This is a genomic window from Micromonospora sp. R311, assembly GCF_056780015.1.
This window is the reverse complement of the sequence record NZ_JBSWCE010000004.1, coordinates 1-57,671: the sequence shown is the minus strand read 5'-3', so window position 1 is coordinate 57,671 and position 57,671 is coordinate 1. Positions and strand designations below refer to the sequence as shown.

Sequence of the window (57,671 nt, the reverse complement as noted above, 5' to 3'; positions counted from 1 at the left end):
CGCGTCCCGGCCTTCGGTCTACCTTGCAACCCGGATGCCCCGAGTGCGGAGGTGGAGGACGTGGACATCGCGAGCGCGCTGAAGGTGCTGAACACTCCGGAGGGCCGCGCCGAGCCGTACGCGGCGTACGCGGCGATGCACGCCCACGGGCCGGTGATCCCCTTCGGACGGCGGGTTCACATCATCGTCGGGTACGACCACGTCGACGCGATGATGCGCGACTCCCGGCTGCTGCTCGACGGCACCGTGTCGCTGGACCGGTACGTCCGCAACTGGCGCGAGCACCCCTCGATGCAGATGATGGCGAACTCGCTGCACTCGGTGAACCCGCCGGACCACACCCGGGTCCGCCGGGTCTTCGGGGCCGCCTTCACCGCCCGCCGGGTGGCCGCCATGCAGGAGCAGATCGAGCAGCGGGTGGACCGGCTCATCGACACCCTGCTGGAGAGCCGGGGCGGGTCGGTCGAGTTCATGGAGGCCTTCGCCTACCCGCTCCCGCTCGGCATCTTCTGCGACCTCATGGGGGTGCCCGACGCCGACGGCGAGTGGCTGCGCCCGCACTGGGACGAGCTGGTGAAGGTGCAGAACATGCAGTTCGGGGAGGCGCTGTTCAGCGCCGACCACGCCACCGCCGAGCTGTCCCGCTACTTCGACCGGCTGGTGGCCGAGCGCCGGGCCGAGCCGCGCGACGACTTCCTCACCGCGCTGATCGAGGCGAACGACACCGCCGTGGAGGGGCTCTCCCACGACGAGTTGATCGCCAACCTGGTGCTGCTGCTGATGGCCGGCTGGGAGACGGTGGCGAACATGCTCGGCAGCGGGCTGGTCATCCTGCTCGACCACCCCGAGCAGGCGGGGCGGCTGCGCGCGGACGCCGCGCTGGCCCCCGGCTTCGTCGACGAGATCCTGCGGATGGAGTCGCCGATCCAGTGGACGCTGCGCTGGGCGGCCGAGGACATCACGGTCGCCGGGGTGCACGTGAAGGCCAACCAGCACGTGCAGATGATGCTCGGCGCGGCGAACCGGGACCCGAACCGCTTCCCCGACCCGGACCGGTTCGACCCCGACCGGCCGAACAACCACCCGCTCACCTTCGGCGCCGGCGCGCACATCTGCCTCGGCCAGGCGCTGGGCCGCCTTCAGGGCCGGATCGCCTTCCCCCGGCTGCTGAGCCGGCTGCCCGACCTGGCCGTGGCGGAGGAGCCGACCCGGCTGGACCGGCCCGCCCAGCGGGGCTACTCGAAGCTCCCCGTCAGCGTCGGCTGACCGATGGCCGCCCGGCACCACCACGGCCCGGCCGACACCGCCACCGAGGACTTCCTGTCGGTGGTCGGCACCCCGGAGTACGTCGCCGACCCGTACCCCTTCCTGCGGCGGCTGCGCGAGAGCGGGCCGGCGCTGCACGCCGGCTCGGACATCTGGGTGGTCCCCCGCTACCCGGACGTGCTGCGTGGCCTGAAGGACCCGGCGCTCAGCTGCGACTTCGCCCAGCTGGAGCACTACGACCGGTACTTCCGGGCGCGCGGGGTGGACCAGCGTTTCCCGCTGCCGCTCAACGCGCTGGACCCGCCGGACCACCGGCGGATCCGCTCGGCGATCACCCCGGAGTTCCACCCGGCCGCGGTGGACGCGCTCCGCCCGGTCGTCACCGAGACGGTGGACGAGGTGCTCGACGAGCTGGAGGCGCGCGGGCGGACCGGGATCGACCTGGTGGCGGACGTGGCGTACCCGATCCCGGTGGCCATCATCGCCCGGCTGTTCGGCATCCCGCGGGAGGACCAGCCGCTGCTGCGCCGCTGGTCGCACGAGTTCGGGGTGGCCTCCGACCCGGACGCGGTGCTCACCGACGCCCAGCGCGAGCAGGCCGCGGAGGCGACCCGCGAGGCGGGCGCCTACTTCGCCCGGCTGGTGCGCCGCCGCGACGCGGTGCCGGGCGGCAACCTGCTCGGCCGGTGGCTGGCGACCAGCCGCGACGACCGCACGATGTCCCTGGCCGAGCTGCTGGTCAACGGGGTCTTCCTGCTGATCGTCGGGCACCACAACACGGTCAGCCTGATCGCCAACGGGATGCTCGCGCTGCTGGAGCACCCGGACCAGCTCGACCTGCTGCGCCGCTCGCCGGAGCTGATGCCCAACGCGGTCGAGGAGCTGCTGCGCTACGACAGCCCGGTGCAGACCGCCACCCGGGTCACCACCGGCACCTACCACGTCGACGGGGTGGACATCCCGGCCCACCGCCAGGTGATGCTGCTGCTCGGCTCGGCCAACCGCGACGAGCGGATCTTCGCCGACCCGGACCGGCTCGACCTGCGCCGCCCGGAGGCGCCGCGCAACCTGGGGCTGGGCCGGGGCATGCACTCCTGCCTCGGCGGCACGCTGGCCCGCATCGAGGTCGGCGCCGCGCTGGCCGCGCTGGTGCGCCGGTTCCCGGAGATGACCGTCGCCGGGCCGGCGCGCCGCCGGGTGCCGTGCTTCACCCTGCGCGGCCTGACCAGCCTCCCGGTCCGCCTCGGCTGAACCGCGGCGCCGCTCGCGGCCGGGTCGCCGGCGTACCGGATCAGCTCACCCGCAGCGGCAGGCGGTGCAGGCCACGGTTCCACAGCGACGCCGCCCGCACGGGCTCCCCGTCCAGCTCCACCGTGGCGTACCGGGTCAGCAGCCGGCGCAGCACCAGCTCGCCGGCGAGCCGGGCGAGGTGCAGCCCCAGGCACAGGTGCATGCCGTGGCCGAAGGCCAGGTGCGGGTTGGGTTGCCGGTCGAGCACCACCTCGTCGGCCCGGTCGAAGGCGGCCGGGTCGCGGTTGGCGGCGGCGAGCGACACCTCCACGAAGCGGCGCGCCTGCAACCGCCCCGACGGCAGGTCGATCGGCGCCTCCGTCCAGCGGATGGTGGTCTGCACCGGGCTGTCGTAGCGCAGCAGCTCGTCCACCGCGGTCGGCACCAGCTCGGGCGCGCGGCGCAGCCGGTCGAGCAGCTCGGGGCGGGACAGCAGCGCCAGCACCCCGTTGCCGATGCTGTTGGTGGTGGTCTCGTTGCCGGCGAAGAGCAGCAGGGTGGCGTTGGCGGAGAGCTCCTCGGCGGTGATCCGGCCGGCCCGCCAGGCCGCCGCCATCCCGGCCAGCAGGCCGTCCGGCGCGGGCCGGCGCACCTGCCGGGCGAAGTAGTCGGCGAAGAACGCGTTGGCCTCGTCGCTGCGGGCCAGCGCCTCCGGCGGCGGGAAGACGGCCGAGGCGTCGATCAGCGCGGCGATGCCCCGCTTCAGCTCGGCACAGTCGGTGTGCGGCAGGCCGAGCACGTCGGAGACGAGCAGGATGGGCAGGTCGGCGGCGACCGCCTCGATCAGGTCGAAGCGGTCGCCGGCCCGGTCGAGCAACCCGTCGACCAGCGCGCCGATCCGCTCCCGCTGCCCGGCCACCGGCCGGGGGGTGAACGGGGTGAGCATCAGCCGGCGGATCCGGCCGTGCCGCTCCCCCTCCATGTTGAGCACGCTGGCCAGGAACGAGGTCATGGTGGCGCCGGTGCCGGCCACCCGGCGCACCAACCGGGGCGGCACCGACCGGCCGCAGCGGCGGTCGCGCAGCAGCGCCGTCACGTCCGCGTGCCGGGTGACCAGGTACGTCCCGCCGGCCGTCAGGTGCAGCGGGTCCGCGTCGCGTAGCCGGGACCAGGTCGGATACGGGTCGTGCAGGAACGCCGGGTCGGACCGGTCGAAGCTCACCCGGTCCGCCACCACGTCGCCACCCGGCATGCGATCACCCCTCCCCGCCGGCCACCGCCGGTTGCTCCCGTCGGGCGCGCGGGCGGCGCCCGTTCCCACCGTCGAGCGCCGCCGGCGCGCCTTCGGTGTCCACCGTCGGCGCCGGTTCCCGCCGTCGGGCCCCGCGGACCCGGCGCCGGTCGTCGGCCTCCACCACGGCGAACCGGACGGCGGTCGCCGCCGCCCGGGTGCACAGGTAGACGTCGCTGAGCCGTTCGCTGTGCTGGCCGAGGTCGGCGCGGCGGTCCACCCGCAGCTCGGCGAGGCCGAGCGCGGCCTCCACCGTGGCCAGCAGCGCGGCGTTGATCGCCACGTCGCCGTCCAGTCGGCCGGACACCAGCGCGTACGCCTGGCGGAGCAGGTCACGCACCGCGCCGGGGTCCGGTTCGGGCGGTGTCATCGCACCCCCACCAGGGCGGCGCTGAAGCTGCCCGCGGGACGGGACTCCCGCCGGCCGTCCAGATCGAGCACGAAGGGCACCGGGGAGGTGACCTCCACCCGGTCGGTGACCGCCACCTCGATCAGCCCGTGCGGGGTGGGCACCGCCCCGCGCGCCCAGGTCAGGTCGCCCAGCCGGGGCGCGATCCGGGCCCGGGCGAAGCCGGGCAGGTCGGGGCTGACCCCGAGGGTGTACAGCGGCAGGTCCCGGCTCGGGGTGGCCGACCAGCCGTGGCAGTGCGAGCCGCCGAGCCAGGTCTCCGGCCAGGTGCCGTCGCCGAGGTCGAACAGCCGCGCCCAGTCCCGGCACAGCGCCGCCACCTGTCCGGCGGCGCCGAGCTCGGCGACCGCGTCGTGCACCACGTAGCGGAAGAACGGTTGCGCCTCGACCACCTCGCGCGCCACGTCCCAGTCCGGCGGCGGCGGACCCATCGCCGCGCGCAGCGGCATGGTGCGGAAGGACCAGGCCCGGCACACCCGGTCGGCGCGGCGCAGCAGGAAGCGCAGCGCGGCCGGGCGCAGCGCCGCCGGCACCAGCCCGCCGACCACGGCCGCCGCGGTCGCGTGGTCGGAGACCTGCGGGGCCACCTCGCCGTCGCGCAGCCAGTCGCGGTACGCGCCCCGCCGCTCGTCCCAGAAGACCGGGTACCCGGCCGCCAGCTCGGCGTGCCGGGCCGCCGCCCACCGGGCCCGGCCCTGGTCGCCCAGCCAGGCCGACATCTCCGCGACGTCGCGCAGCGCCCGCCCCCACAGCCCGTTGAGCGTGGCGCTGGCGCCGGCGCCCTGGACGCTGGCCCAGTCCAGCAGCACCCAGCCGGTCACGTCGTGCAGCAGGCCGCCACGGGCGAAGTCGGCGAACCAGCGCAGCACCCGCTCCGCCACCGGCAGCAGCTCCGCCACCAGGTCCCGGTCGCCTGTCCAGCGGTAGAGGTTGTGCACCGAGCGGATCCAGTGCAGCGACCAGTCCGGGATGTAGGTGCCGCCGCGGTGCTCGTAGTCGCAGGCCACCGCCATCGGCAGCATGCCGTCCGGACGGGGGCTGGCGCAGAGCCGGGGGTGCCAGCGGGCGAGCCGCCAGTCGGGGTTGGTGAGCAGGTCGACCGCCTGGTGCACCACCGAGTCGCCGACCCAGGCCCGCTGCTCGCGCGTCGGGCAGTCCAGGTAGGCGTCCTGGGCGCTGAGGTCGACGGTACGCAGGCCGGTGCGGTGGATCCGGTCGAGCAGTTCGTCGGAGCAGGTGAAGTAGGCGCCCGGTGGGCGGGGCCGGAGCCGCTCGCGCACCACCGGCGCGTCGAGGCGGATCCGGCCGGCGCCGCTGAGCACCAGGACCGCGTACCGGCCGCCGGCGGGGTCGGCGGACTCGAACCGGTCGGCGTGGCCCCGGGCGACGTAACGCAGCCCGTGCGGGTGGTGCTGCGCCGGGATCCGGCCGTCGGCGTCCAGTTCCTCGCACATCCGGGCGTCCACCCGCGTCCCGGCCGGGGCGTGCAGCCGCAGCTCCAGGGTGCCGGCCACCACCTGCCCCCAGTCGACGGTCAGCACGGCGACCGCGTCGGCGGTCAGGTCCAGTTCGACCGGGAACGTCACCTCCCCCCGCACCGGCCCGGCCTGCGCGTCGGCGCCGGCGACGTACCGGGCCGGGCCGGGGTCGCCGGCCGGCGGCGGGGCCAGCCGGAGCCGGGCCCGCGCCGCCGGACGCGATGCGGCGGGCGCGGACAGGCCGGGACCCGGCGGCAGCGGGCCGTACGGGTCGGTCGGCGGGGTGGTGCGGGCGGTGCCCCCGATGTGCAGCGCGGTGATCACCCGGGCCGGACGCCAGTCCCGGTCGTCGACGTCGAGCGCGAGCCAGCCCGGGTCGAGCCGGCGGCCGTCGAGCACCTCGGGCACCGACCCGCCGACGCCCTCCGGCCGCTGCGGGATCCAGGCGTCGGCGATCCGGTAGCGCCAGGCGCGGTCGGTGGCCAGCGGGCCGTCGGGCAGGTCCAGTTCGGCGAGCAGCCCGCCGGCGCCGTGGCTGAACGTCGGGCCGGCCGGCATCCACCGGGCGTTCGGCTCGCCGTAGAAGCGGACCAGGCAGCAGAGCACGTTCCGGCCGGCGACCAGGGCGGGCCCCGCGTCGACGGTGTCGTACGGCAGCCGGGCCGGGTGCGAGCGGGCCGGCCCGCGGGCCAGTTCCCGCCCGTTGAGCCAGAGCACGTACCGGGAGTCGGCGGTGATCCGCAGCGGGGCGGTGCCCGGCGCCCGGGGCAGGTCGAAGACCCGCCGGAAGAGCACCCGGCGGTCCTGCGCGCCGGCCGCGATCCGGGTGTCGGTGGAGAACTCGCCGAGCTTGTCGATGCCGCTGTCGTGGCACCAGATCCACTGGGCGGCCCAGGCGGTGCTCATCGGGTCACCGGCCGGCGGCGGTGGCGCATCAGGCGCCGTGGCCGTGCGCCCGGACGATGTCGGCGCACTCGTTGATGGTCGGGCTCTCGAACAGCAGGAAGAGGTCGATCACCTCCCCGTACCGGTCGTTGATCCGGTTGCAGATGTCCATCAGCTGGATCGAGTCCAGCCCGAGGTCGAAGAAGCTCAGTTCCGGCGAGACCGGGGCACCGGCGATCTCGTCGACGATGGACTGCACCACCGCCGCCGGGTCCTCGACCCCGCTCACCTTGGCATCCGACTGGCTCATCGGCCACCGTCCTTCACATCATCCAGGGGTCCGGCACGGGCACCCCGAGCAGCGCCCGCCCGACCCGCGTCTCGTGGTATTCGGAGAAGTAGCCGTGGTGACTGCCGGCGTTGATGTCCCGCCAGCAGCGTTGCAACGGCGAGCTGCCGTAGAGGGCGCCGCCGCCGGCGAGCCGGAACACGGTGTCGACCACCTCGACGCCGGCGCGGATCGCCCGGCCGGTGGCCAGCCGCACGGCCACCCGGTCGTCCATGCTCATCTCGTCGCCGCGCAGGGTCCGCTCCCAGGCGGCGCCCATCACGTCGGTGACGAACGCCTTCGCCGAGCGCAGGTCCGCCTCGCAGCGGGCCACCGTGAGCTGCACCGACTGCTCCTGGGCCAGGGGCTTGCTGCCCCGGGACTTCTTCGGCGCCAGCGCGACGAACTCGTCGAGCGCCCGGCGGGCGATGCCCAGCGGGAAGCCGGCGAACTGCACGCCCATCAGAGCGAAGAACGACCACCGGAACAGCGGCCCGTCGTGCCGTGGCCGCTCGAAGATCGGGTTGGCGGTGAACTCCGGGGTGACCCGCACCTGCTCCATCACGGTGTCGTTGCTGCCGGTGCCCTTCAACCCGGCGACGTCCCAGGTGTCGAGGATCCCGCACTGCTCGCGGGGGGCGAACACCAACCGCCAGTCCGGGCGGCCCGGCGGGACGACGGCCGGCTTGTCACCGTCGAGCACCATCACCCCGTTGCAGAACCAGGACGCGTTGCGGCAACCGGTGTTGAACGGCCAGCGGCCGGTCACCAGCAGACTGCCGTCGTCCTGCGGGACCGCGGTGCCGCGGGGGGTGAAGACGGTGGCCACCGCGCGCGGTTCGCCGGCCAGCACGGTGCGCGCCGCGTCCTCGGCGAGCCAGGCGACATAGCAGGTGGCGTTGAGGGTCAGGATGGTGAAACCGGCCGACCCGTCCGCCGCGGAGATCGTGCTGATCACCTCGATCACGGTGAGCGGGTCCAGTTCCAGCCCGCCGAGGGCGCGCGGCAGCATCAGGTCGATCAGGCCGGCGTCCTGCGCCCTGGCGAACAGGTCCGGGGGCAGCTGGCCCAGCCGCTCGCCCTCGGCGGCCCGCTCGGCGAACTCCGGGGCCAGCAGCTCGGCGGTCTTGACGACGTCCGCGCCGCTGCGGGTGGTGTCCCGCGCCGCCTCACCGGTCACGCTCATCGCACCCTCCAATGTGTACGCAGGCGGCACGCGACTCGTCGCTCACCGTCACGGCGCAGCCAGTCTCCCAACGGGTCGCGCGGCCCGACAAGCAGCGCGGATTGCACACCCCGACCCGGGTGGACCGGATCCCGGCAGGGCACGGCCACCGGTGTCCGCCGGGGACGACGTCCGGCGGCGGGCACCGGGCGGGCGGCGCCGGAGGCCCCCGGGTGCGGCACGGCGGGCTGACGGCGCTGCGGCACGGTCGGTCCGGCAACGGCGCGGCACGGCGGTCCAGGAGCGGTGCGGCACGGCGGTCCAGGAGCGGTGCGGCACGGTGGACCCGGGGGCCCGTTCCCTACCGGGCGGGCGCGTCCACCGTCGCGAGCGCCTCGACCAGCTCGGCGAGCAGGTCGAAGGCCGCCGGGTCGACCGGGTCGGCGAGCGCCACGATGGCCAGCTCGAAGCCCTCGCCGGCCAGGGTGGCGAAGCGCTCGGCGGCGGCCGCCACGGTCTGCGTGTCGCCGTGGCCGGTGCGGGACAGGTGCAGCGGGCCGAAGGACGTCCGGCGCAGCGTGGCGAAGTCCCGCCCGATCTCCTCGCACCGGCGCCGGAGCAGGTCGAGCTTGAGCCGCAGCATCGGCCGGCCGCCGGCCTCGAACAGGTTGCAGGCGTCGGCGTACCGGGCGACCAGGGGGAAGACCCGGCGCTCGTGGGCGCCGCCGACCAGGATCGGCGGGCGGCGCAGCGGGGGCGGCGAGAAGATCGGCTCGGCCAGGCGCAGGTGTTCGCCGGCGAACGGGCTCCGGTCGCCGTCGAACGCCCGGTGCGCGAGCCGGAGCAGCTCCTCCAGCCGGGCGAACCGCTCCGGCCAGCTGTACGTCGGGATGCCGAGGGCGAGCTGCTCCCGCTCGTTCCAGGCCGGGCCGACGCCGAGCCAGGCCCGCCCGCCGGAGAGCACGTCCAGGGTGGTGACGATCTTCAGCAGCGGCCCCGGGTGCCGGTGGTGGCCGCCGGTGGTCAGGGTGCCGAGCTCGACCCGCTCGGTCACCGCGGCGAGGTGGGCCAGCACCGTCCACGACTCCAGGATCGGGTCGGTGGCCTCGCCGAAGAGCGGGATCTGCAGGAAGTGGTCGTTGACCCAGATGCTGGCCACCCCGGCCTGCTCCGCCTGCACGGCGATCCGGCGCAGGGTGGGGCCCTGCGCGGCGGGGCCGCCGGGCCAGTCGAACCGGTCGAGCAGCAGTCCGATCCGCACCGGCTCACCCCGCGATCCGTTGCAGCACTGAGGCGGTGCCCTGGCTGCCGCCGCAGCACATGGTGACCAGGGCCAGCTCCCCGTCGACCCGGTCCAGCTCGTGCAGGGCGGTGGTGAGCAGCCGCGCGCCGGTGGCGCCCATCGGGTGGCCAAGCGCGATCGCTCCCCCGTTGACGTTCACCCGGGCCAGGTCGGCGCCGTGGTGCCGGGCCCACGAGAGCACCACCGACGCGAACGCCTCGTTGACCTCCACCACGTCCAGGTCGGCGATCTTCAGGCCGGCCCGGTCCAGGATCCGCCGGGTGGCCACGGTCGGCCCGTCCAGCAGGAAGTACGGGTCGGCCCCGGTCACCACCTGGTGCAGCAGCCGGGCCCGGGGCCGCAGCCCCAGCTCGTCGGCGCGGCGCCGGGACATCCAGAGCACCGCGGCGGCGCCGTCGGAGACCTGCGAGGTGCTGCCCGCGGTGTGCAGCCCGCCGCGCATCACCGGGCGCAGCCCGGCCAGCGTCTCGACGGTGGTGGGGCGCAGCCCCTCGTCGCGGGTCAGACCGCCGAGCGGCAGCACCTCGGCGGCGAACCGCCCCTGCGCCCAGGCCCGGGCGGCCCGCTGCTGGGACAGCGCCCCGTAGCCGTCGAGGTCCGCGCGGGTCAGCCTCTCCCGCCGGGCGATCCGCTCGGCGCCGCCGAACTGCACGCCGGGCGGATCGTCCCACGGGTAGTCGGGCAGCTTGTGCTCGTCCACCCCGCCGGGGGCGTTCGCGCCGGCCGGCACCCGGCTCATCGACTCGACGCCGCAGGCGATGCCCACCTCGATCGCCCCGGTCGCGACCAGCGCCGCCACCAGGTGGTTGGCCTGCTGGGCCGAGCCGCAGCTGACGTCGACCGTGGTGCAGCCGACGCCCGGGTCCAGCCCGGTGGCCAGCCAGGCGTTGCGGGTCACCCCGAGCGCCTGCTCGCCGACCTGGCTGACGCAGCCGCCGATCACCTGCTCCACCGCGGCGGGGTCGATGCCGGTGCGCGCGATCAGCCCGAGCAGCACGTGCCGCAGCAGCGCCACCGGCTTGAGGGTGGACAGCGCGCCGTCGCGCCGCCCGATCGGGGTGCGGACCGCGTCCACGATGACCGCGTCGGTCAGCCCGGTCACCGCGGCACCGCCCGGACCGGCTGGTGGGTGAAGCCGCGCAGCACCAGGCTGCCGGTACGCCGGCCGGGGCCGGCCGCCTCGATCACGCGGGTCGCGCCGAGCAGCTCGGTGAAGACCGCGGTCAACTCCAGCCGGGCCAGCCGGGCGCCGAGGCAGTAGTGCACGCCGCCGCCGAAGCTCAGATGGTCGTTGGGGTGGCGGTCGAGGCGGAACGCGTCCGGGTCGGCGAACACCTCCTCGTCGCGGTTGGCCGAGCCGAAGAGCACCAGCACCCGGGCGCCGGCCGGGATCCGCCGCCCGCACAGGGTCACCTCCCGGGTGGTGCCGCGCCACAGCGCCTGCACCGAGGTGTCGTACCGGATGCCCTCCTCCACCGCGGCGGGCACCAGCTCGGGGTGGCGGCGCAGCCGGTCGGCGACCTCGGGGTGGCCGACCAGCGCGTGCAGCAGGTTGGTGGCCAGGCTGGTGGTGGTCTCGATCCCGGCCACCAGCAGGAAGGCGCAGAAGGCCAGCACCTCCTGGTCGGTGATGCCGGCCCGGCGGCCCCCGGCGATGGCGTCGAAGAGGTCGGGCGGGTCGTGCGGCGTGCCCCGGCGCAGCCGGCGCCCGAAGAACCGGAACATGTCCATGCCGCGGCCGATGCCGTCGGCGCCGGAGCCGGCCTGGCTCAGGTCGGCGGTGATCACCGCCGACCACTGCCGGAACTCGTGCTGCATCTCCGCCGGCACGCCGAGCATCTCGGCCAGCACCAGCGCCGGCACCGGCTCGGCCACCTCGGCGAAGAAGTCGGCCGGCCCGTCGTACGCCAGCAGCCGCCGCACCCGGTCCCGGGCGATCCGGGTGACCCGCGGCGCCAGAGCGGCGACCGCCGACGGGCTGAACGCGCGCGCCACCGCCCGCCGGAACACCTGGTGCTCCGGCGGGTCGGTGGCGATGAGCACCCGGACGTCGGGGGCGCCGATCCGGTAGCGCACCCCGGCGTCCGGGATCACCTTGCGCCCGCCGAAGTCGGGGCTCATGCCCACCTTCGAGGAGAACGTGGCGGGGTCGCGCAGCACGGCGGCCACGTCCGCGTGCCGGCTCACCGCCCAGACGTCCTCGGCCGGCAGGTGCAGCACCGGCGCCTCCCGGCGCAGCCGGGCGTAGCTCGGGTACGGATCGTCCGCCACCGCCGGGTCGGCCGGGTCGAACAGCGCCGGCCCGCGGACCGTCGTGCCGCTCATCCGCAGCCGCCCGCGGTGTCGGTGTCGGCGAGCACCCGCTCCGGCGCGCCGGTGCGCACCGGCACGGTGGGCGGGCCGAGCAGTTCGGTGAGGAAGTCGTCGAGCCGGTCCAGCCCCCAGAACCGGTGCGGCCCGACCCGGAAGTACGGGATCCCGAAGATGTCGTCGTGGTAGGCGGTGACCAGGCAGTCCACCCCGAGCGCGCGGATCTCGGCGGAGTCGGCGGCGGCCACGATCCGGTCGCCGTCCAGCCCCGCCCGCTCGGCCGCGGCGCGCAGCACCGGCGGGTCGCAGATGTTCTCCCCCCGCTCCCACCGGGCCGCGGTGACCGCGTCGTAGAACTGCTCCCCGCGGCCCAGCCGCCGGGCGAGCAGGTAGCCCAGGTGCGGCAGTTCCCACCACGGGTCGACGTCGACCGGCCAGACCATCCGCAGCCCGAGTTTGGCCGCCTGCCGCCGGGTGTCGTGCAGGATGTACAGGTGCTTGGCCTTGCTCATCGGGGTGTAGTGGAACTCCGCCCCGGCGGCGGCCAGGTCGGCGCCGGTGCGCTCGTCCGGGTCCCAGTACGGGATGAACTCCAGCCGCTGGTGGGCGTCGGGCAGCCGGCGGCGCAGCCGGTGGATCGCCATCCAGCTGAACGGGCTGCGGAAGGAGAAGTGCACCCGGGGCCCGCGCTTCACGACACTCCCCCGGTCAGCGCCTTCACCGTCTCCGGGTCCAGCCGGGCCAGGGTGCCGGCGTCCGGGCCCGCGCTGACCGCGTAGCCGTGCAGGATCCGGGCGGTGGCGACGTGCCGCGGCCGATCCTGCCCGGGGCCGGTGGTGAAGGCGTCCATCCGGCCGTCGAAGGCGCGGTCCTTGACGATGTCGGTGACGGTGAAGGTGGTCTCGATCTCGTCGTCCATGTGCGCGTCGGCGAGCAGCCGGACCCGGGCCCGGGACACCACCGGGATCCAGCTCCGCTCGGCCAGCAGCCGGGGCACCGACAGGCCCCGGTCGGCCAGGAACCGGTCGACCACCTCCTCGAGCGCGGCGACGTGGCTGCCGTGCTGCACCCGGTCGGAGTAGTGGCAGTGGAAGTAGCGGGCCCGCCACCCGAAGCGGTACGGCTCGACCACCGGTGGCGGCGGATCCGCCGCGGTGACGGCCGGCACCACCAGGGGCGCCAGCCGCTCCGGCGGCGTGGCCGGGTCGACGCCGCGCTCGGCGACCAGGGCGACGGAGACCTTCCCGCGCAGCACGGTGACCGGCTGACCGTCGCGGCCCAGGTGCAGCCGCACCCCGAACCGGCCGGGGCCCAACCGGTCGACCCGGGCCTCGACCTCGTCGTCGATCTCCAGCACCGCCGGCAGCAGGACCGAGCTGTCCACGATCTCCAGCCCCAGCCCGTACCGGTGGTAGAGGGCCTGCGGGCCGAGGTCCCGCTCCCGGAACCAGGTCAGCACGGCCTCCTCGGCCAGGTACATGAAGTGCTTGAAGCCGATCCAGGTGCGGATGTTGGCGCCGGCGTACCGGGGGCGGAGCCGGCAGACGGTGCTGCGCTCCGGTTCGTGACTCGACATGGGTGCCCTCCTCACTCGGCCGGTCGGGCCCGCGTACCGGCGCCGGCGGCCGCCAGTTCCTCGATGACCCGGGCCACCTCGGGTGCGTGGCTGACGTGGCAGAAGTGGTCGAAGTCGTCGCCGGCGGCCACCGTGCCCCGGGGCAACCGGCCGGCCAGCGCCTCCATGTGCGGCCGGAACATCCCCGGGTCCGCCTCGCCGATGAGGATCGTCGCGGGGATGTCCACGTGCGACAGCGGAAGGTGACCGCTCGCCACGTACTGCTCGAAGACCGCGAGGAACCCCACCGGGCCGATCCGCTCGCAGGTGCGGGCGAGCATCACCTCGAACACGTCCGGCGGAGCGGTGCGGCGCAGCCGCAGCCGCATGCCGTCGCTGATCTGCCGCTGGAAGGTCTCCCGGGACAGGTCGAAGGTCTGCCAGGTGACGGTGTGCTCGGCCGGCCGGAAGAACGGCGCCGCGAGCACCGCCGCGGTGGCCCGCGGCTCGCCGGCGGCCAGCCGGGCGAGCACCGCGTTGGCGCCGAACGAGTGGCCGACCAGCAGGAAGGGCCGGTCGCCGAGCGCCTCCAGCCCGGCGCCGACCCAGTCCCCCGGGCCGCCGGACCAGCGCCAGCGGTAGTCGTTGCCGGCCCGCCACGGCAGGTCGAGGGCGACCGTGCGCCACTGCGGCCCGAGGCAGCGGGACAGCCGGGTCCAGGTGCGCCAGGTGTCCTCGATGCCGTGCACGAAGACCGCGCACGGGCCGGTGTCGGTGCCCGGCGAGAGCAGGTGGGCCTGCGGCGACGTCATCCGGTCCCCTTCGACAACAGCCGGGTGGTGCGGTACCCGTCGTCGGGGTCGCCGCAGACGATGCGGGCCGTGCCGCCCCGACCGGCGAGCGCGGCGGCGGCCACCGCCACCTGCACCACGCCCAGCGCGCCGTAGCCGGCGCCGACCTGCGCGGTCAGGTCGACCGCGGCCGGATGCAGCCGCGCCGGGGCGAGCAGCAGGTCCGCGTCCCCGGTCGGCGGCCCGGCCGGCTCCTCCTCGACCGGGTCGAGCAGCAGGTCGCCGGCGGGTTCCAGCACCACGCAGCCGGCCACCGGCCGCAGCGGCGCGGCGGCCTCCGCGCCGAGCAGCGCGGCGGCGGTGGGGTCGGCCGGCTCCGCGCCGACCACCACCACCCGGCGGGCGCGGCCGGCGGCGAGCAGCAGCGCGCCGAGCGCCACCGCGTCCAGCCCGGCCGGGTGGCCGGAGCAGACCGTCAGGTTGGGCCCACCCCAGCCGAACCAGATCGCCACCGTGCTGCTGACGACGTTGCTGGACGCGTTCGGGGCGTCCAGCGGGCTCACCGCCCTCACCCCGTCCGCCGCGACGGCGGCGGCCACGGTGGCGACGGTCGCGCAGTTGCCCAGGTTGGACGCCACCACCACGGCGGTCGCCGGGTCGGGCGGGCCGTCGGCGGCGCGCCGGCCGGCCCGCGCCGGCAGGCCCAGCGCCCGGTGCACGGCGCAGAGCGCCAGCCGGGTCGCCGGTTCCTTCGCCAGCAGGCCCTTGCGGCCGAGCAGCTCCGCCGCCGCCTCCGGCGGGCAGGCCGGGCCCGGGTCCCACCCGGCCAGCCGTACGCCGGGCGGCAGCTCGGGCAGGTGGACGCTCCACGCGGTGACCGCCACCCCGGCCCGGTTCACGCCGCCTCCACCAGGGCGACCGCGTTGACGCCGCCGAAACCGAACGAGTTGACCTGGGCCACCCGGGCGGCGCAGCGGACCGGCGCGCCGGTGACCAGGCGCAGTGCCTTCGCCTCCGGCAGTGGGCGGCGCAGCCCCACCACCGGCGGCACCTGCCCGCCGTGCAGGCAGCGGATCGCCACGTCGAGGCTCATCAGCGCCGACGCGCCGGAGGTGTGGCCGAGCGCCCCCTTGAGGCCGGTGACGTACGGGTCGCCGCCCGCGTCGACCAGCACCCGGCGGATCGCCTCGGCCTCCGTGACGTCGTTGAGCAGCGTGCCGGTGCCGTGGCTGACCACCAGGTCGACCTCCGCCGGCGACCGGTCGGCGCGGGCCAGCGCGTCGGTCATCGCCCGGCTGATGCCGGCGAGCGACGGGGCGGTCTCGTGGTGGGCGTCGCAGGAGACGCCGACGCCGAGCAACCGGGCCGCGACCGGGCCGCGCCAGGCGCCGGACGCCACCACGACCGCGGCGGCGCCCTCGCCCAGCAGCACCCCGGTGCGGTCGGCGTCGAACGGCCGCACCCGCTCGGTCGGCTCCTCGCCGACCCGCCCGATCATGGCGAGCATGGAGGCGGTCATCGCGTCGGCGCCGGCGGCCACCACGACGTCGGCCTGCCCGGTGTCGACCAGGTCCTGGGCGAGCCCGAGGGTGTGCCCGGAGGCGCTGCACGCGTTGGCGACGGTGACCACCGGGCCCAGCGCGGGGGCGGCCGACCGCAGCGCCCCGGTGAAGTGCAGCTGCGCCGCCCGCACCGGCCGGCCGTCGACCGCCTGCCGCTCCACCGCCCGCAACTCCCGCAGGCCGGTGCCGACCAGCACCGGCACCCGGGCGGTGGCCGGGTCCAGGCCGGCCGCGCCGAGCGCCGCGGTGACGCACCCGGCCAGCCAGCGGCTGGCCGGCAGGTCCGGCTCGTCCCCGCCGGGCGGCCCGGGCAGGTGGTAGCCGCGGGTGACGTTGACCGCGGCCGGGTCGACGTGGCGCAGCGGGCCGACGCCGCTCTCGCCGGCCAGCAGCCGGGCGAAGGTCGCGGCACCGTCGCCGAGGCAGGTGCGCACCGCGCTAGCCGCGATGACCGCCACGGCTCCACCCCCGGACGACGGCGGCGCCCACCGCGCCCTCGCGGTTCTGCGCCACCAGCACCGACACCTGCCCGTCCAGCCCCGGATCCTGCCGGTGCGCGGCGAGCACGGTGGCCAGCTCCAGCGCGCTGCCGGCGGTCGGGTTGTCGCCCATGGCCTCGTCCACGGCGATCCGCCGGGCCCGGGAGTGGCCGACGGCCGACTCCACCGCCCGCCAGGCCGCCGCGCGGGCCGGCCCGTCGTCGGCCCCGCCGACCGCCGCCATCCGGACCCGGTCGCCGTCGATCCGGCACCGGTCGAGCGCGCCGCGCAGGCACCCGGCGAGGGCCTCGGCCCGGTCCCGCCCGCTCGGGCAGTAGCCGAGCGTCACGGCGAGCACCTCCGCGTCCGGACGCCGCGCTCCGGTGGCGTCGGGCGGGCGCAGCACGAACACCGCGCCGCCCTCGCCGGCCGGCAGGTCGTCGTCGCGGCGGTGCCGGGACAGCCAGGCGGTGTGCGGGGTGAACTCCTCCACCGCGCCGGCGAGCAGATGGTCGGCCTGCCCGGAGCGGAAGCTGTTGGCGCACCAGCGCAGCGCCGACAGGAAGGCCACCCGGCCGCCGGCGAGGGTGGCGTTGACGCCGGTGAGCTTGAACCAGATGGCGGACTGTCCGGCGGCGCAGTTCATCACCGTGTTCGGGAAGAGCGCCGGGTTGACCATGTAGGGCGGGTCCTGGGTGAAGGTGTCCACCGCGTAGTCCACCGAGGAGCGGACGCTGCCGGCGGTGGTGCCGAGCACCACCCCGATCCGGTGCCGGTTGGCGTCGGTGACCTCGAGCCCGGCGTCGGCCAGCGCGCGGCGGCAGGTGACCACGGTGAGCGCGGTACGCCGGTCGAAGAAGCTGGTGCCCTTGCGGCCCAGCTCGGCCCGCACGTCGAAGTCGACCAGGGCGTGTGCGCGCGGCGTGGGCAGCGGGGCGTCGTACCGGCCGGCGACCTCGACCGGGGCGGGCGGCCGGTCGAGCGCCCCGACCAGTGCCGCGTCGTCGGTGCCGGCCGGGCTGGTGACGCCCCAGCCGATGATCTGCAACGGGGTCACGACACCGCTCCCAACAGCACGATGGCGTTGTTGCCGCCGAAGGCGAAGCCGTTGTTCTGGGCCACCCGCACCCGGGCCGGCCGGGCGTGGTTGGGGATCGGGTCCAGCCCGGCCATCGCCGGGTCCGGGTTGCTCCAGTTGATGGTGGGCGGCAGGAACCCCCGGGCGATCGCCAGGGCGGCGGCCATCACCCCGAACGCGCTGGCCGCGCCCATGGTGTGGCCGAGCATCGACTTGATCGAGCTGACCGGCGGCACCCGCCCGGCGAAGGCGTCCACCAGCGCGGCCGCCTCGGTGGCGTCGTTGGCCGCGGTGCCGGTGCCGTGCGCGCAGACGTAGTCCACGTCGTCCGGTCGGACGCCCGCGTTGCGGTGCGCCACCCGCATGCACTCGGCGATCGAGGCGGCGTCGGGGGCCACCATGTGCCGCGCGTCGCAGTTCAGGCCGTAGCCCAGCACCTCGGCGTAGGGCGTGGCACCCCGGGCGCGGGCGTGCTCGGCGGACTCCAGCAGGAGCATGGCGCCGCCCTCCGCGGTGATCATGCCGGAGCGGTCCCGGTCGAACGGCGCGCAGGCCTTGTCGGCGACCGCACCGAGCCGGACGAACCCGGCGTGCGCCCAACGGCACACCGAGTCCGCGCCGCCGGTGAGCATCACGTCCGCGTCGCCGTTGGCCACCATGTCGTACGCGTAGCCCAGTGCGTAGTTGCTGGCCGAGCAGGCGGTGGCGAGGGTGACCGACTCGCCGGTGAGGTCCAGCTCCTCGCTCACCGCGGCGGCGAGCCGCCCGGCGGGCAGCTGCTCGGTCAGCTCGCCGGGCAGCGCCGGGAAGCCCTCGTCGACGATCCGGCGTCCCATCTCCTCGGTCACCTTCGACTCGCCGCTGGTGGTGCCGACCACCACGCCGGCCCGGTGCGGCGGCACCCGGTCGACGCGCAGGCCGGCGTCGCGCACGGCGAGCCGCGCCGCGGCGGCCGCGAAGAGGCTGGACCGGCCCCAGGCGGCGGTGTCGAGCCGGCGCAGGATCGGCTCCGGCTCGAACGAGCGCACCTCGCCGGCCATGGTCCGCGGGAAGCCGGCGGTGTCGAAGCTGGTGATGGCGGAGATGCCGTTGTGCCCGCCGCGCAGCCCGGCTTCGAACGCCGCCGCCCCGATGCCGATGTTCGACACCGGACCGAGGCCGGTGATCACCACCCGCTTCATGTCACGATTCGGACCAGCCGGCGTAGCCGGCCGTCACCGCGTACACGGCCTTGAGGTTCTGCATGTTCGCCAACTCCTGCTGCGGGATCTCGATCTTGTACTTCTTCTCGATCCGGGCGAGCATCTCGATCGCCCGCAGCGAGTCCGCCTCGTACTCCTCCTGGAAGTCCCCGGTGTCGGTCAGCTCCTCCGGCTCGACCTCGAGGACCTCCGCGACGAGTTCCCTGAGCTCCGCCAGACGCGTGTCGCCGTCAGCCATGGTCAACTGCTCCCTCCGATCGGTTGGTGGTCACGGGCCGTCGGGCCGTGCCGGTAGGGCGGTGCGCGGCCGGACGACCGCGGTGAGCGAGCCGTAGGTCGCGATCGGGCGCGCACCCACGCTGCTGCGGCCGGTGACGAACGCGGCGCCGTCGCTGCGGTGGTCCAGCTCGACGACGTGCCGCACCACGTCGCCCGGGTAGGCCCGCCCGACGAACGCGCAGTCCCGGGCCGCGGCGAGCATCAGCACCTCGTCCGGCCGGGTCGCGCCGACGCTGTGCAGCCAGAGCACCGCCGCGGCCTGCCCGAACGACTCCAGCAGCAGGCAGGACGGGTAGGCGTACGCCTCGACGCCGTCGTCCGGGTCGAGCCCCGCGTAGCACGGCTCGATGCCCGAGACCGTCTTCACCGCGGTCAGCCCCACCCCGGGGCGCAGCTCCTCGACCCGGTCGAGCAGCAGCATGCCCGGCCCGTGCGGCAGCGTCCGGCGCAGCTGCGGGAAGTCGAGTCTCACCGCGACCACCCGCACTCCAGGGTCGCGGTGGCCACCCGCACCCCGTCGCCCCGCCGGCAGTCGGCGCGGACCCGGACCGGGTGCGGCGGCGCCGCGTCGGTCGCCTCGGCCAGCACCCGCAGTTCGTCGCCGGGGCGCAGCGGCACCAGGAACCGCAGCGACCGCACGGTGGCCAGCCGCAGCCGGCGGCCGCCCGGGTCGCCGAACGCGGTGGCCGCGGCCTGCACCACCGCCTCCAGGACGAACACCCCGGGGAAGATGGTCAGCCCGGGAAAGTGGTCGGGCAGGTAGGGCCCGTCGCCGCGGATCCGCAGCTCGCCGGTGATCCGCCGGACCGCGCCGTCGACGGCCACGGTGACCCGGTCGCAGCCGACCAGCGGCGCGGCGGTGTCCAGGGTGGCGGTCACAGCACGATCCCCCCGTCCACCTGGAACACCTGGCCGGTGATGTAGGAGGCGTCCTCGGAGAGCAGGAAGGCGACCAGCCCGGCGACGTCGTCGGGGGTGCCGAAGCGGCGCAGCGGGATCGACTCGCGGGCCTTGGCGCGCAACCGGTCGGGCAGCCCGGCGGTCATCTCGGTCTCGATGAAGCCCGGCGCCACCACGTTGGCGCGCAGCCCGTACGGGGCGATCTCCTTGGCCAGCGACCGGGTCAGGCCGATGATGCCGGCCTTGGCGGCGGCGTAGTTGGACTGCCCGGCGTGGCCGTAGACCCCGGCCACCGAGGAGACGTTGACCAGCGCGCCCCGGCGGCGCTTGAGGAAGCGGTAGCCGACCGTCCGGCAGACGTTCCAGGTGCCGGTGAGGTTGGTGCGCAGCACCGCGTCCCAGTCCCGCTCGGCCATCAGCACGGTGGTCGCGTCGCGGGTGATGCCGGCGTTGTTGACCACCCCGGTCAGCGGCCCGAGCCGTTCCTCGGCGTCGGCCACCAGCGCGGTCACCGCGGCCAGGTCGCCCACGTCGCAGGCGGCGAACCAGGTCCGGACGCCCAGGTCGGCGACCGCCTTCTCGGTGTGCACCGCGTCGTCGCCGCGCGTCGCGTAGCAGCCGGTGACGTCGTGGCCGGCGGCGGCCAGCCGCAGCGCGACCGCCCGGCCGATCCCCCGCGACGCCCCGGTGACCAGCACATGCCCGCTCATGCCGGCACTCCGCTGCGCTGCGTGCCGCCATGAGGCACCTTCGCGCCGAGCCTGATGATTCGCTCGCTCCGCTCGCTCATCCAAGCCCCCGGTTGGTCGTGCCGGTCGTCTCGACCACGGAGAACCCGCAGGGCAGCCGGCGTACCGTGGGCGCCGCCAGGCCGGCCTTGGCCGCGAGCACCGCGAAGCCGGCCGCGGTGCGCTGCCGGCCGCCGAAGAGGACCAGCATCTTCAGGTCCATCGCCCGGCCGTTGCGGTCGTCGTCGGCCGGCACCTCCTCGACCACCAGCACCCGGCCGGCCGGGCCGGCCGCCGCGGCGCACCGGCCGAGGATCTCCCGGGCGGTCTCGTCGTCCCAGTTGTGCAGGATGTCGAAGAGCAGGTAGGCGTCCCCGCCCGCCGGCACCCCGGTCAGGAAGCTGGCGCCGACCACGTCGCACCGGTCGGCCAGCCCGGCCTCGGCCAGCTGCCGGCGGGCCCGCTCGGCCACCGGCGGCCGGTCCAGCAGCGTGCCGCGCAGGTGCGGGTGGGCGTGCAGGATGGTGCCCAGGGTGCGACCCACCCCGCCGCCGACGTCCACCAGCCGCCGCACCCCGGTCCAGTCCAGCGCCGCGAGGTCCGGCGCGACCCGGGCGGACTTGGCGGCCATCAGCTCGTCGAAGGAGGCGGCCCGGGCCGGGTCGGCGGCCAGGTCGTCCCAGAACGGCCGGTCGAACACCGCCGGGTAGCCCGCCCCGCCGGTGCGCACCGCGTGCAGCAGCCCGGCCAGCGCCAGGTCCATCCGGCCGCCGGCGCCCTCCAGGTCGAGCCACTGCCGCAGGTCGCCGACCGTCCGCCCGGTGAGCATCCGGCCGGCCGGCGTGAGCGCGAACCGGTCCGGGGCGGTCTCCCGGTAGAGCCCGAGGGAGCAGAGGTAGCGCAGCAGCCGCCCGAGCGCGTCGGCGTCCGCGCCGGTGACCACGGCCAGTTCGGCGGCCGACCGCGGGCTGTCCCCGAGGTGGTCGGAGAGGCGCAGGGTGGCGGCCACCCGGATGGCGAACGGGGGAAGCATCTCCAGCATCGAGGAGATGTCGCCGCGGCGGAGCGTCATGTCGGCCCCGACCCGGCGCCCGCGTCCCCGGTCGAGTAGAGCCGCCCGTCGCACCAGACGTACCGGACCCCGCCCCACTTGATCGCCGAGAAGGCGTCCGGGAAGAACCCCCGGCCGGGCAGGTTGGCACTGGTGTTGCAGAGCACCGGCACCCCGCTGCGGGCGTGGTACGCGGTGAGCAGCCGGAACAGCAGCGGATGCTCGGGGCCCACGGTCTGCAGCCGGGCGCTGCCGTCGGCGTGCACGATCGCCGGCACCCGGTCCCGCCATCCGGCGCGCACCTGGTGCTCGAAGAGCATGTACGGGTCGGGCGTGCCCGGGTCGAACACCTCGGGCGCCCGGTCGACCAGGCAGATCGGGGCCACCGGCCGGTACGCCTCGCGCAGCTTGATCCGGTTGAGCCGGTCCTGCATCCCGGGGTCGTCGGCCGGGGCGATGATGCTGCGGTGCCCCAGCGCCCGGGGCCCCAGTTCGGCCCGGCCGTGCAGCACCACCACCGGCTCCCGCTCGCGGTGCAGCAGCTCGGCGACCTCCTCGATCTCGCACGGCCGCCAGGACCAGCCCGCCGGCGGCGCGTCGCCGTAACCGACCGCGGGGCCGGCGAAGACCGACCAGGTCAGCGCGGCGGTCCCGGTGCGCCGGATCAGCTCGGCGCAGGCCGCCCCGATGGCCGAGCCGGCGTCGTTGGGAAACGGCGGCACCCAGACGTCGGAGAACATCCCGCTGGCCCGGATCGCCGAGTTCCACTTGATGTTGAGCGCGCAGCCGCCGGAGAGGCAGAGCGGTTCGCCGGCGGCGGCGTACTTCGCGGCCGGGCCGTCGCGCAGGCCGGCCAGCAGCAGCCGTAGCAGGTGCTCCTGGAAGCTGGCGAGCACCGCCGCGTCGGAGAGGCCCATCGGTGCCAGCTGGCGCAGCACCTGGGCGCTCCAGATGAACCCGCGGGGCACCTCGATCGGCAGCAGCCGCCGGGTGTGCTCCGCCATCACCGCGATCGCCGCCTCGTCCGGTTCGGCCAGCGCGGCGTACGCCATCGCCTTGCCGGAGATCGGCAGCAGCGCCTCCAGCTGGGCGAAGTCGCCCAGCCCGCCGAGCGAGCGGCGCTGCTCGGCGGAGACCTTGAACGGCGCGAAGTGGGAGGCGAAGACCGGGTAGAGCGCGCCCGCGATGCCGAGCACCGGCCCCAGCGCGGTCAGCGACCGGGCCGCCGGGTCGAACCGGTAGAGCGCCGCCGGCATCCCGCCGTCCCAGACCAGGATCAGCGCGGGCTTCCCCTCCCGCGCGTACGGGCTGGTGCAGTAGCTGGCGAGGGCGTGGTCGGTGGCGTGCGGGTAGCTGGTGTGATCGAGGTTCCGGCCGCCCAGCGACAGTCCGGCGCCGGTGATCCCGGTCAGCGCCTCCGCGGGCTCGCCGGGGCCGCCGAGCACGGCGTAGCCGGCGAGGTCCAGGGTGCGGGAGGTGCCGTCCTCGCGGACCACCTCCGCCCCGGCCCGGCCGTCGCGCGACTGCACCCAGCCGTCGACGCTGACCGCCCGCACGTCGGCGATGTCGACGTCGTGCAGCGCGAGCTGGTGCGCGACGTCGGCGAGGTCGGACAGGTGCGCGTGGCGGCGCCGGTTGTCGATCTTCTCCGCCTCGACGGAGAAGAGGAGCCGGTCACCGTCGATCGCCGCCACCGCGCCGTCGTGGGTCACCTTGAGGCCGCAGATCACCTGTCGACCGGTCACGCCTACCACCACCCCCACCCGCCGCCGGTGCGGCGCTAACCGTCGAGCGACGTCCGGACGCCAATTGACCGCCGAATTGATCAGGCGGCAGACGGATTGCCATTCTTGGCGTCCATCTGGCGCAACACGTAGTCCTCGATGTCCTTGATGGACCGGATGTTGCGCGCGTTTTCCTCGTCGATGGGCGGCAGGTCGAACTCGTCCTCGAGCGCGAATGCGAGTTCGAGGAGAGCCAGTGAGTGGTACTCGAGATCCTCGACCAGCAGAGCCTCGTCGGTGACCTCACGCTGCGGGTTCGGCGCCAGGTCCAGGATGATGTCCCGGAGCTGCGTTCTGACTTCTGATTCAGTTCGAGTCGGCACGTCGTGGACGTTAGTTCGACGTTTCCGGATGCGAAAGTGCACGCGTATTCAGTTGCACAGCTCAGTTGTCACCGCGCGTGTAGAGGATTCCCTCGGACCAGACGTAACGGGTCTCGCCCCAGGCCATGGCCGAGCCCGGGTCGGGGAAGAAGCCCTTGCCCGGGTGGTTGGCGCTGGTGTTGCAGAGCACCGGGACGCCGCTGAGCCGGTGGTAGGCGCGCAGCAGCTCGTAGGTCGGGCTGTTGCCGGCGTCCACGGTCTGCAGCCGGGCGCTGCCGTCCACGTGCACGATCGCCGGCACCCGGTCCACCCACTCCGGGCGGACGTCGTGGGCGAAGAGCATGTACGGGTCGCGGGTGCCCGGCGCGAACACCTCGGTGGCGTGCTCCTCCAGGCAGATCGGGGCGACCGGCCGGTACCCCTCCCGGCGCTTGAGCCGGTTCAGGGTGTCCCGCATGGACGCGCTCACCGCCGGCGCGATGATGCTGCGGTGGCCCAGCGCCCGCGGGCCGAGCTCGGCCCGGCCGGTGACCACCACCACCGGCTCGTTCTCCCGGTGCAGCAGCTCGGCCAGGCCGGCGACGTCGCAGGGGCGCGCCGACCAGCCGTCCGGGACCACGCCGTCCCAGCGCACGCCCGGCCCGGCGAAGGCCGACCAGCGCACCGCCGAACGACCGGTGAGCCGGACCATCTCGGCGCAGGCGGTGCCGATCGCGGAGCCGGCGTCGTTGGGGAACGGCGGCACCCAGACCTCGTCGAAGAGGCCGCTGGCGCGCAGCCCGGCGTTCCAGGTGATGTTCAGGTGGCAGCCGCCGGAGAGGCAGAGCGGCAGGCCGGCCAGCTCCGGGGCGTCCCGCAGCGCCGCCCGGACCCCGGCCAGCAGCACCCGGAACAGGTACTCCTGGAACGAGGCGATCACCGTGGCGTCGGGCAGGCCGGCGCCGTCGAGGCGACGCAGCACCTCCCGGGTCCAGCCGTACATCCGCAGGTGGGTGTCCGCCGGCGGCAGGTCGGCGCTGACCCGTTCCATCACCGCGATGGCGTCCTCGTCCGGCTTGCCGAGCGCGGCGTACGCCATCGCCTTGCCGGAGACCGGGAAGAGCGCCTCCATGCCGAACATCCGGTCCCGGTCCGGGCTGCGCCGGTCCACCCGGAACGGCGGGAAGTGCGACGCGAAGATCGGATAGAGTCCGCCGGAGGCCGGGCCGACCGGACCGACCCGGCGCAGGGTGCAACCGCGCGGGTCGTACCGGTAGAGGAAGGGCGGCATCCCGCCGTCCCAGACCACCACCAGCGCCGGCCGGTCCCGTTCGGCGAACGGCGAGGTGCAGTAGCTGGCGAACAGGTGGCCCGCGGCGTGGGTGTAGCTGACGAAGCCGCCGGGCATCGGGTGCAGCGGCAGGCCGTCGCCGCGGACCGGCCGGACCGGCCCCTCCGGCACGTCCGGGTCGTCGGTGTAGTCGGCGACCCGCAGCGGGTACGCCCGGCCATCGCGCCCGCGCAGTTCCACGTACGAGGAGCCGTCCACCCGGGGCGTCCACCCGTCGACCGCGACGTGCGTGACGCCGGCCGGGTCCACGCCGCTGGCCCGCAGCTCGTCGAGGATCTGGTCGGCGTCGGCGAGGCCGCAGTGCCGGGGCGAGTTGGCGATCTTCTCCGCCTCGGTGGAGAAGAGCAGGCGCCCGTCGGTGATCACCGCGACGGCACCGTCGTGGGTCAGCTTGAGTCCGCAGATGACTGCCGTACCGGTCATGTCGAAAGCCTTCCGCCGCGTGGCTGGGAGTGCCGTTCCTCCCCGGTGCCGCGGCGCCCGGCCCGCCGGTTGTTCAAGTGGGCAGTGTCCGCACTCGCTCACCCGCCCGGCACGGAGCGGGCGATGGTCACCGGGCACGGAACGCGTCCAGGTGCCACGCAGCCGGAGCGGTGTCATCCTGACCCGCCTGGCCGGCCGGCGACAACGGCCGCAAGATACCGCCATGCCGAGCACCGCTGAAGAGCGCCGACCGGCGACCGGCTCCCGGCTGCTGTCCTGGGTGGAACGCCCGGGAGCGGGCGTGGTCCGGTTCGCCGGCCCGGGCGACGGGTGGGACGAGTGGCCGTACCCGCGGCTGGCCTCGGCCGTGCGCCGGGTCGCGGCCGGGCTGCGCGCGGCCGGGGTCCGCCCCGACGACGTGGTGGTGCTGGTCGAGCCGACCGGGCCGGGCTTCGTCAGCGGCTACTTCGGCGCGATGCTGGCCGGCGCCGTGCCCAGCCCGGTCGCCCCGCCCGCGCTCGGCCAGGATCTCGACGGCTACCTGGCGCACGTACGGCAGATCGTCGCCGCGGCCGGGCCCCGGCTGGTGGTGACCGGCGGCACGCTGGCCGAGCCGGTGCGCGCGGTCGCCGGGACCGCCGGCGTGGTGCGCACCGCCGACCTGGCCACCGCCGCGGACGAGCCGGTCGACGGCCGCCGCGCCGGGCTGGCCCTGCTCCAGTTCACCTCGGGCTCCACCGGCCGGCCCCGCGGGGTGCGGGTGCCCTTCGCCGCGCTGGAGCACAACGTGACCGCGATCGGCCGCTGGCTGCGGCAGGGCCCCGACGACCCGACCGCCTCCTGGCTGCCGCTGCACCACGACATGGGGCTGATCGGCTGCCTGCTCACCCCGGTCGCGCACCAGGGCGACCTGTGGTTGCTGACACCGCAGCAATTCGTCCGCGACCCGCTGCGCTACCTGCGCTGCTTCGGCGAGCACGGGGCGCGGCTGACCGCCATGCCGAGCTTCGGGCTGCGGCACGTGGTCAACCGGGTCCGGCCGGAGCACCTCGCCGGGCTGGACTTCGCCGCCTGGCGGGCGGTGATCGTCGGCGCCGAGCGGGTCTCGCCCGCCGCGCTGGAGGAGTTCTGGCGGCTGCTCGCCCCGCACGGGCTCGACCGGCGCGCCCTGCTGCCGGCGTACGGGCTGGCCGAGGCGACCCTGGCCGTCACCGGCGGGGCGCTGGACGAGCCCTGGCGCACGGTCCGGGTCGACGCGGCGCGGATCCCGCTCGGCGGCGTCCCCGCCGACGGCCCGGCCGCCGCCCCGCTGGTCGGCTGCGGCGCCCCGCTCGACGGCGTGTCGGTGCGGGTCCTCGACGACGAGGGCCGGCCGCTGCCCGACGGCCGGGTGGGCGAGATCGAGGTGGGCGGCGCGTCGGTCACCGCCGGCTACCTCGGCGACCCGGCCGGCGCCGCGGCCCGGTTCACCGCCGGCACGGTCCGCACCGGCGACAGCGGGTTCCTGCGCGACGGGCAGCTCTACGTGCTCGGCCGCCTCGGCGACAGCCTCAAGCTGCGCGGGCGCACCCTCTTCGCCGAGGACGTGGAGGCGGCCCTGGAGGCGGCCGGCGTGCCCCGGCACCGGCACACCGTCCTGCTCGGACACACCGACGCGCCGGTGGCCATGGTGCTGCTGGAGAACGCGGAACCGGACTGGGTGCGGCGGGCCACCGCGGTCGTCCGCCGGCTCACCGAGGGTGCCGAGTTGATCGCGCTGCGCGTTCCGGTCGGTACAATCCTGCGGACCACCAGCGGAAAGCCGCGCCGCCGGGTGATGTGGCAGCGCTTCCGCGACCACGACGGAGGGAGCCACCGTGCACGGTGAGGTCGACGCGCTGGTCATCGGCGCCGGGGTGAGCGGGCTGAGCACCGCCATCTGCCTGCAGGAGGCGGGGCTGCGGGTGCTCGTCCGCGCGGCGCAGCCACCGGAGCGCAGCACGTCGATGATGGCCTCGGCGATGATCGGGCCCAGCTTCGCCGCCCCCGGCGACGCCACGCTGGGCTGGCAGCGGGAGACGGTCCGCCGGCTCACCCCGGGCACCCCGGGCGTGCGGGTGCTGGACGGGCTGATGGCGGCCCGGCCCGCGGGCATGGTCCCGCCCGGCGTGGAGCGGATCGAGGGCTACCGCCCGTGCCGGCCGGAGGAGCTGCCGGAGGGCTACGGCACGGCGTTCTGGGTCCGCCAGCCGGTGGTGGACATGCCGCCGTACCTGCGCCACCTGGCCGACCGGTTCGCCGCCACCGGCGGCCGGCTGGTGCTGGAGCCGGTGCGGTCGCTGGACGAGGCGGCCGAGGTCGCGCCGCTGGTGGCCAACTGCGCCGGGCTCGGCGCGGCGGAGCTGACCGGCGACCGCCAGCTCAAGCCGGTGCGCGGGCCGAAGATCGTGGTGGCCAACCCGGGCATCGAGCACTTCTTCATCGAGGCGCCGCTGGGCCCGATCTGGGCCGGCTTCATCCCGCACGGCGACCGGGTGGTGCTCGGCGGCACCCACCGGGACTCCGCGGACACCACCCCGGACGAGGCCGAGGCGGCCGAGATCATCCGCCGCTGCGCGCTGGTCGAGCCCCGGCTGGCCGACGCGCCGGTGCTGGAGCACTCGGTCGGGCTGCGGCCCGGCCGGCCGGCGCCCCGACTGGAGCTGGAGAAGCGTGACCGGGCGCGGATCGTGCACAACTATGGCCACGCCGGCACAGGGGTCATGCTGTCGTGGGGATGCGCCAAGGAGGCGGCCGACCTGCTGGTGTCGTGACGCGGTCGGGCCGGCCCCATGACCAGAAGGGACACCGGGCATGACGGACTCCCGGCCCGACGAGTCGCAGCTGATCTCGGAAGCCGTCGCGTACGCGGCGCGACTGGACGTGTCGCGGGTCCGCGAGGAGCTGTCGGCCCCGCAGGGCCCGCACCGGTGGCCCCGGCACCGGCTCAACGAGGTGGACCTGGAGTGGCGGCGGTGGCGGCTGCGCCGCTGGCTGGCCGCCGACGACGACCCGGCCGGCTCGATCCGGCTCTTCGAGCGGCTCGCGGTGGCCGCCGGGGTGCCCCCGGCGGCCACCGCGCCGGTCGCCGCCGAGGTCGGCGGGCCACTGACCACGCTCAGCTACGACGAGATGTTCCCGCAGGGCCCGCTCATCGCCAAGGCGATGCAGGCCCGGGTGGTCCGGCAGGTGGCCGCCCGGGAGACCGACGAGCAGTACGCGGCCATGATGCTGGCCTCCACCCGGCGCCGCTCGGACTACCTGCGCAAGCTGCCCGACGACACCTGGTGGATGATCGGCGACCTGATCTCGGAGGCCACCCGGCGGGCCTGCGTGGCCGAGATCGCCACCCTGCCGGCCAGCGCCGGCGCCGCGTACGACGGCGGGCTCAGCCCCGGCTGGGACAAGGAGCACGACGCGCTGGTCAGCCGCTCCTGCAACGCCTACCTGGGCGCCGGCCCGGTGCTGGTGGCGATCCACGAGGACCCGGCGCTGGTGGCGCAGATCTCGGCGCGGATGGGCCGGCGGATGTACCCGACCCGCTGCACCTACCTCGAGTACCGCCCGGGCGACTTCCTCGGCGTGCACACCGACCAGCCGACCTGCGAGGTGTCGCTGCTGTTCACGGTGGACGGCGAGCCCGGCCCGATGCGCTCCTACTTCGACCGGGCCGGGGCCGACCCGGCGTCGCTGCACCGCTGGGTGCACGACAACGGCCAGTTCCCCGACGGCGGGCAGGACTTCGTCTACCGGCCCCGGGAGGGCTTCGCGCTCACCGGCCGCGCCGTGCCGCACGCCCGGCTGCCGCAGCAGGAGAGCGCCTTCATCGGCGCGCTGTTCTACAGCGGACTGGTCTGAGGCCGCCGGCGCACCTGCACGGCGGTGTACTCGGCCAGCCCGAGCGGGCCGTTCTCCACCCCGATGCCGCTGCACTTCATGCCGCCGAAGGGCTGGTCCGGGCCGAGCAGGGCGTGCCCGTTGACCCAGACCGTGCCGCACTCCAGCCGGTCGGCCACCGTCCAGGCCCGGTCGGTGTCGGCCGACCAGACCGACCCGCCCAGCCCGTACGAGCTGGCGTTGGCGCGCCGGACGGCGTCCTCGACGTCCCGGTACGGCACCACCGGCAGCACCGGGCCGAACTGCTCCTGGTCCACCACCGGATCGCCGTCGTCGACGCCGGTCAGCACCGTCGGGGCGTAGTACAGCCCGGGCCCGTCCGGGGCGGTGCCGCCGGCCGCCACCCGGGCGCCCCGGTTCCGGGCCGCGGCCACCAGGTCGGCGACCCGGGCGAACTGCCGCCGGTGCGCGAGCGGGCCGAGCTGGGTGCCCTTGGCGGTGGGGTCACCGACCCGGACCGCCCGGGCCCGGTCGGCCAGCGCGTCCACCAAGCGGGCGTGCAGGCGCTCCGGCGCGTACAGCCGCTTGATCAGCACGCACGCCTGCCCGTTGTTGGCGAACGAGTCCCAGAACAGCCGGTCGGCCAGCTCGTCCGGGTCGGCGTCGTCGAGGACGATCGCCGGGTCGTTGCCGCCCAACTCCAGCACGTACCGCTTCAGGTCGCCGCCGGCCCGGGCCGCCACCCGGCGGCCGGCCGGCACCGAACCGGTGAACGTGACGTGCGCGGGCACCGGGTGGGCCACCAGCGCCGCGCCCAGCGCGTCGTCGCCGCTGACCACGTTGACCACGCCGGGCGGCAGCACCCCGGCGAGCACCCGGCCCAGCTCCAGGGTGGCCAGCGGCGCGTACGGCGACGGCTTCAGCACCACCGCGTTGCCGGCCCGCACCGCCGGGGCCAGCTTCGCCGCGGCCACCGCCACCGGGAAGTTCCACGGGGTGACGGCGGCGACCACGCCCAGCGGCCGGCGGACCAGGTCGGCGTAGCCGCGCCGGTCGTCCTGCAGCACCTCGGGGGGCAGCTCCAGGTCGGCGTGGTGGCGCAGGGTGGCCGCGGCGGCGTACACCTCGCCGACGGCCAGCGGCAGCGGCTTGCCCATCTCGGCGGTGACCAGGGCGCCGATCCGCGCCGCGGCCCCGCCGACCGCCCGGGCGGCGGCGCGCAGCCGCTCGCGCAGCGCGTCCTCGTCGGCGCTCCACTCCCGCCACGCCCCGGCCGCGGCGCGCAGCGCCGCGTCGAGCTGCTCCGGGGTGCACCGGGGCGCCAGCCCGCACACCGTCCCGGTGGCCGGGTCGACCACCTCGACGTGCGTGTCGCCGGGCACCGCGGCGCCGCCGACGGTCATCGGAGTCGGCTCCATCACGCCGCCCCGGCCAGCGCGGCGACGTGGATCGACGGGTAGGCCGGCACGAAGCCCAGCCCGGCCCGGGCGGCGCGGGTGTCCACCTCGCCGCCGAACTGGTCGGTGTCCAGCACCGGGGCGTCCGCCGACTCGCCGTACGGCAGGCTCACGTGCCCGGCCAGCTCGGCCAGCTCGGCGGCGGTCACCGGGGCGTCGTCGGCGATGTTGAACACCCCGGTGGCGTCGGCGTCCAGCGCGTGCAGCACGCTCTGCCGCACGTCCGCGTGGTGCACCAGGTGCAGCCGCTGCCCGGCCGGGGCGCGGCGGGCCCAGGCGAAGGCGTCCACCAGGTGCGGGTCACCCTCGCCGTAGGTGTAGGCGACCCGGAGCACGCACACCCCCAGCGGCGTGTCGAAGAACTCGGCGACGGCCCGTTCCGCGCCCAGTTTGGCGGCGGGGAACGGCGCGCCGGCCGGGTCGCGCAGCGGGTCGTCCTCGCGGGTGGCCCGCCCGGGCGTCGGGCGGTAGATGAGGTAGCTGCTCAGCTGCACGAACCGGCGGGCGCCGGCGGCCTGGGCGGCCGCGGCGAGCCGGGCGGTGGCCAGGTGGTTGAGCCGGTCGGCCTCGCGGGCGTCGATGCCGGTGAACGCGCTGGCGATGTGCACCACCGCGTCCATCCCGTCGACCGCGCGCCGGCAGGTGTCCGGGTCGGTGAGGTCACCCACCACCAGGTCACGGTTGCCGCCGGCGGGGCCGCCCGCCGGATTCCAGACGGCCAGCCGCAGCCGCACCCCCCGGGCGCGCAGCAGCGGGATGAACCGGGCGCCCACCCGGCCGGTGGCCCCGGTCAGCAGGACGGCGCCGGTCATCGGGCCACCGCCAGGTCGTCCGCGGTGTCGAACACCGGCCGCCCGGTGGCGGCGAGCCGTTCCAGCAGCGCGACGCCGTGCCCGGTCGGGGGCATGGCCAGCATCTCCCGGCGCAACCGCCCGGCGTTGGCCCGGTAGAGCGGATCGTCGAGCACGGCACGGACCGCCGCGCGCACCTGCCCCGGGTCCAGCGTGCGGTGGTCCAGCTGCACCGCGGCGCCGGCCGCGGCGAGCCGGTGCGCGTGGTACGGCTGGTCCACCGCCACCGGGATCACCACCATCGGCAGGCCGTGCCGCAGCGCCCCCACCGTGGTCAGGTAGCCGGCGTGCTGCACCACCGCCGCGCACCGGGACAGCACCGCCTCCTGCGGGATGTAGTGCTCGGCGCGGATGTTCGGGCCGATCGCGGCCAGCGGCGCCGGGTCCACCCCGGACCCGACGGTCATCACCACCGTCACGTCCTCGTCGCGCAGCCCCTCGGCGACGGTGGCGAACAGCGGCGCCACCTGGTTGAACGCGGTGCCCATGGTGACGTAGACGACGGGCCGGTCGGGCAGCGTGCCGGGCCAGCCGGGCACCTCGGCGCCGACCTGGTAGAGCGGCGGCTGGACCAGGTGGGCCACGTCCGGCTCGGCCGGGCCGTCGAACCACTGCAGCGGGTTGGCGCTCAGCGGCTGCCAGCTCGGCAGGTACGCGTCGAGGTAGAGGTAGGGGTAGAGCCGGTCCAGCCCCGGGTCGGCGGGCAGGCCGAGCCGGCGCCGGGCGGCGTTCCACGGTCCGGCCATCACCTCGGCGAGCACCGGCCGGGGCAGCCTCGGCAGCTGGCCCAGCGCCGCGTACGGCACCCCGGCCGCGTCGGCGGCGAGCGGCGCGGCCCACTCCAGCGACTCGTGCAGCACCACGTCCGGGCGCAGCTCGCGGAGCAGGTCGACCAGGCCGGCCACCATCGAACCGGTGGCCAGGCTCATCAGCCGCAGCCGGCGGCGGGGGTCGTCGAAGACCCCGGAGCGCGGGCCGTCGGCGAGCCAGGCCGGCCCGACCTCGCGGACCGCGAAGCCCGCGCGGGCCACCCAGTCGCCCATCCCCCGGCCGGTCGCCACCACCACCTCGTGCCCCGCGTCCACGGCCGCCCCGGCGAGCGGGGCGATCGCGTGGAAGTGCCCGACCGCCGGCTGACACGTGACGACGAGTTTCATGCCACCGCACCTCCCTGGCGCCATTCCTCGCGGTACCCGCGAGCGGTGATGCCGGCGACGCAGCCGGCCAGTTCGCGTCCCCGGGGGCCGCGCACCACGGCGTCGGCCGGCCCGCCGGCCGCCACCTCGGCGACCACCGCGGCGGTGGCGGCGGCCAGCGCCGCCACGTCGGCGTCGGAAACCCGCCGGAAGCCCAGGTCGTTGGTGCCGATCCGGATGCCGCTGGTCTCCGCCGCCGGGCGCGGGTCACGCGGCACCAGGTTCATGTTCACCAGCACGCCGAGGCGGCGCAGCACCTCGGCCACCTGCCGGCCGGTGACCGCGACCCCGCGCAGGTCGGCGAGGACGAGGTGGCTGTCCGTGCCGCCGGAGACCACCGGCACGCCGTGCGCGGCCAACGCCATGGCGAACGCCCGGGCGTGCCGCACCACCCGCCGCATCGCCGCGCCGAACTCCGGCCGGGCGGCGAAGCCCAGTGCCACCGCCTTGGCGGCGATCCCGCCGAAGTCGGGGGTGCCCTGGAAGCCGGGGAAGACCGCCCGGTCCAGCGCCCGGGCGGGCACCCGGGACGACGCCCCGCGCAGCAGCAGCCCGCCGCGGGGCCCGCAGAGCTGCTTGTAGGTGGAGGTGGTCACCACGTCGCAGTGCGGCACCGGGGAGGGGTGCGCGCCGGCGGCGACCAGTCCGCTGACGTGGCTGATGTCGGCCATCAGCAGCGCGTCCACCTCGTCGGCGGCGGCCCGGAACGCCGCGAAGTCCAGCTGGCGGGGGTACGCCGACCCGCCGCAGATGAGCAGCCGGGGCCGGACCTGCTTGACCAGCACGGCCAGCGCGGCGTGGTCGATCAGACCCCGCTCGTCGACCTCGTAGTAACTGGCGGCGATCCGCTTGGCGATGCTCGCGCCCCGGGAGACGTGGGTCAGGTGGCCGCCGTGGTCCAGTTCCAGGGCGAGCACGGTGTCGCCCGGGTCGAGCAGGCCGTAGAGCACCGCGAGGTTGGCCGCGGAACCGGAGAGCGGCTGCACGTTGGCGTGCGGAGCGCGGAAGAGCTGCTCCGCCCGGGTGCGGGCCAGCCGCTCGACCTGGTCGACCACCTCGGTGCCGGGGTGGTAGCGGCCGCCGGCGTAGCCCTCGGCGGTGACCGAGCTGAACAGCAGCGCGTGCGCCACCAGCGCCGCCGGCAGGGTGGGGCTCGCCGCGGCGACCAGGTTCAGCGTGCCGCGCTGGCGGCGCAGCTCGGCGTGGGCCAGCCGCACCAGCGGGGCGTCCCGCCCGGCCAGCGAGGCCAACGCGTCGGCGCACCAGGCGCGGACGGCGTCCAGGTCGGCCGGGGCGTCCAGGTCGGTCACGGCGTGACCCAGGCGTCGGTGCGGTTGCGCACCTGCCGGACGATCTCGCCGACCAGCGCCCGGCGGCAGGGCTGGAGGAAGAAGTGGTCGCCGGCGAAGACCCGTACGGTGCACCCGGCGGCGGTCACCTTGCCCCAGTCCGGCAGCACGGCGAGGTCCACGTCCGGGTCCGCGTCGCCGCTGACCGCGAGGACGGGGCAGCGCAGCGGCGGCCCGTCGACCGGCCGGTAGGTCTCGCTGAGCCGGTAGTCGGCGCGCAGCACCGGCAGCACCAGGGCGCGCAGCTCCGGGCTCTCCAGCACCGCCCGGCTGGTGCCCCCGGCCCGGGCGACGTCCGCCCAGAGCGCGTCGTCGTCCATCAGGTGCACCGCCCGGGACGGATCCAGCGGCGCCTGCCGCCCGGAGACCACCAGCAGCGCCGGCGGCGTGCCGGCCGCGTCCAGTCGCCGGGCCACCTCGTAGCCGACCGCCGCGCCGAGGCTGTGTCCGAACAGGACCAGCGGCGCGTCGCGGGCGGCGCCGAGGGCGTCGGCGTACCGGTCGGCCAGCTCGCCGAGGTCGGTGGCGGATGGCTCGCGCAGCCGGTCCTCGCGCCCCGGGTACTGCGCGGCCAGCAGCTCGACGTCCGCCGGCAGCTCGTCGCACCAGGGCCGGAAGAAGCTGGCGCTGCCGCCCGCGTGCGGGAAGCAGGCCAGCCGGGCGTTCGCCGCCGGTACGGGCCGGTAGCACTGGAACCAGGGCGTGTCCGCCCGGCGCGGATAGCCGTTCACGTCAGCACCTCGTGCTCCCCCTCGATCAGGTCCTGCGCCGCGAGGATCCGCGGCTCGTCCCGGCGGACCAGCTCCACCGGGCCCAGCAGCTGGGTGATCTCCCGGGTCAGCTGGCACAACCCGAGGTGGTACTGCCCGTCGGTCATCGGGTCCGCGCCGGCGGCGACGTCGTCGGTGAGCCGCCGCACGGCGACGCGGACCGCCTCGGGCCAGAGCGTGTCTAGCGTCCGGGCCCAGCTCGGCGCGTCCGGCGGCCCGACCGGGGTGGTGCCGGCGAGGCCGAGGTGGGCGGCGCCGAGCCGGTCGAAGCCGGTCTCGCCGGCCGCCTCGCGGGGCAGGTGCGGCCGGACGGTCCAGAGCACCGGGCCGGTGCTGGAGACCAGCGTCAGGTGCCCGCCCTCGGTGCCGATGGTGATCCGGTGCCACAGGTGGGCGTGGTTGTCCGGCTCGCGCGGGTCCATCTGGTGCTGCACCCGCAGCGTGGTGGGCACGCCGGCGAGCACCCCGTCGAGGCTGCGGAACGGCACGTCCAGCGGCGTCATGGCGCGCACCGCCGCCGGCAGCGGGGCCGGCGGCGCGAAGCCCCACGGCCGCAGCCGGCCGAGCGCCGCGCCGAGCACGTCGAGAAGCGTGTAGAGCACCTGGACGCTGCCGGCCGCGTCCACGAAGAGCGGCGGCTGCCGGCGCAGCAGCGACCGGGCGGCGGTGACGAAGCGGCGTACCGGCGCCACGTGCACGTGGTGGCTGTTGAGCCGGTAGTGCACCCGGTTGGCCCGCGCGGTCCGCAGGCAGCCGGCCAGCTCGTCGGCGTGCAGCGGGTGCTCCTGGAGCACGTGGATTCCCCGGGACATCAGCGCCTCGGCCAGCCGGGCGCCGGGCCCGCCGGTGATCGCCGAGCCGACCACCACACAGGCCACCTCGATGTCCTCGGGCAGCTCGTCGGGGTGCCGGTAGAGCGGCACGCCCCACCGCCGGGCGCAGGCGGACGAGCGGTCGCTGCCCCGGGCCAGGATGCCGGCCAGCTCCACCGGCGAGTCGGGCGCGCCGAGCCCGGCGAGGTAGATCCGGCCGAAGCCGGTGCCGCAGACCAGCGCCCGGGGCCGGGTCACAGCACCCCCTCCTCGACCGTCGCGGCGTCGGTGGCCACCCCGTCGAACAGGTCGAACGCGCGCACCACCCCGGTGGCCCGCAGCGCCTCGACCAGCTCGGCCCCGGCGAGCCCCTCGGCGGCCAGGTGGGCGCCCGGCGGCACCCGGCCGGCGAGCACCTGCGCGGCGGCGAGCGCGCAGACCGTACCGGTGATCTCCGAGGTGTCCGTCGAGCGGAGCACCAGGGTGCGGGTGCGCTCGTCCCCGGCCGGCCCGGTGCCGGTGAGCTCGAAGACCAGCAGCTGGTAGGGACGCTTGCCGAACATGTCCAGCTCGGCGGCCGCGGCCAGTTCCCGGGCCGCGGCGCGCAGGTCGCTCTCCCCGGCCATCGCGCCCTGCAACCGGCTGAGGGTGGCCATCATCGCCGCGCCGCCGTCGAAGACGGCGTGCCAGCGCACCTCGGTCAGTCCGAGGTCGACCGCGAGCCGTTGCGCCTCGTAGCCGAGGTACGGGTAGGCGGTGACCCGGCCGGGGAAGAACGGCAGCTCCACATCGGTCAGCGCGGCCGCGGCCCGGGTGACCCGCCGCCCGTCCAGCCAGACCGCCTGCGACTCCTCGTCCCGGGTCCGCAGGCTGAGCAGGTAGTCCACCGCGCCGGCCGGGGTCAGCCGGTCCATCACCCCGACGTACGCGACCAGCCGCCGCGGCCGGCGGAACTCCGTCGCGGCGAGCCAGCGGGGCAGCAGCCCGGTCAGCCCGGGCATCAGGCCGGCGGTGACCAGCGCGGTTCGCCCGGCCCCGGCCAGCCCCAGCGGGGTGAGCCGGTCGAGCAGCGGGAGGTCGCCGCCCGCGTCGACGTAGTCCGCGCCGGCGGCCAGCGCCGCCCGGGCCACCCGGTCCACCACCAGGTACGACGCGGCGCTGGCGTTGACCACCAGCCGGCAGCCGGCGCAGAACCGGCGCAGCGCCTCGTCGTCGTAGACGTCGACCGCCATCGCCTCGCCGCCGCCGGCCAGCTCCCGGCGGACCAGGTCCTCGGCGGCGGCCAGCCGACGGCCGCCGACCCGAAGCCGGTACCCCGGGCCGAGCACCCGGTGCAGCCGGCGGACCAGCGCGCTGCCCACGGCGCCGTACCCGCCGACGACTCCGACCGGCGCGCTCACGACCGCCGCGCCCCGGCCTCGTGGACCACCCGCAGCTCGCCCAGGCAGGCGTCACGCCAGAGCCGTTCCGCCCGCGCCGCCGCCCGGGGCCACCGGGCCGGATCGAAGCCGACGACCAGGGTCAGGTCGCCGGCGTACAGCGGTGGCCGGTGTCGGGCCAGGGCGTCGAGCCCGGCCCGGAACGCGCGGTGCCGGGCGGTCAGCTCGGTCGGCTCGACGTCGAGCACCGAGGCGATCCGGGCCAGCCGCCAGTCGGCCGGTTCCTCGGCCAGCGCGGCGAACGCGCTCTCGTCACCGGCCTCGACGGCCCGGGCCAGCTCCGGCTCGCCGGGCAGGCCGAGGTCGACGGGGTCGACCCCGAGGTCGCGGGCGAACAGGTACTCCCCCAGCAGCTCACCGGGCTCGCCGTCGGGCAGCGGCAGGCCGGCGACCACGGTGAGGCCGGCGATCGTGGTGCCCGCCTCGGCGAGCTGCCGGGCCAGCTCCACCGCCAGCACGCCGCCGAGGTCCCGGCCGGCCAGCTCGACCGGCCGGCCCCGCAGTTCGCCGCGGAGCGCCGGGACCCAGCCGGCGGCCCGCCGCTCCGGGTCGGTCTCGCCGGCGTCGGCGGGCAGCTCCAGCCGGACCGGGCCGTCCGGCGGCACCGCGAACGGCAGGCCGGGCGCGGGGGCGGGCTCCGCCGGGGGCGGCGCGGCCTCCCCGCCGGAGAGGCCGGCCGCGAGCGAGCGGACCGTCGCCCCCTCCAGCAGGTCCCGCAGCATGGTGTCGAAGAGCGCGCCGGACGCGGCCGGCACGTCGTCCCGGATCCGGCCGACCAGCTGCGCCGCGAGCAGCGAGTCGCCGCCCAGGCTGAAGATGTCGTCGTCCCGGCCCACCCGCTCGGTGTTCAGCACGTCGGCCCAGATCGCGGCGATCGCGGTCTCCAGCGGCCCGGTGGGCTCGGCGGACCCGGCGCCGCGGGCGGCGCCGGCCCGGGGCAGCAGGGCGCGCAGGGCGCTGCGGTCCACCTTGCCGTTGCCGCTGAGCGGGATCGCGTCGAGCACCTCCAGCCGGCTCGGCAGCATGTACTCCGGCAGCCGCTCGGCGAGGTGCCGGCGCAGCTCCGCCGGGTCCACGTCGGCCCGGTCCGGCTTGAACCGGGCCGCGAAGACGTGCATGCCGATCGCGTCCAGCGCGGCGTCGGTCGCGGAGAGCTGGATCGCCGGCTCGGCCCCTGCCGCGGCGAGCAGCTCGCGCCACTGGGGTGCGGAGATGAAGGTCTCGTCCCGCCCGGCGCGGACGTCGGCGAAGTCGCCGGCGGTGGCGTCGAAGAGGAACTCCATCGAGGTGAGGATCTGGTAGTTGTCCCGGGTGGTCTCGATGAACACCAGCCAGCCGCCGGGGCGCAGCAGCTCCCGGAACCGGGCCAGCGCCTGGCCGGCGTCCCGGGCGTAGTGCAGCACGTTGGCGCAGAGGATCACGTCCACGCTGTTCGCCGTCATGCCCTGCTGCCGGAAGTCCACGTTGAGGTCGAACAGGTGGTAGTCGACCCACGGGTGGTGGCCGAACCGCTCCCGGGCGCTGTTCAGGAAGAACTGCGACACGTCGGTGAAGGCGTAGCGCACCGGGTAGCGGTCCAGCGCGGGGATCAGGTCGGTGCTGGTGCCACCGACGCCGGCGCCCACCTCCAGCACCCGCATCGGGCGGTCGGCCGACCAGGCCGCGGCGAGGTCGCAGATCGCCCGGACGACCAGCCGGTTGAGGCTGTGGCTGAGGAAGTTGCCCTGGTACGCCGACTCCTGGATGTCCAGCCGCCCCTGCGGGAAGAGCAGCTGCACCGGGTCCACCTCGTCGCGCATAAGCTCGGGCAGGTGCCGGCTCGCGGTGCGGAAGTAGCCGACCAGCTCGGTGCGCAGGCCGCCCGAGTCCTGCATCCGGTCCACCTCCCGCCACGCCGCGTCGACGGTGGCCGCGTCCACGGCGAGGCTCTCCGGCGCCGGCCGGAGCCGCCCGGCCGGATCGCGCCCCACCAGCCCGTGCCGCTCCAGCGCGGCGAGCCAGCGCCGGATCAGCCGCTGGTGCTTGGCGCCCACCCGGGCGGTGCGCATCACCTCGTCCACCGTGTGCCCGGCCTCGGCGGAGGTGAACAGGCCCTGGTCCCGCAGCGCGCAGATCATCGCCAGCAGCGCGGTCCGGTCCAGCTGGCGGGCGAACCGGACGGCCTGCCCGCCGTCCTGCTCCGCCCGGATCGCGGCCAGCTCCCGGGCCGCGGCGGCGGCCAGGTCGAGCGGGGCGTCCGGGCCGTCGGCCCGGCGGGCCGGCTCGACGAACCCGACCAGCCGCCGCTCCAGCGGGCCGTCGCCCTCGACCACCACCGCCGCGGCGCCGACCGGCGGGTACGCCTGCGCCGCGGCCTCGATCTCGGCCAGCTCGATCCGGTGCCCCCGGATCTTGACCTGGAGGTCCTCCCGGCCGAGGAACTCGATGTCCCCGCCGGGCAGGTAGCGGCCGAGGTCGCCGGTGCGGTAGAGCCGCTCGCCGGTGACCGGATGGCGGACGAACCGCTGCGCGGTCAGCTCCGGGTCGCCGAGATAGCCGTCGGCGACCCCGACACCGCCGATGTACAGCTCGCCGACCGCCCAGTCCGGGCAGGGGCGCATCGCCTCGTCCAGCACGTGCATGGTCTGGTTGGCCAGCGGCCGCCCGTACGGGATGCTCGCCCAGTCCGGCGGCACCTCGTCGATGGGGTAGCCGATGGACCAGATCGAGCCCTCGGTGGCGCCGCCCAGGCTGTGCAGCACCAGGCCGGGGACCAGGGCGCGGATCTGGTCGGGCAGCCGCACCGGGATCCAGTCGCCGGAGAGCATCGCCAGGCGCAGCGAGTCCAGCCCGGCGGCGTCCTCCACGGCCAGGTAGTCGGCGAGCATCTGCAACTGCGCGGGCACCGAGTTCCACAGGGTGACCCGGTGGGCGCGGATCAGGTCCGCCCAGTGCGACGGGTCGCCGCGCCGGTCGGCGGCGGGCAGCACCAGCGCCGCACCGACCGCGAGCGGGCCGAAGATGTCGTAGACGGACAGGTCGAAGGAGAGACCGGCCAGGCCGAGCACCCGGTCGTCCGGGCCGACGGCGAACCGCCGGTTGATGTCCTCGACGGTGTTCACCGCGCCCCGGTGCGGGATCACCACCCCCTTCGGACGGCCGGTGGAGCCGGAGGTGTAGATGACGTACGCGGTGTCCCGGTCGGTGACGCCGACCGGCGCCGGCGGTTCGCCGCCGGGCGCGAGCCCGTCCACCACGATCCGGCGCACTCCGGCGGGCAGGCCCTCGGCGGCGGCCGTGGTCACCGCGTACCGGGCGCCGGCAGCGTCGACCAGCGACTCGGTCCGGGCGACCGGGGCCCGGGTGTCCACCGGCAGGTAGGCGCCGCCGGCCAGCAGCACCCCGAGCACCGCCACCACCTGGTCCGGGCCCGGGGGCAGCAGCACCGCGACCAGGTCGCCCGGCGCGCCGCCCGCGGTGCGCAGCGCGTCCGCGACCCCGGCGGCCCGGGCCAGCAGCTCGCCGTAGCTCAGCGTGCGGTCCGCGCCGATCACCGCCGGCCGGTCCGGGGTACGCCGGCACTGCGCGACCACCCCGTCGTGCAGCAGCGCGCCGGAGAGCGGGGCGGCGGTGTCGTTGACCTCGGCCCGCCGGGCCACCTGGTCGGCCGGCAGCTCCACCGGGTCGGCGTCGTCCCACCGCTGCCCGCCGGCCAGGCCGCGCACCAGGGTGCGGAACGCGCCGAACATCGCCTCGACCATGCCGTCGGGGAAGATGCCCTGCCGGACGTCCCAGTTGACCACCAGCCCGTCGGAGCGCTCCAGCGCCTGGCAGTCGATCCACACCTGCGGGGTCTGGCTGATGCCGTAGCCGAAGCCGACCCGCTCCGGGCCGGACTCGCCCGCCGTGCCGAGCCCGAGCGCGCTGGTGTACACCACCGGCGTCAGCGCGGCGTCCTGGCCCCGGCGGCGGGCCACCTCGCGCAGCACCTCGACGCCGCTGACCAGCAGGTGGTCCATGTCCGCCCAGAGCTGCTGCTGCACCGCCCCGGCCCGCTCGCCGAAGGTCGCGCCGCCGCCACCGTCGACCTCCAGCAGCAGGGCCGAGGTGAAGTCGCCGACCAGCCGGTCGACCTGCGGGTGCAGCGGCAGGCGGCGGAGCATGGTCAGGTTGAGCAGGAACCGCCGGCCCTTGCTCCACCGCCCGATCACCTCGGCGTACGCGGCGAGCACCGCCACCGACGGGGTGACGCCCCGGTCGGCCGCGAGCCGCTTCAACCCCTCGTACGCCTCGGTCGGCAGGTGCAGCTGCCAGCGGCGGAACCGCACCCCGCCCGGCTCGGCGGGGCGGTCGCCGAGCACCATCAGCTCGGGCGCGGGCGGCAGCGTGTCGATCCGCCGCCACCAGTACTCGCGGTCCTTGGCGTAGCGGCGGGTGTCGCGCAGCTGCCGCTCGCCGAGCAGGTAGTCGCGGAAGGAGAGCTCCAGCGGGGGCAGCCGGTGCCCGGGGTCGTGGTAGCACCGGGTGAACTCCTCCAGCAGCAACTGGATGCTCACGTAGTCGGCGACCAGGAAGTCGATCGACAGGTGCAGCACCGCGCGGTCGTCGGCGCGGGTGACCCGCACCTCGAACAGCGGCCAGGCGTCCGGCGGGTAGACCCGGTGGTCCAGTTCGGCCCGCACCCCGTCGATCGCCGCCGCCACCGCGGCCGGGCCGCGGCCTCGCAGGTCGAGCACCGGGACGGCCAGTGGCGGCGGGTCGGGCATGATCCGCTGCGCGCCGGCCGGGTCGATCCGGGCCCGGAGCATGTCGTGGCGCCGCACCAGCATCCGCCACACCTCGGCGACCCGTTCACCGTCGAGGTCCGGGAAGGTCAGCTCGCCGTAGGCGTGGCAGCCCACCCCGCTGTAGGCGAACGCGCTGCGCCGGCCCAACACGTACGACATCTGGATGTCGGTGAGCGGGAACGGCTCGTGCCGCGCCGCCCGGTCCGGCACCAGCCCGGCCGACGGCGCTCCCTTGAGGTACGCCAGCAGTTCGGCGCGGCGGGCCCGCAGCGTCTCGCGGCGCTCGTCGGTGAGCGCCCCACGCGGCGCCCGGAACCGCAGCTGGCCGTCCTCCTCCCACAGCTCGACGCCGTGCGCCTCCAGGGTGTCGACCAGCTCCGACACGGTGACCGGTGGCTCGATCACAGCACCCCCTCCTCGAAGGTCTCCCCCGGTTGGTCGAGCCGCGCCGCGACGACCCGGGCCTGCCCGGCCACCGTCGGCGCGCTCAACACCTCCCGCAGGGACATCTGCACGCCGAACCGCTGCCGGATCAGCTGCACCAACCGGGTGGCGAGCAGGCTGTCCCCGCCGGCGGCGAAGAAACTGCGGTCCCGGTCGACCACCGGGAGGTCGAGCAGCCCCTGCCAGAGCCCGGCCACGCCCGCCTCGGTGGGGCCGCGCGGCGGCTCCACGGCCGCCGCCCCGGCGGCGCCGGCCAGCGCGGTGGCGACCGCCGCCCGGTCGACCTTGCCGTTCGGGCTGAGCGGCAGCCGGGGCAGCACCTCGAGCTGCCGGGGCACCATGTAGTCCGGCAGCCGCCGGGCCAGGTGTGCGCGCAGCCCGTCCGGGTCGACGGCGGCGGAGGCGGTCACCGCGGCGGCGAGCCGGCGGGTGCGCTCCCCGACCGCGCAGGCGACCGCGGCGGTCACCGCCGGATGGCTCTCCAGCGCGGACTCGATCTCGCCCAGCTCGATCCGGTGGCCGCGCACCTTCACCTGGTGGTCGACCCGGCCGAGGAACTCCAGCGTCCCGTCCGGCCAGTACCGGCCCAGGTCGCCGGTGCGGTACCAGCGCTCCCCGGCGTCGGTGACGAAGCGCTCGGCGGTGCGCTCCGGGTCCCCGTGGTAGCCGAGCGCCACCCCGGCGCCGCCGATCCACAGCTCGCCGGGGACCCAGTCGGGCCGGTCCCCGCGGTGGCCGTCGACCACCCGGTAGCACTGGTTGCGCAGCGGGAAGCCGTACGGGATGGAGGTCCAGCCCGCCGGCACCTCGGCCACCTCGAAGGCGTTCGACCAGATCGCCGCCTCGGTGGCGCCGCCCAGCGCGACCAGCCGGCACCGGCCGGCGCCGGCGGCGGCGAGCCGTCCGGGCAGGTCCAGCCCGACCCAGTCGCCGGAGACCAGGGCCAGCCGCAGCGCCGGCGGCAGCTCGCCGCCGGCGTCGGTGAGCAGCATGTCCAGCAGGGCGGGCACGCTGTTCCACACGGTGACCCGGTGGGCGCGGGCCAGCCGCAGCCAGGCCGCCGGGTCGCGCCGCTCGTCCTCGGCCGGCAGCACCACGGTGCCCCCGGCGGCAAGCAGCCCGAAGATGTCGTAGACCGACAGGTCGAAGTCGAGGGCGGAGACGGCCAGCACCCGGTCGGCGGGGCCGACGGCGTACCGCTCGCTGACGTCCTCGACGGTGTTCACCGCGCCGGCGTGCGAGATCACCACGCCCTTCGGCGCGCCGGTGGAGCCGGAGGTGTAGATGACGTACGCGGGCCGGTCGGGCGACACCGGGACCGGGTCGGCCGGCTCGTGCTCGCGCGCGCGGTCGAGGAACTCCGCGTCGACGACGACCCGGGCGCCGCTGTCGGCGACGATCCGCTCCCGGCGCAGGGCGGGGTGGTCCACCCCGACCGGCACGTACACCGCGCCGGCGGCCAGCACGCCGAGCACCGCGACCACCTGTCCGGGGCCCTTGGGCAGGGTGACCGCCACCCGGTCGCCGGGGGCCGCCCCGGCGGCGCGCAACGCGGCGGCGACCCGCCGGGCCCGGTCGGCCAGCTCGCCGTAGCGGAGCACGCCGTCGGCGCCCCAGGCGAGCGCGGGGGCGTCGGGCCGGGCCGCCGCGACGGCGAGGAAGCCGTCGTGCAGCAGCCGGCCGGACCGCGGGCCGGCGGTGGCGTTGACCCGCCGGCGGACCGCGGCCTGCGCGGGCGGCAGCGGCACCCGCACCGGCGCCGCCCAGTCGGCCTCCCCGGCCAGCCGGACCAGCAGCTCCCGGTACGCGGCGAACATCGCGTCCAGCACACCGGGGCAGAACACCTCGTCGACGGCGTCCCAGTTGAGCAGCAGGCCGCCGTCGTGCTCGGTGACCTGGTGGTCCAGCCAGACCTGGGGGGTCTGGGACAGGCCGGTGCGGTACTCGCCGAACGGGGTGCGCAGGTCGAAGCGGTGTTCGGTGGCGTCCCGGACGCCGAGCGTGCTGGTGAACACCACCGGCATCAGCACCTCGGGGACGCCGGTGCGGCGGGCCAGCTCGCGCAGGACGGAGATGCCGGAGAAGGCGCTGTGCTCCATGTCGGACCAGACCTGCCCCTGCAACCGGCGGGCCGCCGCGGCGAAGCTCTCCCCCGGCTCGGGCCGGTCGGCGACCAGCAGCAGCGAGGTGAAGTCGCCGACCACCCGGTGGATGTCCGGGTGCACCTCGGGCCGGTCGAACAGGGTGAAGTTCAGGGTGAACTCCTCGGCCGCGCTCCAGGCCCGCAGCACGGCGGCGAAGGCCGTGGCGACCACTGTGGAGCCGGTGACGCCGTGCCGGGCGGCCCGGTCGGTCAGCCGCCGCCAGTCGTCGGCGCCGAGCCGGCACTCCCGGCGGCGGAACCGGTGCCCGGACAGCTGGGCCGGGTCCCGGGCCAGCGGCAGCTGCGGCGCCGGGGGCAGCTCGTCGATCCGCTTGAGCCAGTGGTCCCGGGCCGCCTCCCGGCGGGCCGGGTCGACCGGGTCGGCGACCAGCACGTCCCGGAAGGCGACCCCGATCGGCGGCAGCTCCGTCGCCGGGTCGGCGTAGAGCCGGGACAGCTCGGAAAAGACGATCATGATGCTGAGCGCGTCCAGCACCAGGAAGTCGAGGCTCACCCCGAGCCGGGTGGCGCCATCGGCGGAGCGGACCGCCCGGAGGTCGAACAGCGGCCAGGTGTCGGTGGCGAAGACGTGGTGCGCCATCTCCGCGCGCATCGCGGCGACCCGCGACGCCGGGTCCGCGCCGGCGTCGGTCACCGGGATCCGCACCGGTGGCACCTCGGGCAGGATGCGCTGCCGGCCGTCGTCGTCGAAGACCGCCCGCAGCATCTCGTGCCGGGCCACCAGCCGGTTCCAGGCCGCCTCCAACCGGTCGAGGTCGACGTCGGAGCCCTCGAACTCCCAGTACCAGTGCGAGCCGACCCCGCCGAGGGTGAACTCCGGCCGCCGCCCCAGCCAGTACGCGCGCTGCACCTCGGTGGCCTCGAACGGCTCGTGCCGGCGGGCCTCGTCAGCCCGGATCGACACCCCGGCGGCGGGGACCGGCCGGCCCCGGGTGAGGTGCGCGGCGAACTCGGCCAGCGTCGGCGTGGCGAAGAGCTGGGTCAGGCTGGCGTCGGCGTACCCGGCCTGGCGCAGCGCGGCGATCACCCGGGTGGCGAGCAGGCTGTTGCCGCCGAGGGCGAAGAAGCTGTCGGAGCGGCCCACCGTCGGGTTCTCCAGCAACTGCGACCAGATCGCGGCGAGCCGCGTCTCGGTCTCGCCGCGCGGCGGCTCGGTCTCGTGCCGGCCGGGCGCGCCGGCGAGCCGGCCGGCGATCGCCCGCCGGTCCACCTTGCCGTTGGCGTTCAACGGCAGCGTGGTCAGCTGCGCCACCTGCCGGGGGACCATGTGCTCCGGCAACCGCTGGCGCAGGTGCGCGACCAGGTCGTCCACGGCGACGTCGGGGCCGGCCGGGACCAGCGCCACCGCGAGCCGGCGCGGCTCCTCGACCACCAGCGCGACCGCCCGGGCGACCCCGGGGTGCGCCCGCACCGCCGCCTCCACCTCGCCGAGGTCGATCCGCTGGCCGAGCAGCTTCACCTGGAAGTCGGTGCGGCCGAGCAGCTCCAGCGTGCCGTCCGGGTGGTACCGGCACAGGTCGCCGGTGCGGTACCAGCGGTGACCGTCCCGCTCGACGAAGCGCCGCGCGGTGCGCGCCGGGTCACCCCGGTAGCCGAGACCGACCCCCACCCCGCCGAGCCACAACTCGCCCGGCACCCAGTCCGGGCGGTCCCGGCCGCGCGCGTCGACCACCCGGACCCGCTGGTTGCGCAGCGGCGCCCCGTACGGCACGGACCGCCAGTGCGCCGGCACCCCGGTCACCTCGTGCCAGGTGGAGTGGATGCCCACCTCGGTCGCCCCGCCGAGGGCGACCAGCCGGCAGCCCGGGGCGTGGGCGGTGAGCCGGTCGAACAGGTCGAGCCCGACCCAGTCCCCGCCGAGCAGGGCGAGGCGCAGGCCGCGCAGCTGCCCCGGCCGCGCGGTGCTGAGCAGCATGTCGAGCAGGGCGGGCACGCCGGTCCAGACGGTGACGCCGTGCCGGTCGACCAGCTCGGCCCAGCGCTGGGCGTCGCGGCGGGCCTCCTCGGGCGGCAGCACCAGGGCGCCGCCGGCGGACAGGTAGGCGAAGAGCTCGTACACCGACCAGTCGTGCTCCAGCGAGGTCACCGCGAAGCCGCGGTCGTCCGCGCCCACGCCCCACCGGTCGCCGATGTCCTCGATGGTGTTCGCGGCGGCCCGGTGGCTCATCTCCACGCCCTTCGGCGCTCCGGTGGAACCGGAGGTGTAGATGACGTACGCCAGGTCACCGGGCTCGACCTCGACGGCCGGGGCGAGCGGGTCGGTGCCGGCCGCCTCCTCCACGGTCAGCACGGTGAGCCCGTCCGGCCAGGACAGCGCGTCCCGGGTGGCGGCGTCGGTGAGCACCAGCCGGGCGCCGGCGTCGGCGTGGATCGCGGCGCGCCGGCGCACCGGCTGGCCGGTGCCGACCGGGACGAACGCGGCGCCCGCGCGCAGGATCCCGAGCACCGCCGCCACCTGCGCCGGCCCCCGGGGCAGCGTCACCGCCACCGGGTCGCCCGGGCGGCAGCCGTGCCGGGCCAGCAGGCCGGCCACCCGGTCGGCCCGCCCGGCCAGCGCGCCGTAGCTGAGCGTCTCGCCGTCGCCCCAGGCCAGCGCGACCCGGTCGGGCCGCTGCGCGGCGTGCCGGAAGAACGACTCGTGCAGCCGGCGGACCCGCTCCGGCCCCGCGGTGCGGTTCAGCGCCGCCCGGCGGGCCGCCTGGGCGGCGGGGAGCAGGTCCGGGGTGGGCACGGACCAGTCGTGCTCGCTGGCCAGCCAGTCGAGCAGCCGCAGGTACGCGTCGAACATCGCGTCCAGCACGCCGTCGCAGAACAGCTCGTCGACCGCGTCCCAGTTGAGCAGCAGCCCGCCGGCGTGCTCGGTGACCTGGTGGTCGAGCACCACCTGGGGCGCCTGGGAGATGTTCCAGCCGAGCGTGCCGAAGTGTTCGGTGACCTTGCGGTTGAACAGCTCGCCGAGGCCGAGCGCGCTGGTGAAGACCACCGGCGCGAGCGTCTGCGGGGCGCCGTCGCGGCGGGCCAGGTCCCGCAGCACCTCCAGGCCGGAGTACGCCGAGTGCGCGGCGTCCGCGGTGAACCGGGCCTGGGTCCGGCGGACCAGGTCCAGGAAGGAGTCGCCGGGCGCGGTGTGCACCCCGAGGATGAGCAGGTTGCTGAAGTCGCCGACCAGCAGCCCCACGTCGGGGTGGATCGGCTCGCGGTCGAACAGCGGCACGTTGAGCAGGAAGTCCGGCTCCTCGCTCCAGCCGGCGAGCACCTCGCTGAACGCCGCCGCGAACACCATCGACAGGGTCACGCCGTGGTCCCGGGCGCGGTCGGCGAGCCGGGCCCAGCGGTCCGCGGAGAGCCAGTGGTGCCGGCGGGTGACCCGGTGCCGGGTCAGCTTCTCCGGCGCCACGGCCAGCGGCAGCCGGGGCGCCCTGGGCAGCTCCGGCAGGCGCCCGGCCCAGTGACGTTCGGCCTCCGCCCGCCCCGGCACCGGGCGGGCCCGGCGGTCGGCGAGGTAGCGCGGGTAGCTGTACCCGATGGCGGGCAGCGGGGCACCCGGGTCGGCGTAGAACTCGGCGAGGTCGTTGATGATGATCCGGAAGCTGAGCGCGTCCGCCACCAGCATGTCGATGTTCAGGTGCAGCCGGGTACGCCCGTCCGGCAGCAGCGAGACGCCGACGTCGAACACCTCGCCCCCGGCCACGTCGAAGCGCCGGTGCGACAGCTCGTCGCGGATCCGGGTCAGCTCCGCCTCGACCCGCGCCGGCGGCAGCCCGCGCAGGTCGTGCACGCCTGCGCCGGGCCAGCTCGGCTCGGGTTGGATCTGCTGGCGCCCGTCGCCGAGCATCCGGGCCCGCAGCATGCCGTGCCGGCGCAGCAGCGCCCGGGCGGCGGCGCCCAGCCGGTCCGGGTCGACCGCCGCCCCGTCGAGTTCGGCGTAGAAGTGGGTGGCCACCCCGCCGAGGGTGAGGTTCTCCGCCCGCCCCACCCAGTACGCGTGCTGCATGGTGGCCAGCGGAAAGGGCGCGCTCTCGTCCACCTCGACGTGAGCGGGGGCGGCCGGCGCGGCCGGGGCCGCCTGCCGCTGCGCGACGAGGTCCTGCCACTGCGCGAAGGTGGGGCGGGCGAACAGGTCGGCGAACTTCACGTCCACCCCGGCGGCCCGCCACCGGGCGGCCAGCCGCATCACCTTCATCGAGTCCAGGCCGACGGCGATCAGGTCGCCGCCGGCGTCGTCCAGCGCCGTCTCGCCGCCCACGAGTTCCGCGATGTCGGCGCGCATCCGGTCCACCGTCAGTGGCGTCCCGGTGGCGGGCAGGGTGCTGTGGCTGTCCATCGGTCTCCCCGGGGTGGAGGGGTCGGGCGGCTTCGGGACGGGTCGCGGGACGTCAGGCGGCGCTCTCCGCCCGCTGGCGCAGGTGCTCGGCCACGGCGAGCCACTCCTCGGCGATCGCGCAGGCCAGGTCGGCGATGGCGTACGCGCAGTGCGGCGCGATGGAGTGCACGACGGTTTCCCAGCCGTCGGTGCAGCCGGCCCGCGCGTCGAGCCACCGCAGGAGGTTACGTCCGCTGTCGGTGAACCGGACAGACGGATCACGGCGCAGGTTGCGCAGGATCGTCTCCCGGTCGCGCAGCGGTCCGCCGCGCGCGTTCATCAGCCGGCGCAGCTCCCGCTCCGGGCTCGGCGGCTCCGGGCGGGGGCGGTTACCGCGCTGGCGGGGCGGGATCGGGTCCTCCCCGCGGCGGATCCGTTCCCGCACGTCCCGGGCGGTGCCGGGCGAGATGCCGGCGCACCGGGCCACCTCGCGCAGCGAGGCGTCGGGGCGGAGCGCGAACAGCTCCCCGGCCCGGCGGCGCCCGTCCGCGCCGTTGACCGGCCGGACCCGGCCGTCGCGGCCGATCCGGCTGTGCAACTGAGGCTGGTCCACAGTTGCCCCCCGCCGGATGACGCCGACGGTCTTGGCGGACAGACCGGTGACGCCGGCGATCGCCCGGTCCGACCACTGTGGATGCGAACGCAGGATCCGGGCGGCGGCGGCTTCCCGGTCGGCCAGCGAGAGCGGCAGTCCGTGGGTGATGTTGGTCTCCACGGCGATCACGAACGCCGCGTCCTCGCCCCCGTCGTAGAGCCGGCAGGCGATCTCCTCCTGGCCGCGGAGCATCGCCGCGCGCAGCCGGTGCATGCCGTCGATCACCCGCAGCGTCTGCCGGTGCACCAGGATCGGCGGCAGGTCGGCGTCGGAGTCGGCGAGCATCCGGACGTGCTGGTCGTCCTCACCGGAGAGCCGGGGCGAGTCCGCGGGCAGCAGCTTGCCGATCGGCAGCATGGTGACGGGGTGGTTCTCGGGCGATGGGGACGGCTTCGGGATCCGTGGCGGCAGCAAGGGTCGCTTGACCTCCGACTCCGAGATCGAGGTGGGCATGAGCTGGTGTGCGGGCATCGACAAGGCACTCCCCCGAGTTGTCTTGAATGCAACTTCGCCTGCGCTTTGTCCGGTCCGTTCGACCAATTCGATTCGCCAATTGGCACAGTGCGCCCGTAAATGGACAGTTGCGACTCAGCCCCCTACTGCAACGTGCCGTTACCGGGCGCGGACACAAAGCTATGAACGCGAGCGCCCGGACGCAATCGGCATCGGGTGCCACATTGACATCTGTTGGTTATCTGACGATGACGGGCGGTCACATTTTTTCGACCGCAGCTTTCTCGCCAGGGGCGCGGGGGCCCACTATCTTGCTGCCCATGGCTCATCGGGAGGCGCCGGCATCCATCGGTCAACGTCTACTGTGGTTCCTGGAGCACTACCGCCCGGACACCGCATCGCTGAACTGCCCCGTCGTGTGCAAGCTGCACGGCCCGCTCGACGTCACCGAGCTCCAGGTGGCCCTGGGCCGGCTGACCCGGCGCCACGAGGCGCTGCGGACGACGCTGGTGCGCCGCGGCCGGGAACTCGTCCAGCACATCCACGACGAGCTGCCGCCACCGTTCGAGGTGGTGCCGCTGGCGGCCGAGCCCGGCCGGCTCGACGCGGTGGTCGCCGAGGCCGTCGAGCGGGAGCTGCACACGCCGGTGGACGTGGGCCGGTATCCGCTGCGGGTCACCCTGTGGCGGCTCGGCCCGGACGAGCACATGCTCTGCCTCAACATGCACCACCTGGTCTCGGACGCCTGGTCGTGCGGCATCGTGCTGCAGGACCTGATCCGGTTCCTCGATGCCGGGCCGGACGGCGACCCCGGGCTGCCGCCGGTGCAGTGGCAGTACCCGGACTTCGCCCGGTGGCAGCACGAGCAGCTGACCAGCGGCGCCCTCAAGGTGCACCAGGACTACTGGACCCGGCAGCTGCGCGACATGAAGCTGGTCGACCTCCCCCCGGCGGTGCCGAACGCCGCCGGCGCCCGACCCACCGGCATCGAGGTGGCCACGATCGACGCCGGGGTGTTCAACCGGCTCAAGGCGGTGGCCCGGGGCGAGCGGACCACGCCGTTCGCGGTGATGCTCTCGCTGTACTACCTGCTGCTGGCCCAGCGCACCGGGCAGACCGACATCTCCGTGGCGTCGCTGTTCGCCAACCGGTCGGTCAAGGGCGTGCAGACCACCGTCGGCTTCTTCGCGAACATGGTGGTGCTGCGCAACCAGGTCGACCCGGACGCCCCGTTCGTCGAGGTGGTCCGCCGGGTCCGCGGCACCGTCATCGACGGCTTCCTGCACGAGGGCATCCCCTACCAGATGCTGCCGCTGAACCTGCAGAACACCTCCGGCCGGGTCGACGACGTGGTGTTCCAGATGCTGCTCACCCCGCCGCCGGGCACCAAGGTGCAGGCCCGCGGCGTGGAGTTCGAGCTCTACACGCCGGACTCGCTGGGCAGCCGGTTCGGCCTGGAGCTGGGCCTGATCCCCCAGCACACCGGCGCCTGCCAGGCGATGCTCTTCTACACCACGGACCGGTTCCGGCCGGCCTGGGCGAAGGAGTTCCTGGCCGACTACCTCACCCTGGCCCGGGCGGCGGCCGCCCGGCCCACGGAGCCGCTCAGCCTGACCCGGGTGTGACCGTGCTCCGCTACGACGAGGCGGAGGTCGCCGGTCTCGCGGACCCGTACCCGCACTACGCCGAGCTGCGCGCCGCCGGCCGGGTGCTGCCCGCCGGGCCGGGCGCCTGGGCGGTCACCCGGCACGCCGACGTCACCGCGCTGCTGACCGACCCGCGGCTCAGCCACGAGTTCCCCGACCTGGTCTACCGGCTCTCCGGCGAGCCGGACGAGCTGACCGGGTTCTTCCGGGCCACCGTGCTCAACCGGGACCCGCCGCAGCACGCGACGCTGCGCCGGGCGATGGCCCGTACGGTCAACCCGCGGACCGTGGCGGCGCTGCGGCCGCGGATCGTGCAACTGGTGACGGAGCTGTTCGAGGCGATGGCCGACGCGCCCGCGGCGGACCTGGTCGCCGACCTGGCGTACCCGCTGCCGGTCACGGTGGCGGCCGAGCTGCTCGGCATCCCGGTGGCCGACCGGGCGGAGGCGCAGCCGCACGCCGTCGCGCTGGGGCGGATGTTCGGCTCCGGCGCCCCCACCGAGCGGGAGCGGGCGGACGCCGTCCGGGCGGTCGGCTGGCTGCGCGGCTACGTCGGCGGGCTGCTGCGCGAGCGGGCCGGCCGGGACGGCGACGACATGTTGTCGCACCTGCTCCGGGACGCCGAGGCGACCGGGAGCATCAGCCGCGCCGAGCTGGTCGACAACGTCATCTTCCTGTTCTTCGCCGGCTTCGAGACCACCACCAACCTGCTCTCCACCGGCGGCGCGCTGCTGCTGCACCGACCGGAGCTGCTGGACCGGCTGCGCCGCGACCCCGGCCTCGCGCCCGGCGCGGTGGAGGAGTTCCTGCGCTGGGACTGCCCGATCCACGCCACGTCCCGGGTGGTCCGCGAGCCGGTCACCGTCGGCGACCGGGTGATCCGGGCCCGCCGGGTGGTGGTGCTGCTGCTCGCCTCCGCGAACCGCGACGAGCGGCGGTTCCCCGAGCCGGACCGGATCGACCTGGGCCGCTCCCCCAACCCGCACCTGGCCTTCAGCTCCGGCCCGCACCACTGCCTCGGCGCCACTCTGGCCCGGGTCGAGGGCGCGGCCGTCTTCGACCACCTCGCCACCCGGCTGCGCCGGATCGAGGCCACCGGCCCGGCCCGCCGCCGCGCCGGACTGGGCTTCCGGGGTTACGACCGGGTCCCGGTGCGCGTGGTGTGCAAGTGAGGAAAGGCGTCAGTCAGCCGGCGAAGGTGACCGGCAGCCGCTTCAGGCCGTTCATGAAGTTCGACTCCAGCCGGACCGCGGGGCCGGTGCGGCGCAGCCGGGGCAGGTGCGCCGCCAGCTCCTCGAAGAGCACCGCGGCCTCCACCCGGGCCAGATGCGAGCCGAGGCAGAAGTGCGGCCCGACGCCGAACGCGACGTGCGGGTTGGGACTTCGCTCCAACAGGAAAGTTTCCGGTCGATCGAAGACCGTCTCGTCCCGGTTGGCGGAGATGTAGTACAGCACCACCTTGTCCCCGGCCCGGATCCGTTGCCCGGCCAGCTCGGTGTCGACCACCGCGGTACGGCGGAACTGCATGATCGGCGTCGTCCAGCGCAGCATCTCGTCCACCGCGGTGGGCACCAGGTCCGGCCGGCGGGCGAGCCGGTCGGCCAGGTCGGGACGGTCGGCCAGCAGGTCGAGGCCGCCGGAGATCAGATGCCGGGTCGTCTCGTTGCCGGCCACCACCAGCAGCAACCACAGGTGGCAGTACTCGCTCTCGGTGAGCCGGCGGCCGTCCACCTCGGCGGTCACCAGCCGGCTCACCAGGTCGTCGCCCGGGTCGCGCCGGCGGGCCTTCGCCGCGGTGAGGGCGTAGCCGAACGCCTCCACGAAGGTCTGCTTGAACACCTCCACGTCGCCCCCGCCGAAGGCCGGGTCGTCGAAGCCGACCAGGTTGTTGCTCCAGCGCAGGAAGAGGCCGCGGTCCTCGCGGGGGATCCCGAGCAGGTCGGCCAGGACCAGCAACGGCAGCTCGGCGGCGATCGCCGCGACCGCGTCCACCGGATCACCGGCGGTGGCCCGCCGCGCGATCTGCCGGGCGTGCTCGGCGATGGCCGCGCGCATGCCGCGTACCACCGGGGCGGTGAACGCGGCGGTGACCACCCGGCGCAACCGGGTGTGCGCGGGCGGGTCCATCCCGACCAGCAGCTGCCGGGAGCGCTCCAGGTCGGCCCGGGAGGTCGGGTCGGCGAGGAACGCGCCGCGCTCGGCGGAGGAGAAGACCTCCGGCCGCCGCGACGCGGCCACCACGCCCGCGTGCCCGGTGACCGCCCAGTACCCGCCGACCCGCTGCACCACCGTGCCCCGGGCCGAGTGCCGCCGCAGCGGCACCTCCGCCACCCAGCTCACCGGCGCCTCCCGGCGGCGGCGGGCGAACTCGGCGAACGGCGGACCGTCCAGGTAGGTGGCCGGGTCGGCGAGGCTGCCGGTGGCAGCGGCGGCCCGGGTCAGCTGCGGGCTCACCGGACGGACACCTCCGGCCGCTGGCCGGCCCGGCGGTGCGGCGGCGCCGGCTCCGGGCGGTCGCCGTCGGGCCCGGCCAGCAGGCCCCGCCGGCGCAGCGCCGGCATCACCCCCTCGCCGAACCAGTACGCCTCCTCCAGGTGCGGCTGCCCGGACAGGATCAGGTGGTCGAGCCCCTGGGCGTGGTACTCGGCGATCCGGTCGGCGACCTCCTCGTGCGACCCGACCAGCGTGATCCCCGGTCCCTGGCGGACCAGGCCGTACCCGGCCCACACGTTCGGGTAGATCTCCAGCCGGTCGGTACGGCCACCGTGCAGCGCCGCCATCCGGCGCTGCCCCTCCGAGTCGCTGCGGCGGAACCGCTCCTGGGTCCGGGCCACCAGCGCCGGGTCCAGGTTGGCCACCATCGCCTCCGCCACCGCCCAGGCCTGCTCCGAGGTGTCCCGGCTGATCACGTGGAACCGGGTGCCGAAGGCGATCTCCCGCCCCGCCTCGGCCGCCAGCGCCCGCACCCCGGCGACCAGCGAGCCGGTCTGCCCCGGCAGCTCGGCCCAGGTGAGGAAGACGTCGGCCCGGCGCGCCGCGACCTGCTGCGCGGCGGCGGAGGAGCCGCCGAGGAAGATCGGCGGCGGCTCGGGGCGGCGCATCACCGTGGCTCCGGCCACCCGGTAGTGCTCCCCGTCCAGGTCCAGCGGCCCCGACCAGGCGCCGCGCAGCACGGCGAGGAACTCGTCGGCCCGCGCGTACCGCTGGTCGTGGGCCAGCCAGTCGCCGTAGCGGTGCTGCTCCTCCGGGTCGCCGCCGACGACCACGTTGAGCAGCAGCCGCCCGCCGGAGATCCGCTGGCAGGTGGCCGACATCTGGGCGGCCAGGGTGGGCGAGAGCAGCCCGGGGCGGAACGCGACCATGAAGCGCAGCCGGGCGGTGCGCTGGCTCAGCGCCGCCGCGACCAGCCACGGGTCCTCGCAGAAGATGCCGAACGGCACCAGCGCGCCGGCGAAGCCCAGCCGGTCCACGGCGCCGGCCACCTGGGCCAGGTAGTCGATGTCGGGGTCCCTGCGGAGCGTGGCCACGCCGGGCGGCCCGCCGGCGCGCGGCTTCGCCACCTCCCGGCCGTCGCCGTGGGCGGGGATGAACCAGTAGAGCTGCAGAGACATGGCGCCCCCCGGGTGAGCGAACGGGCACGCACCGTTCAGCGCGATCGTCCGGAACCCTCACATCCGTCGGTCCGCGCCGTCAACGCGGCCGGATCCAGCACGAGCACGGGCTTGACCGCCGCGCCGGCCAGCAGGTCGGCCAGCGCCGCCTCCGGTTCGTCGAACGACCGGTAGGCGACCAGCTCGTGGAAGGGGAACCGGCCCTGCTCGGCCAGGCGCAGCAGCGCCGGCACCAGCTCCTCGGGGCGCCCCTCGCCGCCGAGCGAGCCCTGGATCCGCTTGCCGCGCAACATGGTCTGCTGGTCCACGGTGAACGTCTCGCCGGGCCGGGCCGCCCCGACCAGGCAGCACGTCCCCGGCATGCCGACCGCGTCGACGGCCTGCCGGACGGCCCGGGGGTCACCGGTGCACTCCACGGTCACGTCGGCCGGCCCGCCGCAGCGCTCCCGTACGGCCCGGGCCACGTTGCGGACTCCGGTCACGTCGACGGTGTGCGTGGCGCCGTACCGGCGGGCCAGGGCCAGCCGCGCCGGATCGCGGTCGACGGCCACGATGGTGGTGGCCGCCGTGCACCGGGCGGCCATGACGGCGGCCAGGCCGACCGCGCCGACGCCGAACACCGCCACCGAGGCGCCGGGGTCCGGGCGGGCCGCGTACAGCACCGCCCCCGCCCCGGCGGTGATCCCGCAGCCCAACGCGGCGACGGCGGCCAGCGGCAGGCCGGTGCGCACCGGCACCAGCGCCCCGGCCGGCAGCACGGTGTGGCTGGCGAACGAGGACTGGCCGAAGAAGCGCCCGGCCACCACGCTGCCGTCGGCGCGGCGGAAGACCGGGCCGCCGTCCGGGCGGCGACCGCCGAAGAGCAGGCCGGGCAGGTCGGTGCAGTACCGCGGCCGGCCGCCCCGGCAGTGCCGGCAATGCCCGCAGGCCGGCCAGCCGAGCAGCACGGCCTCGTCGACGGCGGGCGACGACACTCCCGGCCCCACCTCGACCACCCGCCCGACCCCCTCGTGCCCGAGCACGCCGGGCAGCGGAAAGGCCGACCGGCCGGACCGGGCGTCGGTGTCGGTGCGGCAGACCCCGGAGGCGACGATCCGCACCAGCACCTCACCCGGCCCCGGGCCGTCGAGCCGCAGCTCCTCCAGCCGCAGCGGGTGGTCGGGAGCGGGCGCGACCGCGGCGGTCACCCGCATCGTCGCCGCCTCCGCCCGACCGCCACGGCGCGAGGATAGGTGGACCGGCGCCGTGCGTGCGACATCGCGCAATCCGGCCGCGTTGTCCCCGGTCGGCGACGGCACATAGCCTCGACAGCCACCGTCAGAGGCCGACCGGTCAGGGGATGCTCATGCAACCGGCGATTGTCGACCGTATCGAGGACATGTACGTCAAGCACCAGGCCGACCCGTACCCGATGTACCGGGAATGGCGGGACAAGGGCCCGGTCGTGGTGGACGCGGACGGAAAGGTCGTCGTCCTGGGCCACGACGACGCGAAGGCCACGCTGGCCGATCCCGCCGTCAGCGTCGACCCGCGGGACAGCCGCTGGTACCAGCAGCGGGCCGCGGCCGGCGAGGTCAGCGCCGAGGAGGAGCAGCGGTACGCCGACGCTCCGTTCATCGAACTGAATCCGCCCGAGCACACCCGGCACCGGCTGCTGGTCGGGCAGGCGTTCGCGGCCCGGGCCGCCCGGGCGGCGGAACCCACCCGGCGGGTGGTGGACGGGCTGCTGGACCGGCTCGCCGCCGGCACCGGCTGCGACGTGGTGCGGGAGTTCGCCTACGCGATCCCGATCCGGGTGCTGTGCGAGTTGTTCGGCATCGCCGACGAGGACGACCGGCAGCGCGTCCAGGACTGGTCGCACTTCATCTCCCGCTCGATGGACCCGTCCAACCCGGTGGACCCGGCGGAGGTGGACCGGGTCTCCGGCGAGCTGCGCGGCTACCTGGAACGGCTGGTCGACGCCCGCGCCGCCGAGCCGGGGGACGACGTGGTCAGCGCCATGCTGGCCAGCCACAGCGGCGACCAGCGGCTCACCCGGGCCGAGGTGGTCAACGGCCTGTGGCTGCTGGTCGTCTCCGGACACGAGACCACCAGCAGCCTGATCGCCAGCGGGCTCTACAGCCTGCTCACCGACCCGGCGCTGGCCGACCGGATGCGGGCCGAACCGGAGAAGATGCCGGGCCTGGTCGACGAGCTGCTCCGGCTGACCCCGCTCGTGCAGTGCCTGTGGCGACACGTGAAGCAGGACACCACGCTGCCGAGCGGGGCGCGGCTGCGCGCCGGCGACACCGTGGTGATCGTGCTCGCCGAGGCGAACCGGGATCCGGAGCGGTTCACCGATCCCGACCGGCTCGACCCGGACCGCACCGAGCAGCACCTGAGCTTCGGCGCCGGGCCGCACTACTGCCTCGGCGCCACCCTGGGCCGGCTGCAGGCGAACCTCGCGCTGTCGGCCTTCCTGCGCCGGGTGGTGGCGCCCGAGCTGGCCGCCGAGCCGCCGGGCACGCCGCGGGCGCTGGGTGGGCTCACCTCGCTGCCCATCCGGTACGCGCGGGTGCGCCCGGCCGGCTGAGCGCGCGGACGCCGAAAGGGCGGGGCGGCCGAGGCCGCCCCGCCCCTTGTCGTGCCGGTCAGTAGCGGTAGTAGTCGGCCTTGTACGGCCCCTCCACCGGCACGCCGAGGTAGGCGGCCTGTTCCTTGGTGAGGGTGCTGAGCTTGGCGCCGAGGGCGTCCAGGTGCAGCCGGGCGAC

General features: G+C 75.8%; 45 protein-coding genes. 8 read left to right on the top strand and 37 right to left on the bottom strand.

Annotation, left to right across the window (positions count from 1 at the left end; all coding sequences use genetic code 11):
* Nucleotides 1-60 precede the first annotated feature (60 nt).
* Together AC1WTP_RS04300 and AC1WTP_RS04295 are read left to right on the top strand one after the other, a co-directional pair.
* Entirely contained in the window at nt 61-1,266 is a 1,206-nt protein-coding gene (locus tag AC1WTP_RS04300) for a cytochrome P450 (RefSeq protein WP_481647939.1), read from the top strand.
* A gap of 3 nt (nt 1,267-1,269) precedes the next feature.
* Nucleotides 1,270-2,517, top strand: a complete 1,248-nt coding sequence (locus AC1WTP_RS04295; protein ID WP_481647938.1) for a cytochrome P450 — start codon at nt 1,270-1,272, stop codon at nt 2,515-2,517.
* A 40-nt stretch (nt 2,518-2,557) separates the two neighbouring features.
* Here the strand turns inward: AC1WTP_RS04295 and AC1WTP_RS04290 are convergent, their stop codons facing one another.
* From AC1WTP_RS04290 to AC1WTP_RS04180, 23 genes are all read right to left on the bottom strand, one after another.
* The gene (locus tag AC1WTP_RS04290) at nt 2,558-3,748 is read right to left on the bottom strand and encodes a cytochrome P450 (protein ID WP_481647937.1); all 1,191 of its coding nucleotides are present in this window, start codon (nt 3,746-3,748) and stop codon (nt 2,558-2,560) included.
* Nucleotides 3,749-3,752: 4 nt separating this feature from the next.
* Nucleotides 3,753-4,157: a hypothetical protein gene (locus AC1WTP_RS04285; RefSeq protein ID WP_481647936.1), complete on the bottom strand. Its 405-nt coding sequence runs from the start codon at nt 4,155-4,157 to the stop codon at nt 3,753-3,755.
* Nucleotides 4,154-6,580 carry a family 78 glycoside hydrolase catalytic domain gene (locus AC1WTP_RS04280; RefSeq protein ID WP_481647935.1) on the bottom strand — a complete coding sequence of 809 codons (2,427 nt, stop codon included), beginning with the start codon at nt 6,578-6,580 and terminating at the stop codon, nt 4,154-4,156. Before AC1WTP_RS04280 ends, AC1WTP_RS04285 begins: the two co-directional genes overlap by 4 nt.
* A 28-nt stretch (nt 6,581-6,608) precedes the next feature.
* Nucleotides 6,609-6,869: an acyl carrier protein gene (locus AC1WTP_RS04275; RefSeq protein ID WP_481647934.1), complete on the bottom strand. Its 261-nt coding sequence runs from the start codon at nt 6,867-6,869 to the stop codon at nt 6,609-6,611.
* Between the two features lie 13 nt (nt 6,870-6,882).
* Nucleotides 6,883-8,073 (bottom strand): acyl-CoA dehydrogenase family protein, encoded by a 1,191-nt coding sequence (locus AC1WTP_RS04270; protein ID WP_481647933.1) that lies wholly within the window; start codon nt 8,071-8,073, stop codon nt 6,883-6,885.
* A gap of 340 nt (nt 8,074-8,413) precedes the next feature.
* The gene (locus tag AC1WTP_RS04265; RefSeq protein WP_481647932.1) at nt 8,414-9,313 is read right to left on the bottom strand and encodes an LLM class flavin-dependent oxidoreductase; all 900 of its coding nucleotides are present in this window, start codon (nt 9,311-9,313) and stop codon (nt 8,414-8,416) included.
* A 4-nt stretch (nt 9,314-9,317) separates the two neighbouring features.
* On the bottom strand, nt 9,318-10,448 hold the full coding sequence (locus AC1WTP_RS04260; RefSeq protein WP_481648086.1) for a steroid 3-ketoacyl-CoA thiolase: 1,131 nt from the start codon (nt 10,446-10,448) through the stop codon (nt 9,318-9,320).
* Between the two features lie 5 nt (nt 10,449-10,453).
* Nucleotides 10,454-11,680: a cytochrome P450 gene (locus AC1WTP_RS04255; protein ID WP_481647931.1), complete on the bottom strand. Its 1,227-nt coding sequence runs from the start codon at nt 11,678-11,680 to the stop codon at nt 10,454-10,456.
* The gene (locus tag AC1WTP_RS04250) at nt 11,677-12,360 is read right to left on the bottom strand and encodes a DsbA family protein (RefSeq protein WP_481647930.1); all 684 of its coding nucleotides are present in this window, start codon (nt 12,358-12,360) and stop codon (nt 11,677-11,679) included. Before AC1WTP_RS04250 ends, AC1WTP_RS04255 begins: the two co-directional genes overlap by 4 nt.
* The gene (locus AC1WTP_RS04245) at nt 12,357-13,241 is read right to left on the bottom strand and encodes a thioesterase family protein (RefSeq protein ID WP_481647929.1); all 885 of its coding nucleotides are present in this window, start codon (nt 13,239-13,241) and stop codon (nt 12,357-12,359) included. The genes AC1WTP_RS04250 and AC1WTP_RS04245 overlap by 4 nt, the downstream gene beginning before the upstream one ends.
* 11 nt (nt 13,242-13,252) lie before the next feature.
* Nucleotides 13,253-14,032, bottom strand: a complete 780-nt coding sequence (locus AC1WTP_RS04240) for an alpha/beta fold hydrolase (RefSeq protein WP_481647928.1) — start codon at nt 14,030-14,032, stop codon at nt 13,253-13,255.
* Nucleotides 14,029-14,910, bottom strand: a complete 882-nt coding sequence (locus AC1WTP_RS04235) for a beta-ketoacyl synthase N-terminal-like domain-containing protein (protein WP_481647927.1) — start codon at nt 14,908-14,910, stop codon at nt 14,029-14,031. The genes AC1WTP_RS04240 and AC1WTP_RS04235 overlap by 4 nt, the downstream gene beginning before the upstream one ends.
* Entirely contained in the window at nt 14,907-16,031 is a 1,125-nt protein-coding gene (locus AC1WTP_RS04230) for a beta-ketoacyl synthase N-terminal-like domain-containing protein (protein ID WP_481647926.1), read from the bottom strand. Before AC1WTP_RS04230 ends, AC1WTP_RS04235 begins: the two co-directional genes overlap by 4 nt.
* A complete protein-coding gene (locus AC1WTP_RS04225) occupies nt 16,012-17,109 on the bottom strand; it encodes a beta-ketoacyl synthase N-terminal-like domain-containing protein (RefSeq protein ID WP_481647925.1) in 1,098 nt (365 codons plus the stop codon). The genes AC1WTP_RS04230 and AC1WTP_RS04225 overlap by 20 nt, the downstream gene beginning before the upstream one ends.
* Nucleotides 17,106-18,311 (bottom strand): beta-ketoacyl-[acyl-carrier-protein] synthase family protein, encoded by a 1,206-nt coding sequence (locus tag AC1WTP_RS04220; RefSeq protein WP_481647924.1) that lies wholly within the window; start codon nt 18,309-18,311, stop codon nt 17,106-17,108. The genes AC1WTP_RS04225 and AC1WTP_RS04220 overlap by 4 nt, the downstream gene beginning before the upstream one ends.
* Before the next feature lies 1 nt (nt 18,312).
* Nucleotides 18,313-18,570, bottom strand: a complete 258-nt coding sequence (locus AC1WTP_RS04215; protein WP_088993393.1) for an acyl carrier protein — start codon at nt 18,568-18,570, stop codon at nt 18,313-18,315.
* Nucleotides 18,571-18,600: 30 nt separating this feature from the next.
* The gene (locus tag AC1WTP_RS04210) at nt 18,601-19,092 is read right to left on the bottom strand and encodes a 3-hydroxyacyl-ACP dehydratase FabZ family protein (protein WP_481647923.1); all 492 of its coding nucleotides are present in this window, start codon (nt 19,090-19,092) and stop codon (nt 18,601-18,603) included.
* Nucleotides 19,080-19,490: a 3-hydroxyacyl-ACP dehydratase FabZ family protein gene (locus AC1WTP_RS04205; protein ID WP_481647922.1), complete on the bottom strand. Its 411-nt coding sequence runs from the start codon at nt 19,488-19,490 to the stop codon at nt 19,080-19,082. Before AC1WTP_RS04205 ends, AC1WTP_RS04210 begins: the two co-directional genes overlap by 13 nt.
* Complete coding sequence (gene fabG / locus AC1WTP_RS04200) at nt 19,487-20,221, bottom strand: 3-oxoacyl-ACP reductase FabG (RefSeq protein ID WP_481647921.1); 735 nt, start codon at nt 20,219-20,221, stop codon at nt 19,487-19,489. Before fabG ends, AC1WTP_RS04205 begins: the two co-directional genes overlap by 4 nt.
* Nucleotides 20,222-20,297: 76 nt before the next feature.
* Nucleotides 20,298-21,311, bottom strand: coding sequence for a methyltransferase (locus AC1WTP_RS04195; protein ID WP_481647920.1), 1,014 nt, complete (start codon nt 21,309-21,311; stop codon nt 20,298-20,300).
* Nucleotides 21,308-23,035: a carbamoyltransferase N-terminal domain-containing protein gene (locus AC1WTP_RS04190; RefSeq protein ID WP_481647919.1), complete on the bottom strand. Its 1,728-nt coding sequence runs from the start codon at nt 23,033-23,035 to the stop codon at nt 21,308-21,310. Before AC1WTP_RS04190 ends, AC1WTP_RS04195 begins: the two co-directional genes overlap by 4 nt.
* 80 nt (nt 23,036-23,115) lie before the next feature.
* The gene (locus AC1WTP_RS04185; RefSeq protein ID WP_481647918.1) at nt 23,116-23,397 is read right to left on the bottom strand and encodes a phosphopantetheine-binding protein; all 282 of its coding nucleotides are present in this window, start codon (nt 23,395-23,397) and stop codon (nt 23,116-23,118) included.
* A gap of 61 nt (nt 23,398-23,458) precedes the next feature.
* The gene (locus AC1WTP_RS04180) at nt 23,459-25,150 is read right to left on the bottom strand and encodes a carbamoyltransferase C-terminal domain-containing protein (RefSeq protein ID WP_481647917.1); all 1,692 of its coding nucleotides are present in this window, start codon (nt 25,148-25,150) and stop codon (nt 23,459-23,461) included.
* A 223-nt stretch (nt 25,151-25,373) separates the two neighbouring features.
* Between AC1WTP_RS04180 and AC1WTP_RS04175 the strand changes: the two genes are divergently transcribed.
* The 3 genes from AC1WTP_RS04175 to AC1WTP_RS04165 are packed head-to-tail and all read left to right on the top strand — an operon-like array spanning nt 25,374 to nt 29,026.
* On the top strand, nt 25,374-27,017 hold the full coding sequence (locus AC1WTP_RS04175; protein WP_481647916.1) for an AMP-binding protein: 1,644 nt from the start codon (nt 25,374-25,376) through the stop codon (nt 27,015-27,017).
* Nucleotides 27,007-27,942: an FAD-dependent oxidoreductase gene (locus AC1WTP_RS04170; RefSeq protein ID WP_481647915.1), complete on the top strand. Its 936-nt coding sequence runs from the start codon at nt 27,007-27,009 to the stop codon at nt 27,940-27,942. Before AC1WTP_RS04175 ends, AC1WTP_RS04170 begins: the two co-directional genes overlap by 11 nt.
* A 40-nt stretch (nt 27,943-27,982) precedes the next feature.
* A complete protein-coding gene (locus AC1WTP_RS04165; RefSeq protein WP_481647914.1) occupies nt 27,983-29,026 on the top strand; it encodes a hypothetical protein in 1,044 nt (347 codons plus the stop codon).
* On the opposite strand, the gene AC1WTP_RS04160 is transcribed toward AC1WTP_RS04165, so the two are convergent.
* The 10 genes from AC1WTP_RS04160 to AC1WTP_RS04115 are packed head-to-tail and all read right to left on the bottom strand — an operon-like array spanning nt 29,008 to nt 49,682.
* Nucleotides 29,008-30,408, bottom strand: coding sequence for an aldehyde dehydrogenase family protein (locus tag AC1WTP_RS04160; protein ID WP_481647913.1), 1,401 nt, complete (start codon nt 30,406-30,408; stop codon nt 29,008-29,010). The genes AC1WTP_RS04165 and AC1WTP_RS04160 overlap by 19 nt on opposite strands.
* A gap of 14 nt (nt 30,409-30,422) precedes the next feature.
* Nucleotides 30,423-31,274: an NAD-dependent epimerase/dehydratase family protein gene (locus tag AC1WTP_RS04155; RefSeq protein ID WP_481647912.1), complete on the bottom strand. Its 852-nt coding sequence runs from the start codon at nt 31,272-31,274 to the stop codon at nt 30,423-30,425.
* Nucleotides 31,271-32,470 (bottom strand): glycosyltransferase, encoded by a 1,200-nt coding sequence (locus AC1WTP_RS04150; RefSeq protein ID WP_481647911.1) that lies wholly within the window; start codon nt 32,468-32,470, stop codon nt 31,271-31,273. Before AC1WTP_RS04150 ends, AC1WTP_RS04155 begins: the two co-directional genes overlap by 4 nt.
* Complete coding sequence (locus AC1WTP_RS04145; protein WP_481647910.1) at nt 32,467-33,819, bottom strand: serine hydroxymethyltransferase; 1,353 nt, start codon at nt 33,817-33,819, stop codon at nt 32,467-32,469. Before AC1WTP_RS04145 ends, AC1WTP_RS04150 begins: the two co-directional genes overlap by 4 nt.
* On the bottom strand, nt 33,816-34,589 hold the full coding sequence (locus tag AC1WTP_RS04140; protein WP_481647909.1) for a thioesterase II family protein: 774 nt from the start codon (nt 34,587-34,589) through the stop codon (nt 33,816-33,818). Before AC1WTP_RS04140 ends, AC1WTP_RS04145 begins: the two co-directional genes overlap by 4 nt.
* On the bottom strand, nt 34,586-35,698 hold the full coding sequence (locus AC1WTP_RS04135) for a Gfo/Idh/MocA family oxidoreductase (RefSeq protein ID WP_481647908.1): 1,113 nt from the start codon (nt 35,696-35,698) through the stop codon (nt 34,586-34,588). Before AC1WTP_RS04135 ends, AC1WTP_RS04140 begins: the two co-directional genes overlap by 4 nt.
* Nucleotides 35,695-36,840, bottom strand: coding sequence for a saccharopine dehydrogenase NADP-binding domain-containing protein (locus tag AC1WTP_RS04130; protein WP_481647907.1), 1,146 nt, complete (start codon nt 36,838-36,840; stop codon nt 35,695-35,697). The genes AC1WTP_RS04135 and AC1WTP_RS04130 overlap by 4 nt, the downstream gene beginning before the upstream one ends.
* Nucleotides 36,837-42,050: a non-ribosomal peptide synthetase gene (locus tag AC1WTP_RS04125; protein WP_481647906.1), complete on the bottom strand. Its 5,214-nt coding sequence runs from the start codon at nt 42,048-42,050 to the stop codon at nt 36,837-36,839. Before AC1WTP_RS04125 ends, AC1WTP_RS04130 begins: the two co-directional genes overlap by 4 nt.
* Nucleotides 42,047-48,577: an amino acid adenylation domain-containing protein gene (locus AC1WTP_RS04120; protein WP_481647905.1), complete on the bottom strand. Its 6,531-nt coding sequence runs from the start codon at nt 48,575-48,577 to the stop codon at nt 42,047-42,049. Before AC1WTP_RS04120 ends, AC1WTP_RS04125 begins: the two co-directional genes overlap by 4 nt.
* 52 nt (nt 48,578-48,629) lie before the next feature.
* Nucleotides 48,630-49,682 (bottom strand): ParB/RepB/Spo0J family partition protein, encoded by a 1,053-nt coding sequence (locus tag AC1WTP_RS04115; protein ID WP_481647904.1) that lies wholly within the window; start codon nt 49,680-49,682, stop codon nt 48,630-48,632.
* Between the two features lie 302 nt (nt 49,683-49,984).
* Here AC1WTP_RS04115 and AC1WTP_RS04110 point away from each other — a divergent pair, with 302 nt between their 5' ends.
* The gene (locus AC1WTP_RS04110) at nt 49,985-51,289 is read left to right on the top strand and encodes a condensation domain-containing protein (protein ID WP_481647903.1); all 1,305 of its coding nucleotides are present in this window, start codon (nt 49,985-49,987) and stop codon (nt 51,287-51,289) included.
* Nucleotides 51,286-52,482 (top strand): cytochrome P450, encoded by a 1,197-nt coding sequence (locus AC1WTP_RS04105; protein ID WP_481647902.1) that lies wholly within the window; start codon nt 51,286-51,288, stop codon nt 52,480-52,482. Before AC1WTP_RS04110 ends, AC1WTP_RS04105 begins: the two co-directional genes overlap by 4 nt.
* A gap of 13 nt (nt 52,483-52,495) precedes the next feature.
* Here AC1WTP_RS04105 and AC1WTP_RS04100 read toward each other — a convergent pair whose 3' ends face one another.
* From AC1WTP_RS04100 to AC1WTP_RS04090, 3 genes are read right to left on the bottom strand one after another with little or no spacing between them, the layout of a single operon-like run.
* The gene (locus tag AC1WTP_RS04100) at nt 52,496-53,764 is read right to left on the bottom strand and encodes a cytochrome P450 (protein ID WP_481647901.1); all 1,269 of its coding nucleotides are present in this window, start codon (nt 53,762-53,764) and stop codon (nt 52,496-52,498) included.
* The gene (locus AC1WTP_RS04095; protein ID WP_481647900.1) at nt 53,761-54,921 is read right to left on the bottom strand and encodes an LLM class flavin-dependent oxidoreductase; all 1,161 of its coding nucleotides are present in this window, start codon (nt 54,919-54,921) and stop codon (nt 53,761-53,763) included. The genes AC1WTP_RS04100 and AC1WTP_RS04095 overlap by 4 nt, the downstream gene beginning before the upstream one ends.
* A gap of 35 nt (nt 54,922-54,956) precedes the next feature.
* Nucleotides 54,957-56,114: an NAD(P)-dependent alcohol dehydrogenase gene (locus AC1WTP_RS04090; protein ID WP_481647899.1), complete on the bottom strand. Its 1,158-nt coding sequence runs from the start codon at nt 56,112-56,114 to the stop codon at nt 54,957-54,959.
* 152 nt (nt 56,115-56,266) lie between these two features.
* Between AC1WTP_RS04090 and AC1WTP_RS04085 the strand changes: the two genes are divergently transcribed.
* Nucleotides 56,267-57,493: a cytochrome P450 gene (locus tag AC1WTP_RS04085; protein WP_481647898.1), complete on the top strand. Its 1,227-nt coding sequence runs from the start codon at nt 56,267-56,269 to the stop codon at nt 57,491-57,493.
* Nucleotides 57,494-57,551: 58 nt separating this feature from the next.
* On the opposite strand, the gene AC1WTP_RS04080 is transcribed toward AC1WTP_RS04085, so the two are convergent.
* Nucleotides 57,552-57,671: adenosylhomocysteinase (locus AC1WTP_RS04080; RefSeq protein ID WP_481648085.1), on the bottom strand; the 120-nt coding region annotated here is incomplete at its 5' end.

Excerpts from the sequence above, each read along its gene's own strand:
- AC1WTP_RS04150 (WP_481647911.1), bottom strand. The coding sequence starts at position 32,470 with ATGAAACTCGTCGTCACGTGTCAGCCGGCGGTCGGGCACTTCCACGCG.
- AC1WTP_RS04245 (WP_481647929.1), bottom strand. The coding sequence starts at position 13,241 with ATGTCGAGTCACGAACCGGAGCGCAGCACCGTCTGCCGGCTCCGCCCC.
- AC1WTP_RS04175 (WP_481647916.1), top strand. The coding sequence starts at position 25,374 with ATGCCGAGCACCGCTGAAGAGCGCCGACCGGCGACCGGCTCCCGGCTG.
- AC1WTP_RS04120 (WP_481647905.1), bottom strand. The coding sequence starts at position 48,577 with ATGGACAGCCACAGCACCCTGCCCGCCACCGGGACGCCACTGACGGTG.
- AC1WTP_RS04155 (WP_481647912.1), bottom strand. The coding sequence starts at position 31,274 with ATGACCGGCGCCGTCCTGCTGACCGGGGCCACCGGCCGGGTGGGCGCC.
- AC1WTP_RS04215 (WP_088993393.1), bottom strand. The coding sequence starts at position 18,570 with ATGGCTGACGGCGACACGCGTCTGGCGGAGCTCAGGGAACTCGTCGCG.
- AC1WTP_RS04110 (WP_481647903.1), top strand. The coding sequence starts at position 49,985 with ATGGCTCATCGGGAGGCGCCGGCATCCATCGGTCAACGTCTACTGTGG.
- AC1WTP_RS04160 (WP_481647913.1), bottom strand. The coding sequence starts at position 30,408 with ATGACCGTCGGCGGCGCCGCGGTGCCCGGCGACACGCACGTCGAGGTG.
- AC1WTP_RS04090 (WP_481647899.1), bottom strand. The coding sequence starts at position 56,114 with ATGCGGGTGACCGCCGCGGTCGCGCCCGCTCCCGACCACCCGCTGCGG.
- AC1WTP_RS04290 (WP_481647937.1), bottom strand. The coding sequence starts at position 3,748 with ATGCCGGGTGGCGACGTGGTGGCGGACCGGGTGAGCTTCGACCGGTCC.
- AC1WTP_RS04085 (WP_481647898.1), top strand. The coding sequence starts at position 56,267 with ATGCAACCGGCGATTGTCGACCGTATCGAGGACATGTACGTCAAGCAC.
- AC1WTP_RS04295 (WP_481647938.1), top strand. The coding sequence starts at position 1,270 with ATGGCCGCCCGGCACCACCACGGCCCGGCCGACACCGCCACCGAGGAC.
- AC1WTP_RS04270 (WP_481647933.1), bottom strand. The coding sequence starts at position 8,073 with ATGAGCGTGACCGGTGAGGCGGCGCGGGACACCACCCGCAGCGGCGCG.
- AC1WTP_RS04165 (WP_481647914.1), top strand. The coding sequence starts at position 27,983 with ATGACGGACTCCCGGCCCGACGAGTCGCAGCTGATCTCGGAAGCCGTC.
- AC1WTP_RS04095 (WP_481647900.1), bottom strand. The coding sequence starts at position 54,921 with ATGTCTCTGCAGCTCTACTGGTTCATCCCCGCCCACGGCGACGGCCGG.
- AC1WTP_RS04255 (WP_481647931.1), bottom strand. The coding sequence starts at position 11,680 with ATGAGCGGCACGACGGTCCGCGGGCCGGCGCTGTTCGACCCGGCCGAC.
- fabG (WP_481647921.1), bottom strand. The coding sequence starts at position 20,221 with ATGAGCGGGCATGTGCTGGTCACCGGGGCGTCGCGGGGGATCGGCCGG.
- AC1WTP_RS04240 (WP_481647928.1), bottom strand. The coding sequence starts at position 14,032 with ATGACGTCGCCGCAGGCCCACCTGCTCTCGCCGGGCACCGACACCGGC.
- AC1WTP_RS04220 (WP_481647924.1), bottom strand. The coding sequence starts at position 18,311 with ATGAAGCGGGTGGTGATCACCGGCCTCGGTCCGGTGTCGAACATCGGC.
- AC1WTP_RS04180 (WP_481647917.1), bottom strand. The coding sequence starts at position 25,150 with ATGACCGGTACGGCAGTCATCTGCGGACTCAAGCTGACCCACGACGGT.
- AC1WTP_RS04275 (WP_481647934.1), bottom strand. The coding sequence starts at position 6,869 with ATGAGCCAGTCGGATGCCAAGGTGAGCGGGGTCGAGGACCCGGCGGCG.
- AC1WTP_RS04280 (WP_481647935.1), bottom strand. The coding sequence starts at position 6,580 with ATGAGCACCGCCTGGGCCGCCCAGTGGATCTGGTGCCACGACAGCGGC.
- AC1WTP_RS04285 (WP_481647936.1), bottom strand. The coding sequence starts at position 4,157 with ATGACACCGCCCGAACCGGACCCCGGCGCGGTGCGTGACCTGCTCCGC.
- AC1WTP_RS04115 (WP_481647904.1), bottom strand. The coding sequence starts at position 49,682 with ATGCCCGCACACCAGCTCATGCCCACCTCGATCTCGGAGTCGGAGGTC.
- AC1WTP_RS04195 (WP_481647920.1), bottom strand. The coding sequence starts at position 21,311 with ATGACGCTCCGCCGCGGCGACATCTCCTCGATGCTGGAGATGCTTCCC.